We start from the raw sequence: 40,576 nt of genomic DNA on the forward strand, positions 1-40,576 counted from the left end.
CCGCGCGGCGCTGCGGCTCGGCGTCACGCAGCCGTCCGTCAGCTACGCGCTCGGCCGGCTGCGGCTGATGTTCCGCGACGCGCTGTTCGTGCGCACCGGCACCGGCGTCGAGCCGACGCCGCGCGCGCAGCGGCTCGCGCTGTCGGTCGACAAGGCGCTCGCGATCCTGCAGGACGTACTCGACGAAGGCTCGCGCTTCACGCCCGACAGCACGCAACGCGTGTTCCGCCTGCACATGAGCGATTTCGCGGCGAGCGCGTTCCTGCCGACGCTGCTCGCGGCCTTCGACCGCCGCGCGCCGGGCGCGGTGATCGAGACGCTGCACGTCGACGAATGCCAGCTCAATGTCGCACTCGAATCGGGGCGTATCGACTTCGCGCTCGGGCATTTCGCCGATGCATCGAGCCACTTCCAGCGCACCGCGCTGCTGCACGAGCGCTGCGTGCTGCTGATGCCGCGTCGCACCGCGCAGCGCGTCGCGCTGCCCGACGATTACGTGCTCGACGGCGACGCGCCCGACACGCTGCGCTTCGTCGCGGTCACGTCGCATCCGCAATCGATGCAGTTGCTGGAGCGGCACGGGCTGATGCCGCGCGTGCGCGCGGCGCTCCCTGATTTCATGGTGGTGCCCGCGCTGCTGCAGGACGGCGACTATGCGCTGATCCTGCCGGAGACGATCGCGATCACGTTCGCCGCGCGGCAGCCGTGCGCGCTGTACGAGATCGCCGGTGCGGGCGAATGGGCCGTCAACGCGTACTGGCACCGGCGCTTCGACGCCGATCCCGGCCATCGCTGGCTGCGTGCGCTGCTGCTCGAACTGTTCAACATCGGCGAGCTGGCGCCGTTCGACGCATGGCTCGCGCCGCAGCCGCCCGCCTGCGCGTAGCGGCGCAAGCGGGAAGGCACGCGGTTCCGGAGCGACCGAAACGCTCAGAACGACGTGAGGATGCCCGCGACGATCGAACTCGCGGTCGCGCCCGGCTTCGCGACCGCGACCCCGCCACCCGCCGCGCCGTTCACGACGAAGCGCGCATGCGCGCCGTTGCGCACCATCGCGGCGCCCGTGTACAGCACCGTGCGCTTCGACAGCGGATAGTCGAAGCGGATGCCATACGAATCGGCGTTGCCGTCGCTGTCCGCGACCTTGCGGTAGTGGCCGACGCTCAGCAACAGCGACGCACGCCCGATCGGCACCGTCGCGCTCAGCTCCATGATGTCGCTGTGCGGATACGCGCTCTGGCTGTCGATCGCGGTCGCGACGTCGGGGCCGCCGCGATGGCGCATGTACAGCGCGGCCACCTTCACGACGCTGAAATCGTACGAAATCGCGCCGAGCGTGTAGTTGCCGTTCGCGGCCGGGCTCGTGCCGCCGAGCGCGGACGCCGCCACCGGGCTGAACTTCTGCTGCATGGTGTCGACGTCGACCGACAGGCCGCCGCGCACGTAGTTGAGTCCCAGGCCGTACGTATCGCCGAGCGTCGACGGCTGCCCGGCCGCGCCGTTGGTGCCGCGGGCGGCCATCGCGCGCAGCATCAAGCCCGCATGGCGCGGCGACGTGTAGCGCATCGAGTTGCGCACGCGCAGGAACGCGGGCCCGACGAAGTTGTTCGTCGCATTGCCCCACGCGAGCCCCGCGCCGAGGCCCGGCAGGCTGTAGGTGACGAGCGTCGTGTGCAGGATCGTGTAAAGCTCGCCGAACTGCACGCCGCCGAACGGCCCCGTGATGCCGACCCACGCCTCGCGGCCGAACAGTGCGCTGCTGTTCGACAGTGCGCCGCTCGCCGCGTTGAAGCCATCCTCCAGCTTGAAGATCGTCGCGTAGCCGCCGCCGAGATCCTCGACGCCCTTCAGCCCCCACTGCGACGCGAACAGGTTGCCGCTGCCCATGCGCGTCACGTGGTTCGGCCCGGCGTTCGCGTATTCGATCGCGGTGTCGACGCGGCCGTAGAGCGTCACGCTCGATTGCGCGAAGGCGGGCAACGCCGCGCAGGCAAGCAGCGCGGCAAGCGGTACGGCAAGCCGGTCGGCCCGCCCGTTCGGTTGGTTCATCGTCGTCGTCCCGTAGAGTTTGCGGCGCAGTTCGGCGTCGCGCCGCGTGGTATGAAGCGCGTTCGCCGCGAAGGGCCAACGCCGCCGATCAAAAACGGGCCGAGTCTAGGAACGACAATTTCGGACGTCGACGCAATGCGCTCTATAACGCTTATAGATGCGCCGCATGAGGCACCTGCGCCCCGCCGCACGCGCGCTGCGCGGCGGCCGGTGCGCGGGACCCTGGTGTTTTCTTTATCCGGGTCGGTAAATGCCCGCGTGGCGCGGCTGTCACTCCGGCTATGGCGGCTGAATTTGGCCGACTACGCTGCGTCTCCGATACGTGCCCCCGCACGCTTTCGCGCCGCGACGGCGCCCGGCCCGCCAGGCCGCTGCCGCGCGTTTCCATCGCCCGCTCCTGGAGAATCCGCATGTCCGCATCCACGGCCCGCGCTGCCGGCAAGCGCTATACGTACGAATGGTATGTCGTCGTCATCTGCATGCTCGCGTACGTCTTCTCGTTCGTCGACCGCCAGGTCCTCGTGCTGATGATCGAGCCGATCAAGCGCGACCTGCACCTGTCCGACACGCAGTTCAGCCTGCTGAACGGCTTCGCGTTCTCGCTGTTCTATGCGGTGATGGGGCTGCCCGTCGCGTATCTCGCCGACCGCTATGCGCGGCCGCGGATCATTTCGCTCGGCATCGCGCTGTGGAGCGTCGCGACCGCCGCGTGCGGGCTCAGCCAGCATTTCGTGCAGATGTTCATCGCGCGGATGGGCGTCGGTGTGGGCGAAGCCGCGCTGTCGCCCGGCGCGTACTCGATGCTCGCCGACTACTTCCCGAAGGAGAAGCTCGGGCGCGCGATCGCCGTGTACTCGCTCGGCTCGTTCATCGGCGGCGGCGTCGCGTTCCTGATCGGCGGCTACGTGATCGCGCTGCTCAAGCATGCGAGCGCATTCACGCTGCCGGTGGTCGGGCAGGTGCATGCGTGGCAGGTCACGTTCCTGATCGTCGGGCTGCCGGGGATCGTCGTCGCACTGCTGTTCGCCGCGACCGTGCGCGACCCGCAGCGCAAGGGGCTGGCGCAGGATCGCTCGGGCGCCGTGCGACGCGTGTCGATGCGCGATTCGCTGCGCTTCGTCGGCACGCATCGCGCGACTTTCTCGTGCCACTACCTCGGCTTTTCGTTCTACGCGATGACGCTGTACTGCCTGCTGAGCTGGACGCCCGCGTTCTATATCCGCCACTTCGGGATGACGGCCGTCGAAGCCGGCTACACGCTCGGTATCGTGCTGCTGGTCGCGAACACGGGCGGCGTGTTCTGCGGTGGCTGGCTCAACGACTGGCTGCTGCGGCGCGGCCGCGAGGATGCGCCGATGCGCGCCGGTGCGATCGGCGCCGCATGCATGGTGATCCCCGCGACGCTGTTCACGCAGCTCGACTCGCTGCCCGCGTCGCTCGCGATGCTCGTCGTCGCGATGTTCTTCGCGTCGTTCCCGATGCCAACGTCCACCGCCGCGATGCAGACGCTCGCGCCGAACCAGATGCGCGCGCAGATCTCCGCGCTGTTCCTGCTCGTGTCGAACCTGATCGCGCTCGGGATCGGCACGACCGTCGTCGCCCTGTTCACCGATCGCGTGTTCGGCGCGCCGGCGGCGGTCGGTCATTCGATGTCGATCGTCAACGTCGCGGCGGCCACGCTCGCGGCGCTGCTGCTCGCCGCCGGGTGCCGGCACTATCGCCGCAGCCTCGACCGCGAACGCGGTCTTGCGTCGGCCACCGCGCCGCACGCGGCCGAAGCGGGCAACGCGATCGCCGCGCGCTGAGCACCGGCGCAATCGCGCCGCCCGACCATCATCCACCTCACTGATTCTGGTATCGCTTTTTAATCGATTTGATTTATGCGATGCCCATCCCTATTCTCGATCGCATGACGGCGCGGTGTCTGCCGCGCCGCGTTCCCCCTACCCCATGGATTGACCCATGCAAGCGAACCGCCACCAAGTCCGGATCGACGCGCTGATCGACGCGGCGCAGGACATCCGCTGTTTCCGGGTGTCGCGCGTCGACGGCCAGCCGTTCGACGCGTACGAACCAGGCGCCCATATCGATGTGACCGCGCCGTCAGGCATCACGCGGCAATACTCGCTGTGCGGCAACCCCGACGAGCGCGGCAGCTACCTGTTCGCGGTGAAGAAGGAAGCGCAGTCGCGCGGCGGCTCGCGGTCGCTGCACGACGACGTGCAAGTCGGCGCCGAGCTGTCGATCGGCGCGCCGCGCAACCTGTTTCGTCTGACGGATGACGCGAGCGAGCACGTGATGATCGCGGCCGGCATCGGCATCACGCCGCTGCTGTCGATGGCGTATGCGCTGCACCGGCGCGGCGCGCGCTATCGGCTGCACTACTTCGCGCGCAGCCGCGAGCATGCGGCCTTCGTCGACGAACTGTCGGCCGAGCCGTTCGCGTCGCACGTAACGTTCCACTACGGCGTCGAGCCCGCCGCGCTCGCGGCCGAGCTGAACCGCTGCGTCGAATCGGTCGACGCGCATGCACACGTCTATACATGCGGCCCGGGGCCGTTCATGGATGCGGTCGTCGCGGCGGCCGCGACGCGCTTGCCGGAAGATTCGATCCATCTCGAACGCTTCGCGGCGGAACCGGCCGCCGCCGATGCGGGCAATGCCGATGCCGGCGCCGGCCCGGCCGCCGACGGTTTCGAAGTGCGCCTGCAGCGCAGCGGGCAATCGGTACGCGTCACGCCCGACACGTCGATCGTCGACGCACTCGCACGCATCGGCATCGAGGTCGACACGTCATGCGGCGAAGGCGTGTGCGGCACCTGCATGGTGCCCGTGATCGACGGCGAGCCCGACCATCGCGACCATTGCCTCAGCAAGGCCGAGCGCGCGAGCAACACGGTGATCTGCTGCTGCGTGTCGCGTGCGCGCTCCGCGGTGCTCGTGCTCGATCTCTGATGCGCGCGGTTCGGGCGGCGTCCGTCAAGGACTTCGCGCGCGCTCGAACGGCTCGATGCATTCGGCCAGCCACGCGCGCCTCCAACGCACTGCCCGCGCTCTCGTGGATCACACGTCGCCGACGCGCTCGACGAGCTTGGCCAGCCGCGTGCGCATCCACGCGCTGCCCTCGTCCTCACGTGTCACGCGTCGTCGCGCGATCCGATCCGCACGGCAAGCAACGCGTGCAACCGTGCGTTGCTGGCGCGCTCATCGATCACACGTCATCGAACCGCTCGACGAGCTCGGCCAGTAACGTGCGCATCCACGCGTTGCCTTCGTCTTCATGGAAATGTTCGTGCCAGTGCATCGTCACCGGCGCGGGCGGCAGCGTGACGGGCAGCTCATACAAGCGGAATGCATTGTCGCGGTTCAGGATCTGCGCGAGCCGCTTCGGCAGCGTCGCATACAGATCGGTGACCGACAGCACGCTCGGCAGCGCGACGAAGTGCGGCACTTCGAGCGCGATGTTGCGGCCCACGCCCTGCGCGCGCAACGCATCGTCGAGCGCGTGGTGGCTGTGCTCGACCGATTTCACGTTGATGTGCGCGGCGCGCACGAATTGCTCGAGGCTCAGCGCGGTGCCGCTCGGCACCCCGCGCCGGCGGCCCGTCATGCACACGTAGGTTTCCTCGAACAGCGTCTGGTGACGCGTGCGCGGCATCAGCTCCGGCAGGTTGCCGATCGCGAAATCCAGCCGGCTCGCGCGCAACGCTTCCTCGATTTCCTCCACCGGCAGCGGCTGCACGCTCAGCGTCACGCGCGGCGCGCGCTCGCGCAGCGCCTGGCAGATCGCCGGCAGGTACGCCATCTCGCCCGCGTCCGACAGCGACAGCCGGAACGTGCGCGTGCTGGTGGCCGGATCGAAGCGCTCCGCATAGCGCAGCGCCACGCGCACCATGTCGAGCGCCTTGCCGACGATGCCCGCGAGTTCGAGCGCGACCGGTGTCGGCTGCATGCCCGCGCGCGTGCGCACGAACAGCGGATCGTCGAACAGCGTGCGCAACCGGCCGAGCGAATAGCTGACGGCCGGCTGCGACAGCGCGAGCCGCTCGCCGGCCTTCGTCAGGCTGCGTTCCTCGACGATCGCCTGGAATACGCGCAACAGGTTCAGATCGAGATGATCGACCGATGTCATCATCGCCTCCATCATTTGCCGTATTTATTGACCGGCCAATTTTAGATCAATTTGACGGATATGTAGTGGAAGACGAGACTGGGTACTCGACACCGCGCGTGACGCGGCCCGATTTCGCGACTCTTTCCCCACGACAACGATGAGCGACATTTCCTACCAGACGATCGACACCAGCGCGTTGCACGGCCTCGCGCAACCCGACCGCATCGCGCCCGCGATGTATCACGATCCCGCGCTGTTCGAAGCCGAGCTCGACCGCATCTTCTACCGCACCTGGATCTGGGTCGCGCACGAAAGCGAGCTGCCGAACCCGGGCGACTTCATCACGACGACGATCGGCCGCCAGCCGGTGATCGTCGTGCGCGACAAGACCGGCGAGATCAACGTGCTGCAGAACCGCTGCCGCCATCGCGGCGCGACCGTGTGCGAATCGCACAAGGGCAACGCGAAGGGCTTCACGTGCCCGTATCACAGCTGGTCGTACGCGCTCGACGGCACGCTGCGCGCGCTGCCGTACGGCGACGGCTACGAAGGCGTGTGCGAGAAAGGCGACCTGCCGCTCGTGAAGCTGCGCGTCGGCGTGTACCAGGGGCTGATCTTCGCGAGCTTCAACGACGCGATCGAACCGCTCGAGGATTTCCTCGGCGGCGCGAAGCCGTGGATCGACCTGTTCATGAAACAGGGCGCCGGCTACCCGATCAAGGCGAACGGCGAGCACAAGTTCAAGTTCAAGGGCAACTGGAAGATCCAGCTCGAGAACACGACCGACCTCTATCACTTCCCGGTCGTGCACAAGTCGTGGATGAAGTCGATCGACGACGAGACGGCCGCCGCGATCACGAGCTTCATGACGAGCGAGGACGCGTTCTGCCGCGGGCTCGGCAACGGCCACAGCCTCGCGGTGCTGATGCCCGAGCTGATCGACCTCGACGAAGACGACGGCGCGCCGCTGCCCGAGCGCTTCGCGCCGCTCGCGGCCAAGCTCGCCGAACGCCACACGCCGGAGGAAGTGCGCCGCATCGTGCGCTCGCTGATGGGCGTCGGCTTCAACCTGAACCTGTTCCCGAACCTCGCGCTGTCGATGGCGTTCTTCCGCGTGCTGCGGCCGATCTCCGCGAACGAAACCGAGATCCGCCACGTCGCGCTCGCGATGGACGGCGGCCCCGACGAAGCGAATCGCGAGCGGCTGCGCATTCACGAACACTTCCAGGGCCCGTTCGGTTTCGGCAGCCCCGACGACGCGGAAGCATGGGAGCGCGTACAGCGCGGCGCGCATGCGGGCCCCGACGTGCCGATCCTCGTGAATCGCGGGCTGAACCGCGAGACGACCGCCGCGAACGGCGAAAAGACCGCGCATGCAACCGACGAGACCGGCATGCGCGAGGCCTACCAGCAATGGCGCAAGATGATGGAGCAACAATGATGGACGACCGCAACGCCCTCTTTTCCGAGCAGACCTTCGCCCGCGCGGTCGAATTCGTGTGGCGCGAAGCCGAGATGCTCGACCGCCGCGACTATCGCGCGTGGCTCGACCTGTGGGACCCGGCCGGGCACTACGTGGTGCCGATCGATCCCGACACGACCGACTTCGCCGCGACGCTGAACTACGTGTTCGACGACCACGACATGCGCGAGAAGCGCGTGCAGCGGATGGTGTCCGGCTATTCGGCGTCGGCGACCGACGCGGCGCGCACGGTGCGCACCGTGTCGCGCTTCACGCTGGAAAGCGGCAGCGCCGACACCGTGGAGCTGAAATCGGCGCAGGTCGTCGTCGCGTACAAGCGCGGCGTCGCGACGCTGTTCGCGGCTGACGTCACGCACAAGCTGCACGTCGATGCGGAAGGTGAGATGCGGATCGCCGAGAAGGTCGTGCGCCTGATCGATTCGACCGAAGCGCTCAGCGCGATCGGCTTCCTGCTGTAAGCGACCACCGGTTCGCCCATCGCCAACGCAACGGTGAGCCGGTCACCTCCACCTGTAAGCGGCCACCGGTTCGCCGTCGCCGGCGCAACGGTGAGCCGGCCACCTTCACCTTTAAGCGACCACCGGTTCGCCCGTCGCCGACGCAACGGTGAGCCGGCCACCTTCACCTTTAAGCGGCCACCGGTTCGCCCGTCGCCAACGCAACGGTGAGCCGGTCACCATCACCTTTCCCGACGACCATGCCCACACTCGAAGTTTTCCTGCCGGCCGTCCATGACGACGCCCGCAAGGCCGAACTGATCGCACGGCTGACCGGTGCGACCGTCGATTCGATCGGCGCACCGATCGAATCGGTGCGCGTGCTGCTGACCGAATTGCCCGCGACGCACATCGGCCTCGGCGGCCGCAGCGCCGCCGACGGTGCACCGCCGTCGCTGCCCGTGATCGTCGCGATCCTGATCGCCGGCCGCACCGACGAGCAGAAGCGCGCGCTGATCGCTGCGTTGTCGGAGACAAGCGCCAGCGTGCTCGGCGCACCGCTGCAAGCCACCCGCGTGATGATCAAGGACATTCCGAACACCGATTTCGGCATCGGCGGGCAAACCGCACGGGCGCTCGGGCGCTGATCATGCGCTGCGCGCGTGCCTGCCCGCTCATGCACGACGGCCGTCGGGCGGCCGCGGCATCAAGCATTCCCCGGCGACGATGTGCCCGCCCGAGCCTTCGTCCCGGCGAGCGGCAGCGTCACGCGGCAGTCGAGCCCGCCGCCATCGGCCGGGCTCGCAGCGATCCGGCCGCCGTGGCGCGTCACGATGCTCTTGCACAGCGACAGCCCGATTCCGTTCCCACCGGCCTTCGACGACGAAAAGCCGTCGAACAGCCGGTCGTGCGCATCGGCCGCGATACCCGGGCCGTTGTCGATCGCGCGCAACTCGGCATGCCCGTCGACGTTCGCGGTGCCGAGCGTCAGCGTGCGCGGCACACGCTCGCAACCGGCGAACGCCTCGATCGCGTTGAACGCGAGATTCAGGATCACCTGCCCGATCAGCACGCGCTCGCAGCGGATCGGCAGCGGCGCGTCGGCCTGCACGATCGTGACCGTCACGCCGGCTTCCTTCGCGCGCAGTTCGATGAAATACGCGACGTCCGCGAGGATGTCGCGCAAGTCGGCGAGCGCGACGACCGGTTCGCGCTTCACGATGAACTCGCGCACGCTCTTGATGATCAGCGCCGCATGCTCGGCCTGGCGGTCCGCGCTGCGCAGCCCCCAGATCGCATCGTCGATCGCACCACGCCCGTTCAGCCGCTGCACCGCGCCTTCGATGAAATTGCGCACGGCCGCGAGCGGCTGGCTCAACTCGTGCGCGATCACGCTCGCCATTTCGCCCATCGCGTTGTAACGGCCCGCGTGTTCGAGCATGCGCGCTTCCGCGCGGCGCGCATCCTCGATCGCGACTTCGTCGCTCACGTCGCGGAACTGCACGAGCAGCCCGACGAGATCGTCCTCGATCTCGACTTGCCGGCACAGGATGCGCAGCCAGCACGACGAGCCGTCGCGCCGCACGATCCGGTAGCGCTGCGGCGCGGACGGATACGCGGACGGCGCATCGCGCAGCTGCGCGACGAGCCGGTCGCGGTCGGCCTCGGAGCAGTAGTCGAGCACCTCGCCGAGCGCTTCGTCGGGTGCGAGCCCGAGCACGCGGCGGCCCGACTCGCTGATGAACTGCACGCCGCCGTGCGGCGTGACGACCGCGATGCCTTCGTCGAGGTCCTGCATGAATTCGCGCAGCCGCGCCTCGTAGCGGCGCAACTGCTGGCGCACCGCTTCTTCCGCGCTGATGTCGCGGAACTGCACCATCACGACGTCGCGCCCGCGCAGCGGCACGTAGGTGGCGGTCGCCTCGGACAACATGTCGACGCCCGTGCGCGACCGGTAGCACCACTCGTACACCTGCGGCCCGTCGACGAGCGCGCGATCCCACGCGCTCACGGCGATCTCGCGCTGGTATTTCGGTTCGGGACGCGTCATGTCCGGCGCCTTCAGCGGCAGCAGCTCCTCGACGGAAAAACCGAGCGCGATGCACGCGGCGCGGTTCGCCCACACGATCGCCTTGGTGTGCGCGTCGTGCAGCAGCACGCAGGTCGTCAGCGCGTCGAGCAGCCGGTGGAAATCGTCTTCGTCGGGGAAACTCATGATCGGCTTCGGATGAGGCCGCGCGGCATCGCGCGGCCGGAAACCCAACATAGCACCGGCACGCGCCGCCCGCATCTGAAGATTTCTTTAGTGCGGCACGGAACGTCACCAGTCGCACGGCTTGTCGTCCCAATTGCTGCGTGTTTTCGGCGTTTCTAGACTGGTTGCATCGTCGTGACCACCCCGCATTCGAACCCCAATCCGCCCCAGGAGACAGCCATGCCCCACGCCGCCCTCGCCCTCGACACCGCACCGAGCGCTCCCCACGCGGCCAGCGAACCGGCCGCCCGGCTGTCGCCGCTCGACGCCGTGATCGAGACGGTCGCCGCGCGCCGCGAAGAATTCGACCGCCTGTCGCACGTGCCGCGCGACGTGATCGCGCTGTTCAAGCAGGCCGGCATCTATCGCGCGGGCACGCCGCGCCGGTTCGGCGGCGATGCGCTCGCACCGACCGCGTTCCTCGACATGATCGAGCGGATCGCGACCGCCGACGGCTCGGCCGCATGGGTCGCGAGCTTCGGCTCCGCGAACGTGTATCTGGCCGCGCTGCCGCTCGACACCCAGGCCGAGCTGTATGCGAGCGGCCCCGACCAGGTGTTCGCGGGCGGTTTGTTCCCGGTGCAGCCGGCCCAGCCCGCGCCGGGCGGCTGGCGCGTGAACGGCACGTGGAAGTTCGCGAGCGGCTGCAAGGGGGCCGACTGGCTCGGCGTCGGCATCGCCGTGCCGGGCGCGCAGGACGCCGCGCCGAACAAGCCGCGCACGGCCGTGTTCCGCGCGGCCGACGTCGAGATCGTCGAGAACTGGAGCGTGGTCGGCATGCAGGGCACCGGCAGCCACGACCTGCGCGTCGACGACCGCTTCGTGCCTGAAGCGTGGACCTTCGTGCGCGGCGGCGCGCCGACCGTCGACGAGCCGCTGTACCGCTATCCGACCGTCGCGTATGCGGCGCAGGTGCTGGCCGTCGTGAACCTCGGCCTCGCACGCGCGGCGCTCGACGTCGTGAACCGCATGTCGGGCGGCCGGCAGACGACAACCGGCGCACCGCGCCTCGCCGATCGCGCGTACTACCGCATCGAACTCGCGAAGGCCGAAGCGCAACTGCGCTCGGCGCGCGCGTTCTTCTACGACGCGACCGACGGCGTGTGGCAATCGATCCTCGCCGGCAACCCGGTGACGCCCGACCAGGTCAGCCTGCTGCGGCTCGCGGCCACGCAGATCGCACGCGAAGGCGCGAGCGTCGTCGAACGCGCGTACCGGCTCGGCGGCACGGCGGCGATCTATCGCACGCACCCGCTGCAGCGGCTGCTGCGCGACGCGATGGTCGTCACGCAGCACGCGTTTCTCGGCGAAGGCAACTTCGACGGCGCCGGCGCGGTGTTCACCGGCGTCACGCCGTTCCCCGGCTATCTGTAACCGGCATCGACCGAATTGCTTTGAACGCGCATGAAGCCGAAGCGCCGTCGCCGGCCGGTTCATGCGCCCCACCGATTCCTCTGGAGAACCTGATATGTCCGATTCGAATCCGCTGCCGCTGCGCGTCCTGTTCTGCTGCGGCGTGTCGCAAAACTTCTTCGACCTGCCGCGCGAGAAGATCGGCGAAGTGTGGCAGGCGTACGGCGCGATGCTCGCCGCCGTCGAAGCGATGCCCGGCGTGCGCGTGCTCGGCGTGATGGACGACGACCGCCTCGTGGTCGGCCAGGCCGACGGCGCGCCGTGGACCTTCTACATCATGGCCGACGTCGCCGACTTCGACACGACGGTCGCCGTGTGCAACCTGTATCGCACGACGCCGGTCGGCGAATACAACCTGTGGCGCTACGGCAAGATCGAGGCGCGCGTCGGCCGGGCGCTGACGGTTCCGCCGGCCGCGAAGCCCGCGGCGTGAGGCGCGCGATGACCGACCTGTCTCCCGGCCTGATCGATGTGCTCGCGCAGCGCGTGGCGGCGCTCGACGCCGAGCGCGCGGTGCGCGCGACGATCACGCGCTACATGGCGCTGTGCGACGTGCCCGAGGATGCCTGCGACGGCCCGTCGCTCGCCGGGCTGTTCACGCCCGATGCCGTGTGGGAAGGCATCGGCCCGCAGTATGCGCAAAAGTTCGGCCGCCTCGAAGGCACGGCCGCGATCGTCGCGATGCTGGGCCGCTACCTGCCGCCCGATCCGCACTTCTCGGCGAACCTGCACTTCCTGACGTCGGAGTCGATCGAGATCGGCGCCGGCAACACGAGCGCGCGTGGCCGCTGGATCATGCTGCAGGCGTCGCGCTACGCGGACGGCTCGGCCGAGTTGATCGCCGCGCGGCTGACCGTCGATTTCGCGCCGGCCGCTAGCGGCTCTACGTGGCTGATCCACCATTTCCGCACCGAGCGCGTGCTCGACGGCCCCTGGCCGCTCGCCGCCGCGCCACGGCCCTGATTCCTGCTCCTTTTCACCGCTTGCTCACGATACCGACCATGACAGGCTTCATCGACACCTTCACGCTCGGCGGCCCCGGCCCCACGATCGCGATCAAGGACACGATCGACATCGCGGGCTATCCGACCCGTGCGGCGAGCCGTGCGCTCGCCGACGCACCGCCGGCCACGCAACACGCGGACGTCGTCCGCCTGCTGCTCGACGCGGGCTGGCAGATCGCCGGCAAGGCGAACATGCACGAGCTCGCATTCGGCATGACCGGCATCAACGACTACACGGGCACGCCCGTCAATCCGCAGGATGCGACGCGCATTCCGGGCGGCTCGTCGAGCGGTTCCGCTTCGCTCGTCGGGCTCGGCACGGTCGATGCGGCGCTCGGCACCGACACGGGCGGCTCGATTCGCGGGCCGGCTGCCTGCTGCGGCGTGGCCGGGCTGAAGCCGACGTTCGGCCGCGTGTCGCGACGCGGCGTCGCGCCCGCCGACACCACGCTCGATTGCGTCGGGCAGTTCGCACGCGATATCCGCACGCTGGCTGCGGTAATGGCCGCGATCGCGCCGGGCTTCGATCGTGCGCAAGCCGCGGCCTCCGTGGCAGGCTGCACGGTCGCGCACGTCACGGTCGACGCCGACCCGGCCATCGCCGCCGCGCTCGATGCGGCCGTACGCGCGTCGGGCCTGCGCTCGCACGCCGTCGTGCTCGACGACATGCCGGCGTCGTTCGCCGCCGGGCTCACCGTGATCAACGCGGAAACCTCGCGCGCGTTCGGCCATCTCGTCGAAACCGGCAAGCTCGGCGCCGACCTCGATGCGCGATTGCGTGCGGCCGCAACGACTACGCCTGCGGCATTGAAAGAAGCCGAAGCCGTACGCGCGCGCTTCACCGCACAGGTCGACGCCGCACTCGAACACGCGGACGTACTCGTGCTGCCGACGCTGCCCGCGCTGCCGATCACGCTGCAGCAGGCGCGCGATGGCGTATCGGTGATCGCGATGTCGTCGCTGATCCGGCCGTTCAACCTGAGCGGCCATCCGGCACTCAGCCTGCCGCTGCCGCTCGCCGGTTCGCCGCTGAAGGCCGGCCTGCAGATCATCGGCCGCAAGGGTGCGGACGAACACGTCTGTGCGATTGCGGCACACTTCGAAACGGCACTCGCCGCATGAACCACGATGCGGGCGCGACATCGATGGATGCGCGCTCGCGAACCACGGAATCACACACCATGTCAGACCGAGTCGTCCTCGTCACCGGCGCCGCGCGCGGGCTCGGCGCCGTCATCGCCGAACGTTTTCATGCGGCCGGCTACCGCGTCGCGCTGGCCGATATCGCCGCCGACGCCATCCAGGCGCATGCGCGCGAACTCGACCCGAGCGGCGAACGCGCGATCGCGCTGCCGCTCGACGTCACGTCGAAACGCGATTTCGAAGCCGCGCGCGATGCGCTCGTCGCGCGCTGGGGCACGATCGACGTGCTCGTGAACAATGCGGGCGCATCGAAGGTCGTGCCCGCGATGGAGATCACGGCCGAGCAGTTCGACCAGGTGATCGACGTGAACCTGCGCAGCGTGCTGTTCGGCTGCCAGGTATTCGGCCAGTACTTCGCGACGCGCGGCGCGGGCCGTATCGTCAACATCGCGTCGCTTGCCGGGCAGAACGGCGGCTCGGCGACGGGCGCGCACTACGCGGCCGCGAAAGGCGGCACGCTGACGCTGACCAAGGTGTTCGCGCGCGATCTCGCCGCGCAGGGCGTGACCGTCAACGCGATCTCGCCCGGCCCGCTCGATTTGCCGATCGTGTATGAAAGCGTCGCACCGGAGAAGCTGCGCCAGGTACTCGCGAGCCTGCCGGGCGGCAAGCTCGGGTCGGCCGGTTTCGTGGCGGATGCCGCCGTGCTGCTCGCGTCGGGCGACGCGCATTTCGCGAATGGCGCGTGCTGGGACATCAACGGCGGGTTGTACATGCGCTGAGCGTCGAGCGCTGCGTGCAGCGCTTCGTCGAATCGCGGCGAGACCCTATCGCGACGCTTCCCCGTCGTCGCCCCACACGACCATCACGTCGCGCACGAGCGCGGCGATCGACGTCGCGCCGAGCTTCTCCTTGATGCTCGCGCGATGCACGTCGACGGTCTTCACGCTGATCGACAGATCCGACGCGATCTGCTTGCTGCCCTTGCCGTCCACCACGCCGCGCAGCACTTCCTTCTCGCGCGCGGTCAGCGCATCGAGCCGCTGGCGCAGCTCGCGGTGACGCTGGCTCACCGCATGCCGCTGCTGCGCGAGCCGCAGCGCGCGTTGCACGCGCTCGAGCATCTGCTGCGAGTTGTACGGTTTCTCGACGAAATCGATCGCGCCGTTCTGCAGCGCACGCACGGACATCGGGATATCGCCGTGCCCGCTGACGAAGATCACCGGCAGCGTCGCGCCGCGCGCGTTCAGTTCCGCCTGCACGTCGAAGCCGCTCTTCTCCGGCATCCGCACGTCGAGCACCAGGCACGCAGGGAGGTTCACGTCGAAGCGCGCGAGAAAATCGGTGGCGTTCGCGAACCCTTCGGACGCGATGCCGACCGATTCGAGCAGCCACGCGAGCGACGTCCGCATGCCGTTGTCGTCGTCGACGATGTATACGATCGGTGCGGGTGACGTCATCGCGGGTGTCTCACTGAATATCGGTATCGGTATCGCACGCGCCGCATACGGGGCCGGGTGCCGGCGCGTCGTTCGCTGGGGGTGTGCGGCACATCATAACGAGCCGAAAACCCGCTGAAAACCCCTTCACGTGCCGCATGAACGCGCAATCCCGATTTTTTTCGCGCGGTGCGGCGCGCATCTAGGTAGAACCTTTAGACGCGTTGGCGAGAACGCCATCTCCATCGTCAATCGTGCGAATGGTCGCCGGCATTTTCGCGTCGTACGCTTGGGTCATCGTCGGCGATCCGGCGCTGCACCGGCAGTGCCACGCGATCGCCGCGTTCGTCCAACCAGGAGCGCCCATGTCTTCCACGACCGATATCCAGCGACCGGCACGCGTCGAGCCGACCGACGCGCAGAAGGCCTTCCGGCAAGCGATGGCCCACCTCGGCGCGGCCGTCAACGTGATCACCACCGCCGGGCCGCACGGCCGCTGCGGCATCACCGCGAGTGCCGTGTGCTCCGTCACCGACACGCCGCCGACGCTGCTCGTGTGCCTCAACCGGTCGAGCGCGATGCGGGCGACGTTCGAACGCAACCGCCACGTCTGCATCAACGTGCTGCCGGCCGAACACGAGCTACTCGCGCGGCATTTCGCGGGGCTCACCGACCTGCCGATGGAGCGCCGTTTCGACCTGCCCGTGTGGGATCGCGGCGAGCAGGACGTGCCCGTGCTGCGCGACGCGCTCGCGAGCCTGCAGGGCACGATCGCCGACATGAAGGAAGTCGGCTCGCATTCGGTGATGTTCATCGAGGCGACGTCGATCCGCGTGCGCGACGACGGCGACAGCCTGATCTACTTCAGCCGTGCGTTTCATCGCGTGTCGCGCACGGCGTGCGTGCGGTGAATGGCGCGTGTCGCGCGTAATTACGCGGCGGCTCGCAACGCGCGCTGCCCGGCCGCGAGCGCGGCGCCCGCGAACAGCGTCAGCGCCGAATACACGAGCCCGCGTGCGAGCCCGGCACTATCCGACACCCAGCCGATCGCGACCGGCCCGGCGATCTGCCCGAACGCGAAGACCGTCGTGAACGCGCTGATCCCCTTCGCCCAGCCGTCCGGCGGCAGGTTGTGGCGCACGAAGGCCGTCGTCGATGCGACCGCCGACAGGAACGTCGCGCCGAACAGCACGCCCGACGCGAACGCGGCCACCGGATGCACGAACATCGCCGGCATCAGCGTCGCGATGCCGAGCAGCGCGTTGAGCACGGCGAGTGCCTGGCCGCCGCGCATCCGGTCGAGCAGCCCCGACCACAGCCGCGCCGACACGACGGTCGCCACGCCGAGCATCACGTAGAACGCGGCAACCACCGTGCCGCTCATCCCCGCGCCGCGCAACAGCGCGACGATGAAGGTCATGTAGCCGATATAGCCGACGCCGAACAGGCCGTAGCCGGCCAGCGCGAGCGCGAAGTGCGCGGGGCTCGCGGTCGCGGCCGGCGCGCCGCCATCACGCGGCGCAGTCGGTGCCGCGTGCACGCGCTCGATGCGGCGCGCGGCCGACACGGCCACCGCCGAGAACAGCACGCACGCGAACGCGAGCGCGAACCACGCGGGTTGCCAGCCGTGTACACCGTGTGAGAGCGTCGCCGGCACGAGCAGTGACGATGCGACGATGCCCCATCCCGTGCCGCCGTAGTAGAGCCCGAGCAGCAACCCTGCATCGCGCGGCGACGCCGATGCGAGCCGCGCGGCCAGCACGCCGCCGCTGATGAAGATCAGCGCGCTGCCGACGCCGGTCGCGAGCCGCTGCACGAGCAGCGCATGCATGCCTGACGTGAGCCCACATGCAGCCATCAACAGCGCAGTCAGCACGCACCCGGCCGCCAGCAGCGAGCCTGCTCGCCAGCGCCTCGACAGCCACGGAAACGCGAGTGCGCCGACCAGGTACCCGGCCGCGTTCGCCGTGTTCAGCGCGCCGGCCTGCGCGAACGTCCAGCCGAGATCGGCCTTCATCGGCGGCAGCAGCAGCGCATACGAAAAGCGCGCGAGGCCGAGCGCGATCGCGCTGCCGAGCGACAGGCAGATCGCGAGCCGCCATGCGGCGATGCGATCGGGGTCACGTTCCGGGAAGGTGTCGGTCGCGCCGGTGTCCGGCCGCGACGGGCCGGCCTGCTCCGGTTGCGGCGCTGCGCGCATCGCATGTCTCCTTGGTCGTTCGAAGCCGCGGCCAGTCGTGACGGCGGAACCGGTGTTCCGCACGCGCCAATCCCGACTGTCGAGGCTTCCGATTCTGTCGGACGATCATACTTGAGCCGTCGCGGGCCGGCATGCGTTGTCGATAGCAGCCCGGCCGCGGCAGCCGGATCGTCCATGCATCGCCCGCCGCAAGCCATCGCGAGAGTACGTCGGCCGCCTGCCCGCGCTACCCCCGCAATCCCGCCATGAAAGCCGTGAACAACGCGCGTCCCTCGGGCCATTCCGCCAATCCCGCTTCCGTATTCAGATGGCCGCGCGGGCCGAGCAGCAACGGCGTCGCGCCGCGCGCTTGCGCCCATGCAATGCCGCGCCCGGCCGGGTCGTACCCGTCATCCGAACTGGCGATCGCCAGCACCGGCAAGCCGCCGAAATCGCCCGCCGGCACATCCGCGAACGCACGGGCCGCAACCGGAAAACGCGGGCCGCCCGGATCGGGCACCGCCACGAGCCATGCAGCGCGCACGACGCGCGTCGACGCCGCCCGCCAGTGCGCGAACAGCAGGCACCCCAGCGAATGACAGATCACCACCGGCGGCGTCGCGGCTTGCGCAACGGCTTCATCGAGCGCCGCCATCCAGTCGCGCAGGTCGGGCGCATCCCATGACGCGGGCGCCATGCGCGCGGCGCCCGGCAGCTCAGCCTCCCAGTGGCTCTGCCAATGATCCGGTCCCGAGTTGCCGATCCCCGGCACGATCACGATCGTCTGGCCCATCTCCGTCTCCATGAATAAGCGAGCTCGCAGTCTGGCCTGCCGGAAACCGGCCGGGAATGGCAAATCATCGGATATTGAGACAATATGCCGATGAATTAACGGAGCGGGAAAGCGGACATGTCGAACGGAGAGCTCGATCGCCTGAATCTGTCGATCCTCGAGGCGCTTCAGGACAATGCACGGATGCCGCTGTCAGAAGTGGGCCGCCGCATCGGCCTGTCGCAGCCGGCTACGTCGGAGCGCGTCAAGCGGCTGGAAGAGCGCGGCATCATCGCGGGCTACGGTGCACGGATCGACCCGGCCGCGCTGGGGCTGGGGATGATGGCCATCATCCGGTTGAAGACGACGCACGAACACATCAAGCCCGCGCTGCGTGCGTTCGCGGAGATGCCGCACGTCATCGAGGTCCACCGGATGACCGGCGAGGATTGCTTCCTGCTGAAGGTCCTGGTGCCGACACCGGGACAACTCGAAACCATCATCGATGCGATAGCCCGCTTCGGCGCGGTCACGACGTCACTCGTGCTGCGATCCGAGCCGGCCAAGCCGCTCGGCAAGGCGCTGCTCGGTTGACACGGGCAGCGGGCTGCCGATGAGCGGCGACGCGTTCGCGCGCATGCACGGTCGCGGCAAACACCATCAATCACGACGATCGCGGCGATCGAATTCCCGATGAAAAAGCGCCGAATGCAATGCAACGCTTGGAATTCCTGTCCTTGAAAAAATGACGTGGAATCCGCCATTCGCTTTATCCGTGCTTTACGTCACGCGCCCCGCCAATCCCCCGTGTTTAGCACGCCTCGGCTAAAAACCTTGCAACGCATTGCATTCGTAAAATCATCAGACTAATATCAACGCCACTCGTCGCGCATTCACGAAATACGTGATGAGGAGTGGCAACTTTTTAGCCGCGCTTTCATGTTGAATCACTCATGTTCACCACAGGAGAATTGACATGCAGGACACCCAGCAGATCGAATTGCTTGACTGGATGCAGGAAGACACGCACCCCGAGGCCGTCGACATGATGGTCGAGGACGCCGTGGTGCCGTTCGGCACCGCGCTCTGGCCGGTCTGAGCGGGCCACCCGTTCTCGCGGAAGGGCCGCGGCCCTTCCGCCGCTTCCGGAGACACGCATGCTGAACCTGCACCGCGCGCTGGGCTTCCACCCCGCGCTGCGCGACAAGCTGGCGCGCGGCGAGTCGGGAAAACTGCTGGTCGGCCATGACACCCGCAACCGCGACATCGCGTTGCGCGCGTTTTCCGCCCTGCCCGATTCGCTCGACGCGACCACCCTCTGCCTCGAAAGCACCCCACCCGCCGATATCGCCGCCGCGCTCGATCGCGCCGATCTGTTCGTGCTGCTGTACGACTCGTCGTGCCTGCCGACGCCGTCGCCGAGCGGGCCGCCGTTCCTTGCCGCGATCCGCCCCGCGATCGTCGAGCACTGGAGCAAGTCGGTGCTGTTCAAGGATTACGGCCCGCATCTCGACGAGGCGTTCGCCGAATCGCTCGACGACATCGCGGCACGCAACGGCCGGCTGATCGACGCGGCCGCACGCGCATCGCGGATCCGCTTCATCGACGAAGCCGGCAACACGCTGACGGGCTCGCTCGCGCCGGACCAGAAATGGACGAGCGTGGACGGTATGGGCAACCTCGACGTCGTGCCCGGCGAGATCGCGACGCACGTCACCGACCTCACCGGCTCGGTCGTCTTCAGCGGCACGTTTCTCGGCACCGTGCCGTTCGCGATCAAGTACAAGGTGGCCGAGCAGCTCGCCACGCTGCAGGTCGAGAACAGCACGATCGTCGGGTTCGACACGGACAACGAAGGTTTCCGGCGCGACTTCTCGACCTATCTCGACCGGCATCCGAATCACCGGCGGATCGAGGAATTCGGCATCGGCACGAACCTCGGGATACGCGGGCTGTACGGCCGCAACGCGGGATTCGAGGAACGCCATCCGGGCCTGCACCTCGGGCTCGGCGGCGGCGAAAACGGCAGCCACCATCTCGACCTGATCTTCGCGCGCGGCACGCTCGCGCTCGACGACCGGATCGTGTTCGACGGCGCGTTCGCCGTCTGACGAAGCGGCTGCGTGCTCAGGCTTCGGCGGCCGCCGTGTCGCCGAGCCACTTGAACATCACGAGGCTGTCGACGAAGCCGAGCCGCGCGTGACGGTACGCACGCGGCAGCCGGCCGACGATTTCAAACCCCAGCTTCTGCCACAGCGCGACCGCCACTTCGTTGGTCGACACCACCGAGTTGAACTGCATCGCGAGGAAACCGCGCTCGCGTGCGACCTGCTGCGAGTGCTCGCACATCAGGCGCGCGACGCCGCGGCCGCGCGCGGCCTCGCTCACCATGTAGCCGCAGTTGCTCACGTGATTGCCGGGGCCGCCTGCGTTCGCCTTCAGGTAGTACGAGCCCAGGACCACGCCGTCCTCTTCGGCGATCCACGTGCACAGCGGCGCATCGAGCCACAGTGCGCGCGCCGCTTCCTGTGTCGGCGACGCATCGAATGCATAGGTTTCCTGAGCGGCGACGATCGCGCGATAGGTCGGCCAGAAGCGCGGGAAATCGTCGTCGGTCATCGGGCGAATCGTGATCATGCGAAGTCTCTCGTGATGGGAATGTCGGCAGGCATGCCAGCGATCGTACCGTGATTCAGGAACGGCTGCCGTCCCGCTGCGCCGCGCTGCGATACGCGCCCGGCGGCACGCCGTACCAGCGCTTGAACGCCTGCGAGAAACTCGACAGGTCGCTGAAGCCGAGCCGCTCGGCCACTTCCGCGAGCGACAGGCGCGCGTCGCCGAGCAGCGTCTCGGCCATCGCGCCACGCGCCTGCGCGAGCAGTGCGCGAAAGGTCGTGCCCTCCTCCTGCAGCCGGCGCTTGAGCGTGCGCGGGCTCGTGTTCATCAGCCGCGCCATGTCCTCGAGCGAGAACGGCGTGGGGCCGGGCGTCGCGCTCAGGTACTGGCGCACCATCTCCGACGTGCCCACGCGCGCACGCCGCGCTTCGAGCAGCTGGCCACACATCTGCTCGCACATCGACACCGTCAGCGGATTCGCGTGCGGCAGCAGCCGGTCGAGAAACGCGCGGTCGAAAGCGAGGCTGTTCGCGCGCGCCGAGAACGCGGGCTCGATGCCGGCGATGCGCGGCACCGGCATGGTCGGCATGCGCGCTGCCTGCACCGTGAAGCGCGACAACGCGAATGTGTCGTCGCCGATTTCCTGCAGCAGCACGGCCGCGGCCGTCATGTCGCGCTCGACGAGAAACCGGCTCAGCGTGCCATCGAGTTCCGGCGCGCCGAAATTGAGCACGCACGAGCCGCCTTCCTCGCGGTACGTGATCACAGTGAACGCATAGGTGAGCGGCAGGAAGCGCAGCGCCAGCGCGAGCGCGTCGCGTGCGGTCGCGCTCGCGATCAGCCCGTAGCCCCACACCCCGTACGCGGAGAAGTGATAGCGCTGGCCGACCTCGAACCCGAGGCCCGGCGCACGCCCGAGCGCGCGCAGCAGGTTGCCGGTCAGCCGCAGTTCCTGCGCGGCCGTCACCTCGACCTTCGGATCGTCGAGCTGCGCGTTGGCGAGCCCTGTGCCGGCCAGCAGCGTCGTGTGCGGCACGCCGCGTTCGTCGCCGAAATCGACCAGCAGCCGGGCGCTGGCCGGACTCCGGGTGAAATCCCAGAAGCTCATGCGGAGAAACCCTCGAAGCGCCGATTTGGCCCAAATACTAAAACAATTGTCCCGAAGCAGCATTGGTGTTTTCCCATGCGGCCAGCACCATCGGCGTCATCCAGTCGTCGTCCGAACGACGCCATCGCCCTCCGGAGGAGACACCATGCGACCGAGTCGCCCGACCGATCCCGCAGCCCGCTTCGCATGCCGGCGCGACGCTTTCGTCGCGTTCCTCGCGTTCGCCGCGTTTGGCCGCGACCCCGCCCCGCCGCTCGCGCCTCGCCGGCCGCACACCGGCCGCCCGTGCACGCTGCCGCGCCCCGCTTGATCCATCGACCTTCAGAGGACCAATCCATGAGCAAGACTTTCGACTACATCGTCGTGGGCGGCGGGTCGGGCGGCAGCGTCGTCGCCGGGCGGCTGACCGAGGACCCGGCCGTGACCGTCTGCGTGCTTGAGGCCGGCGGCCGCGGCGACGGCACGCTCGTCAACGTGCCGACCGGCGCGGTCGCGATGATGCCGACCCGCATCAACAACTGGGCCTTCGACACGGTGCCGCAGCCGGGCCTCGGCGGGCGCATCGGCTACCAGCCGCGCGGCAAGGTGCTGGGCGGCTCGTCGGCCATCAACGCGATGGTCTATATCCGCGGCCATCGCGTCGACTACGACGGCTGGGCCGCGCTCGGCAACGAAGGCTGGAGCTACGACGACGTGCTGCCGTACTTCCGCCTGAGCGAGCACAACGAGCGCTTCGACGATGCGTGGCACGGCCGCGACGGCCCGCTGTGGGTGAGCGACCTGCGCACCGGCAACCCGTTCCATGCGCGCTACCTGGAAGCCGCGCAACAGGCCGGCCTGCCGCTCACCGACGATTTCAACGGCGCGCAGCAGGAAGGCATCGGCCTCTACCAGGTCACGCAGAAGCACGGCGAACGGTGGAGCGCGGCGCGCGCATACCTGCTGCCGCACGTCGGCCGCCGCGACAACCTGCAGGTCGAGACGCACGCGCAGGTGCTGCGCATCCTGTTCGACGGCACGCGCGCGATCGGCGTCGAAGTGCGGCAGCGTGGCGAGGTCCGCACGCTGCGCGCGCGGCGTGAAGTCGTGATGGCGGCCGGCGCGCTGCAAACACCGCAGTTGCTGATGCTGTCGGGTGTCGGCCCGGGCCGCGAACTCCAGCAACAGGGCATCGCCGTGCACGCCGACCTGCCCGGCGTCGGCCGCAACCTGCAGGATCATCCGGATTTCATCTTCGGCTACCGCACGCGCAGCGTCGACACGATGGGCGTGTCCTTGGGCGGCGGCCTGCGCATGCTGCGCGAGCTGGCGCGTTTTCGCCGCGAACGGCGCGGGATGCTGACGTCGAATTTCGCGGAAGGCGGCGGCTTCCTGAAGACGCGCGCCGAGCTCGACGCGCCGGACATCCAGCTGCACTTCGTCGTCGCGCTCGTCGACGATCATGCGCGCAAGCTGCACGCCGGCCACGGGCTGTCGTGCCACGTGTGCCTGCTGCGGCCGCGCAGCCGCGGCTCGGTCACGCTGAACAGCGCCGATCCGCTCGCGGCGCCGCGCATCGATCCCGCATTCTTCGACGATCCGCGCGACCTCGACGACATGGTCGCGGGCTTCCGCCTCACACGACGGCTGATGGAAGCGCCGGCACTCGCCGGCTGGACCACGCGCGACCTGTTCACCGCGAACGTCAACACCGACGACGAAATCCGCGACGTGCTGCGGCGGCGCACCGACACCGTGTATCACCCGGTCGGCACGTGCCGGATGGGGCACGACGCGCTCGCCGTCGTCGATCCGCAACTGCGCGTGCACGGCCTGCAGGGGCTGCGCATCGTCGATGCGTCGGTGATGCCGACCCTCATCGGCGGCAACACCAACGCACCGACGATCATGATCGCCGAGAAGGCCGTCGACCTGATGCGGGGCGTGTGCCGCACATCCGCACAACCGCAACGCGAAACCGTCAGGATGACGACGGATATCGACACGGTTCCTGCCGCGAGTGCCGCGCACGATGCCATCCAGCCCGAGGAAACCCGCCATGTTGTCGCCTGATACTTCTCGCACCGCCGACTCCGCCGCACCGCTTGCGGCGATCATCATCGGCGCCGGCTTCGCCGGCATCGGCATGGCGATCGCGCTGCAACGCGCCGGCATCCAGGACTTCACGATCGTCGAACGCTCGCACGACGTGGGCGGCGTGTGGCGCGACAATTGCTACCCGGGCGCCGCCTGCGACGTGCCCTCGCACCTGTACTCGTTCTCGTTCGAGCCCAATCCGGCGTGGTCGCGCGTGTTCGCGCCGCAGCCTGAAATCCATGCGTACCTGCAGCATTGCGCGCGCAAGTACGGCCTCGCGCACCACCTGCGCTTCGGCGCCGAAGTCGCGCACGCCCGCTACGACGAAGCCGCCGCGCTGTGGCGCGTCACGCTCGCCGACGGCACGGCGCTCAGCGCCGCCGTGCTCGTCAGCGGCACCGGCCAGTTGAGCCGCCCGGCGATGCCCGACCTGCCCGGCATCGACACGTTTCGCGGCCGCGCGTTTCACTCCGCGCACTGGGATCACGACTATTCGCTCGCTGGCAAGCGCGTGGCGGTCGTGGGCACCGGCGCGTCGGCGATCCAGTTCGTCCCGGCGATCGCGGGCGACGTGAAGGAGCTGGTCGTATTCCAGCGTTCGCCGGCCTATGTGATGCCGCGCCCCGACCGCGCGTACCGCCCGTGGGAGAAGGCTCTGTTCCGCCGGTTGCCGTGGGCGATGAAGCTGCATCGCGCATCGATCTACCTGCGCTACGAATCGCGCGCGATCGCGTTCACGCGTCTGCACAAGCTGATGAAGGTCGCGGTCGGCCGGCCGTTCCACACACTGCTCGCACGCGACGTGCCGGACCCCGCGCTGCGTGCGCGGCTCACGCCCGACTACCCGATCGGCTGCAAGCGCATCCTGCTGTCGAGCGACTACCTCGCCGCGATGAGCCGCGACAACGTCGAGCTCGTCACGCAGCGGATCCGGCGCGTCACGGAGGACGGCATCGAGACCGCCGACGGCGTGCACCATCCGGTCGATGCGATCATCTACGGCACCGGGTTCGCGGCGACCGAGTTCCTGTCGCCGATGCGCATCACCGGCCGCGACGGGCTCGACCTGAACGACGCATGGCGGCGCGGCGCGCAGGCGTATCTCGGGCTCACCGTGCCCGGTTTTCCGAACTTCTTCATGCTGTACGGCCCGAACACCAACCTCGGCCACAACTCGATCGTCTATATGCTCGAAAGCCAGATCGCGCACGTGATGCGTTGCCTGCGCACGATGCGGCGCGACGGCGCGCGCGAGATCGACGTCGATGCGCGCCGCTACCGGCGCTTCAACGTGCATGTGCAACAGCGGCTCGAAGGCTCGGTGTGGAACAGCTGCAAGAGCTGGTACGTCGATGCGTCGGGCCACAACAGCACGAACTGGCCGGGCTTCACGCTGACCTACCGGTGGATCACGCGCTTCACCGGGATGGGCGCTTACCGCTTCACGCATCCGTTGCCCGACTCGGCCGCACCGGCGCGCGACGTGGTGGTCGCGCCGCCCGCCGGCCGGCTGGAGGCACTGACCGCCGCATCGCTGCGCGGCTTCCTGCGGGTGGCCTTCCGGCCGCTGATCGGGCCGCCGTTCGGCGCGCGCATGCAACGCCGCTTCGTCGCGCTGCTGTCGCCGCTGATGCCGGGCACGGGCGGCACGCTGCGCTACCGCACGTCCGCGCATCGCGTGCCGGTCGAAGTCGTGGCGCCGAAACGCGGCGACACGGGCGGCGCGATCCTCTATCTGCACGGCGGCGCATTTTGTCTCGGCGGGCCGCATACGCATCGCGGCGTGACGACGCGGCTGGCGAACGAGGCCGCCCTGCCGGTGTGGGTGCCCGATTACCGGCTGGCGCCCGAGCATCCGAGCCCGGCCGCGCTCGACGATGCGCTGGCCGTCTACGACGCGATGCGCGCGCAGGGCCATGCGCCGCACCGGATCGTGATCGCCGGCGATTCGGCGGGCGGTGCGCTGGCGCTGGCACTGGCCATCGCGCTGCGCGAGCGCGGCGAGCCGGCCGCCGCCGCGCTGCTGCTGATCTCGCCGGTGACCGATCCCGCGCTCGGCGGCGCGACGCTGGCTTCGCGCCGTCATGACGATCCGATGATCCGTCGCGGCTGGCTCGAACAAGGGTTGCGCTGGTATCACGGCGCCGGTTCGATTGCCGCCCGCGGCCCGCTCGACACCGACCTGCGCGGCCTGCCGCCGATGCTCGTCCAGGCCGGCGACCAGGAGGTGCTGCTGTCGGATGCGCAGCGGCTTGCCCGTCATGCGCAGGCCTGCGGCGTGCCGTGCCGGCTGGAGGTTCATGCGGCGCGCTGGCATGTGTTTCATCTGCAGGCGTTTTACCTGCGGTCGGCACGGGATGCATTGCGGACGCTGGCGGGGTTTGCCGCGCAACGGGTGGCGATGAAGGCGTGACGACGAAGCAGTCACGCGCCGCGATCGGGGCCGTGGTTCGCGGCCTCCCCGGTCGGGTGCGCGGTGCATGCGCCGTCACCGGACCCGCTTGCCGCGAAGCGACGTCGTCTTGCAAAAACCGGCCGTTTATTTTTTTCCGTCGCATGCGGCCGTCATGATCTCCCGCAAGCCCCGGCGCGCCGCCGGGGTTCCCCACCCTCGCGGAGACATCATGAAAAGAAGGCACACCCTCAACACGCTGGCACTCCTTTGTTGCGTCGGCATCCAGTGCGCGACGTCGGCGTTCGCCGACGAGCCGAAGAAGGTCGCGTTCGTCGACACCGGCAACACCGGGCGCAGCGTGATGGCCGAAGCGATCGCCGGCCAGTTGATCGCGCAGCGCCACGCGCACATCGCGGTGATTTCACGTGCGGTCGACGAAGATCCGTATGACGAAAAGCCCGAAGAAAACGGCGTGATCCTGATGAAGCGCCGCGGCATCGACACGTCCGCGCACCGTTCGGTGCAGTTGAACGCGAACGACATCAAGCATTCCGATGTAATCCTGACGATGACCGACAAACACAAGGAGAAGGTGCTCGCGCTCTATCCGTCGGCCGCCGGCAAGGTGTTCACGCTGGCCGAGTATGCGTCCGGGAAGCACGTCGACGTGCCCGATGCGTGGGGCAAGCCGATCGATTTCTACGAATCGGTCACGGCGCAGCTCGACACGTACATCCCGGCGGCGCTCGACAAGATCGCGACGGCCGCGCCGGCGAAGCCGTAATGTCAGGAGACCTGTCGGCTCGCCAGGCGCGACGCGCCGGCACCGACAGGTTTGCAGCTCGCACACCTCCTCCCCCTCGTTTTGTAACTTATAAGCTACAATTGCGACCAAGGTCGAACTGGACACGGAGGTAAGCATGAAGCAGGTCAAATCTGCGGTATCGCACCACGACGCGGAAGTCGCCGAACTCGGCGCCGACCGCGAACTCGCGGTGGCCTATCTGCGCGTCGCGATGGAGTCGCTCGACGATCCCGACAACCGCGCGGCCGGCCTGCTCGCGCTGCGTACGGTCGCGGAAGCGTACGGCGGGCTCGGCGCCGTCGCGGCCGAAGCCGGCATCAGCCGCGAATCGCTGTATCGCACGCTCTCCCCAAACGGCAACCCGACACTGAAAACCCTGCTCGCGGTGCTCAAGACCGTCGGTCTGCGCCTGTCCGTCGTCCCTGCACAGCCGGTGCACGCATAAGCGGCACACCGCCCGCTCACGGCCGCACCATCCACACCAGCAGCATCTCCGCCGGCGCGTTCGCCATCCCCGCCGGCGGATGCTCGATCGCCGGCTCGACCGACAGCGCCTTCGCCATCGTCGCCGCATCGTCGATCGTCGTCGTGCGCACGATCGTCATCAGTCGCGCCGGCCGGTGCAGCGTCTCGCGATACAGCGCGCCGTACCACAACGGCCGCATGCCGAGCGCGTCCTGCAGCACGTACGGATAACGCCACAGCCGCAGCACGAGGCGGCTTTCCGGCTGCCCCGGATCGACGCGCACGAACACGCGGCGCGTACTTTCGCCGTGCGTGTAGCGCGGCAGCACCGGCAGCGCCTCGGCCGGCGCCTGCGGCAGCAGCCAGCGCAGCGCGGTGGCCGGCGACCACGGTGTCGCGCGCTGCCAGCCGGCCTGCGCGAGATGCCGGTCGAGCGTGTCCGACGTCGCGCTCCATTGCAGCGGCAGATATTCCTCGCGGTCGCCGCCGATCTCGGTGCGCCGCACCGGCACGCGCTGCCACCCGCCGCGCAGCCACTGGTCGACGGTCATCGCGACCACGTCGCCGACATGCGGGCGCGCCGCGCGGTCGAGCTGCCATTGCGCGGGAACCGTCCATACGCCGGCCGTCGCGAGCACCACCGTCACCGCGACGAGCGCGCCCCTCGGCTGCACGTGCTCGCGCACGCGCCAGTACGCATAGGCGCCGGCCAGCAACGCGAACCAGGCGAGCCCGAGACTCCAGCCGCCCAGCAGGCCCGACAGCCACGTGTCGCCCACATACAGCCGCGCGAAGCCGCCGAGCACGATCCACAACACCACCGCCGTCACGACCGGAATCCGCCACCGCGCGGGCCGGTCGCGCGCGAGCACCCAGCCGAGGCCGCTGCTCGCGAGAATCGCGAACGCCGCTTCGGCATCGGGCAGCGGCACGTGCGGCGCACCGGGCGGCAAGCTCGCGGGCGTCGCGCCGGGTATGCCCGCGCCGAACACCGGCCCGAGCACGACGGCGACGCCGACCGTCACGAGCCACCACGCGGCCGTCAGCCAGCAGCGATGGATCATCAGCCAGACGAGAAACGCGGCCGCGACGATCAGCCCCGTATCGTGCCCGTGCAGCACGGCAAGCGCGCGCATCGTGGCGTCCACCGGCGGCGTGCGCAGGTTCTGCAGGAACGCATACAGCGCGATGTCCGCGTGCATCAGCGGATCGTTCGCGACGACATCCTGCACGAGGCCCGCGAACAGCCACACGCAGCCGATGAACAGCAGCGCGAGCACGGGCACCGCGCCGGGCAGGCCGCGCACATACGCGATCGCGTCGTGCAGCCGCGCACCGAAGCGCGGCCAGCGGCGTGCGCAGGCGTGCAAGCCGTCAACGAGCGCACGGCGCAACAGCGGCCAGCCGCGCCGCAACGCGACGCGCACGCCGATCCACACGAGCGCGACGAGCGCCGCGACCACCAGCAGGATCACGGCGACCCGCACGCTGATCGCCGCAGCCAGCGCGGCCGACGCGCCGAACAGGATGCCCGGCGCGACGTGCACGGGCGCCCAGATGAGCGCCGAGACGACGTTGACCGGATAGAACGACCGGCGCGGCAGCGTCGCGCAGCCGACCACGACCGGCACGACCGCGCGCACCGGCGCAAGAAAACGCGCAAGCACGATGCTCTTCATGCCATGGCGCAGCACGAACTCCTCGCCGCGCGCGAAGGCGGCCGCATAGCCGAAGCGCGCCCATGCGTTGCGGATCACGCCGCGGTAGTGCCGCCCGAGTTCATAGCTGATCCCGTCGCCGATCACGGCGCCGACCGCCGCGATACCGATGGTCGTCCAGGCGTCGAGCGCGCCCGCGCCGATCAGCGCACCGGCCGCGAACATCACGGCGCCGGCCGGCACGACCGTGCCGATCAGCGCGATCGCCTCGGCGCAGGCCGCCATGAACACGATCGCAAGCACGAGCAGCGGATGTGCGCCGATCGCGCTGATCCATGCGTGGATCGTATCGCTCATCGCACGCGCCTCGGCGGGGCGACCCGGTGTGCGGACACCGGGCCGGTGATGGCATGGGGAATGTTCATCGGGCGGTGCGCGCGGTCGCGCCGGCGGGGCGGGTCAATCGAACTCGTGCTGCCGCGCGTCGGCCTCGAGCGGCGCGTCGTGGTAGCCGACCGTCGCGATCTCCTGCAGATAGCGCGCGAGAAACGCGCCGATCGAGCCGGCAGCCTCGTACTGATGCACGTGGCGCAACTCGTGGGTCAGCAGGCGGCGCGTGTCCTGCCCGCGCAGCACGTACACCGCATGGCCAAGCGTGAGCCCGATCGTCCCCGGCGCCAGGAGCCCCGAGTCGCGGGCGATCGCGGCCAGCGACGGCACCTCGGGGAACGGCATGCGGTCGACGATCACCACGCGGACCCGCTCGGGCTGCGCGACGCCCACCGTGCGCGCGTCGTCGGCCTGCTCGGGCGTCAGCGGCGCCCCCTGCGCGATCCCGCGCGCCGCCTCGGCTTCCGCCCATGCAACGGCAGCGGGCAGTGCGGACGGCAGGATATCGGCAAGATCGATCATCGCGGGGCTCCTCGGGGGGTTGTAGTGGCATCGGGCACCAGTTTAGTCCCGAATCGGAACGGTTCGCGGGGTAGCGCGCGACACGACGGGCCGCCTCTTCACCGTCTCAATAATAATCAGGGAATACCCTGATTTCCGCCGGCTCCGCCGCCTGCCTTTTCCCTGGGATTGTTTCGTTTCAGTACACATTCCACGTTCGGCTATCTCGAAAATTTCCCGGATGTGTACCGTTTTCGGATTCGGCGGAATATATTGATCAGAAGAACAGCCGCGGCGACACCCGGACAGCAGGGCGCGGCGTCATCCCGAAGAGGATCGCTAGATGATCAGGGTAATTCTGGCTGACGATCACGCAGTCATGCGGGACGGACTGCGTTACATCCTGGAAACGGCCGGCGGTTTCGAAATCGTCGGCGAGGCGAGCGACGGCTCGGCCACGCTTGCGCTGGTCGAGCGCGGCGCCGCCGACGTGCTGCTGCTCGACCTGTCGATGCCCGCGCCGACCGGCATCGAGCTGATCCGGCTGGTGAAACGCCACGCGCCGTCGCTGCGCACGCTGGTGCTGACGATGCATGCGGAGGCGCAGTACGCGGCGCGGGCGTTCAAGGCCGGCGCAACCGGCTACCTGACGAAGGACAGCGCGACCGCCGAGCTCGTCGAGGCGGTCGGCAAGGTGGCCGCGGGCGGCGTCTACGTGAGCCCGTCGGCGGCCGAGAGCCTCGCGCTCACGCTGCGCACGCCGGCCGCCGCGCTGCCGCACGAACGGCTGTCCGCGCGCGAGTTCGACGTGATGCGCCGCATCGTCGCCGGCCAGACCGTCACGCAGATCGCGACCGAACTCGCGCTCAGCGCAAAGACGGTCAGCACTTACAAGACCCGGATCCTCGAGAAGATGGAGCTGCCGCACGAAGCCGCGCTGGTCCGCTACGCGGTGCGCCACGAACTCGACCCCGGCGGCGACGCATGACCGCCGCCTTCCGCTTCCCGCCCTCATCCCCGCCCCCGCCCGCGGACGACGACGAACCGGACGCGTCGCGCCTGTTCATGTCGTCGCTGCCGCCGGGCCGGCGCGAACGGCGGTTCGCACTCGCGACCGTCCTCATCTCCGCCGTGATCTTCGCCGCGCTTGCACCGTTCGCGGGCAGGCCGCTTGCGCCGGGCTGGGCGTTCATCCCCGTGTACCAGTCGGCAATCGTCGTCAACGACATGGTGACCGCCGGCCTGCTGCTCGGCCAGTACGCGATCCTGCGCCAGCGGCCGCTGCTCGTGCTCGCGGGCGGCTACCTGTTCACGGGTTTCATGGCCGGCACCCACATGCTGACCTTTCCCGGGCTGTTCGCACCGACCGGCCTGCTCGGCGGCGGCGACCAGACCACCGCCTGGCTGTACCTGTTCTGGCACGGTGGCTTTCCGCTGGCGGTCGCCGCGTACGCGCTGCTGCGCGCGAAGTCGCGTGCGCCGGGGCCGATCCCGGCCCCGCAGCGCCGCGCGGCGATTCCGATCGTGCTGTGCATCGCGGCCGCGATCGGCGCGACCGTCGCGCTCGCGCTGCTCGCGACGGCCGGCCACGACCTGCTGCCGCGCATCATGAACGGCAACCGGATGGCCGCGACGATGACGAACGCGATCACGATCGTCTGGGGGCTGAACCTGGTCGCACTGATGCTGATGTGGCGGCGGCGGCGGCGCCATTCCGTGCTCGACCTGTGGGTGATGACGGTGCTCGTCGCGTGGCTGTTCGACATCGCGCTGTCGTCGATGCTGAATCACGGGCGCTACGACCTCGGCTTCTACGCCGGGCGCGCGTACGGCCTCGTCGCGTCCGGCGTCGTGCTGTTCGCGATGCTGTTCGAGAACGGCCGGCTGCATGCGCAGACGGTGCGCGCGCTGGCCGGCGCGCGCTACCAGCATCTGCTCGTCGTGCAGAAGAGCGCGCAGCTGAACGACGCGAACGAACGGCTCGAACAACGCGTCGCCGCGCGCACCGCGCAACTGAGCGCGTCGAACCGCGACCTGCGGCGCGAAGTCGAGGACCGCGTGCGTGCCGAGCGGGCGTTGCAGGCGTCGCGCGAGGAGCTGCGCGAGATCGCCGCGATCAGCGCGAGCGCACGCGAAGCCGAGCAGCGCCGCATCGCACGCGAGCTGCACGACGAACTCGCGCAGACGCTCGCGACGCTGAAGAACGATCTCGAATGGCTGATCGACCGCGTGCCGCAGGACGATGCGCAGCTGGCGCGCAAGATCGCGGCGATGCACGCGCTGGCGCGCGGCGCGGTGGCCGCGACGCGCCGCATCGCGTCGGACCTGCGCCCGCTGATGCTCGACGATCTCGGCTTCGCCGCGGCGATGCAGTGGCTCGTGGAGGATTTCCGGCACCGGCACGGCATCGAGTGCACGCTGCATGTCGAGCCGCCCGAGCTGCAGCTCGACGAGCCTTACGCGACGGCGGTGTTCCGCATCGCGCAGGAAGCGCTCGCGAACGTCGCGCGGCACGCGGCCGCGTCGCATGCGACAGTCGAACTCGTGCATGCGAACCATGCGATCGAGCTGACGATTCGCGACGACGGCGCGGGGTTCGATCCCGGCGTGCCGCGCAAGTCGGGATCGTTCGGGCTGGTCGGGTTACGCGAGCGCGCGTATCTCGTCGGCGGCACGCTGCGGATCGCGACGACGCTCGGCGAAGGGACGACGGTCGAGGTGGAGATTCCGCTGGCGCCTGCGCAAGTGACGGTCGCGCATGGTGGGGTTGGGGGCGCGCGCGGGTAGATGAACCCCGCGCGCCGCGCGCGGTGACAGCATCGGCGTAACGCTACAATCCCTGGCCATCACCGTCCCTCGTCCTTGCGCGCTGATGCGCCAGCCGATCGCATTCCGCCTATTCACGATGAAATCCATCCTGAGCTATCCGCTCTTCTTTCTCGCCGCCCTGGCCGGCTGGCTGGCCGTATCGCTGCTGTGCTGGCCCGTCCTGCTCGCCCTTCAGGCCCTGACGACGGCCGTGTTCATCCCGCATCCGGCCGGCAGCTACATCGGGCTCGGGTTCGTGTCGACCGCGCGGTTCCTGGATTTTCCGTCGACCTTCGTCGGCGCCTACTCGGTGCCGTTCATGAACGTGCCGCTCGGGTTCATCGCGATCGCCTGGTGGTTCGGCACGGTGCTCATCGTGCAACCCACCTACGCGCGCTACCGCGTCATGGTGCGCGGCCGCCCGTCGGCACGGGCCGTCCTGTGGCGCGGCGCCCGCTCGTGGCTGATCTTCACGGCGGTGCTCCTCGTCATCGCAACGCCCTTCCTGCGGCGTTACGAGATCGTCACACCCGATCACCTCTACGTCCGACACCTGTTCGACTGGCACGAGCGCGCGTATCCGCTCGCGTCGCTGAAGGAGATCCACGTGGACGATCCCGGTACCAGCCGCGGCATCGTCACGTGGGACTTCATTTTCGACGGCGACAACCGCTTCACGACGACCGCCCCCGACATCCACGCGCTCAAATACCTGCTGTCGAACACGCACGCTACAGCCAACTTCACGTTCGTCGGGAACGAGTTGATGAAGCGATAACGCCGCGCACCCTCACGCGCGCGCCGCCACCATCCCCCGCTCCGAGCGCGTCCACGCGACCAGCGCGCCGATCCCGAGCAGTGCGAGACACACGATCGGCACGATCATCGGGCCGAACGCGGTGCCGGTCACCTTGCCGGCAAACGGCATCAGGTTCTGGCTGAAAAAGCCGCCGAGGTTGCCGATCGAGTTGATCGCCGCGACGCTCGCCGCCGCCCGCGCGCCGGTGAAGTAGCGCGGCGGCATCGACCAGAAGCACGGATACAGCAGCGGGATGCATGCGCCACCGAGCACCAGCGCGATGAAGCGCAGCGGCGTCGACGGCAGCACGAGGCTCAGCAGGAAGCCGAGCGCACCGAGCGCCGCGACGATCGCGATCGTGCGCAGGATGCTCTTCGCGCGGCGCAGCTTCGCCGGCAGCCACAACAGCAGCAGCACCGCGAGCGCCCACGGCAGCATGCTCAGGAAGCCGTTCATGCTGCTCGACACGCCGAACGATTTCACGAGCGTCGGCAGCCAGTACGTCACGCCGTACAGCGACGTCGACATCAGCATGTAGGTCGCCGCGAACAGCATCACGCGCGGATCGAGCAGCGCCTTCCACGGCTGCCCATGCTCGGCCTTCGCGGGCTTCTCGCGTTCGAGCGCGGCCTCGACGATCTGCTTCTCGCGGTCGTCGAGGAAACGTGCGTCGCGCACCGACGCGGGCAGCACGCGGAACACGACGACCGCGACGATCACCGCCGGGATGCCCGTCGCCACGAACACCCACTGCCAGCCCGCGAGCCCCCATACGCCGTTCAGGCTCAGCAGCACGCCGCCGACCAGCGAGCCGAGCATGTTCGCGAGCGCGCTGCCGAGCGTGAAGATGCCGAGCACCTTCGCGCGGTAGCTCTGCGGGAACCACAGCGTCAGGTAGTAGATCACGCCCGGATAGAAACCGGCCTCGGCGATGCCGAGCACGAAGCGCAGCCCGCAGAACGCGGGCATCGACGTCGTGAAGCCCATCAGCACGGTGATGAGCCCCCACGTCAGCATGATCCGCGCGAGCCACACGCGTGCGCCGTAGCGATGCAGCGCGAGCGTGCTCGGCACCTCGAACAGCAGGTAGCCGATGAAGAACAGCGACGACGCGAGCCCGAACGCGGCTTCCGTCATCCCGAGGCTGTGCACCATCTGCAGCTTCGCGAAGCCGACGTTCTGCCGGTCGATGAACGCGATCAGGAACATCACGACGAGGATGGGCAGCAGGCGCCGCGCCATCTTCGACATGATGCGCTGCTCTTCGGCGGACGCGGGGTCCAGGGTTTCGGTGGCGTTCACTTGAGGCTCCTTGCGTGAATCGGTTGCATAGCGGTTGAATCGGCGCTGCGCGCGACAATCGCGCGAGCGCGGGGCATGTCGATGAAAGTGCGCGGCGGCATCAACCCGATCGATAGTCGTCGAGCATCGGCGCGAACATCTCGTGCCACGCCCGCGGCTTCGCCTTGATCGTGCCGGCGAGGTACAGGAATTCGACGTAGTCCATCAGCTGGTTCGGCAGCACCGAGAAGCGCGTGTCGGGCGCGGCGAGCATCCGCATCCCGTCGTCGTGCGACACGCCGACGCCCGACGACGCCGCATAGAGCGCGGCCGCCGCGCGCGGGTCCTGCGCGATCAGGCGGTTCGCTTCGTCGAGCGCGCCGAGAAACGCGCTGGCCAGCGCGGGCTCCGTGTCGACGAGCCGCTTCGGTGCGAACACGACGTCGAGCGTCAGCGGGCCGAGCACGTCGACCGAATTCACGACGCGGTGGATGCCCGGCTGCCGCAGCTCGAGCGTCGAGAACGGCGGCGACGTGAAGTGCGCGGTGACGCCGTTCTCGCGGCGAATCAGCGCCTGCATCGCCTGCGGATGCGGCAGGTTCACGGTGATCGAATCGAGCTGCGCGAAATGCTTCGAGCCGAGCTGCCGGCTCGCGACCATCTGCAGCACCACCGCCGACAGCGACGTGCGGATGCCCGGCACCGCGATCCGGTCGACCGGCGTGAAGTCGCGCAGCGACGCGAGCCCCGGCCGGTTCGCGTTCAGCGACAGCGACGTGGTCGACAGCCCGCTGATGCCGATCACCTCGACGTTCGGAATGCCGCGCGCCCGCGCCCACAGCTCGATGAAACCCGGCGCGCCGGCCCCGGCGAAATCGAGCGTGCCGGCCATCATCGCGTCGTTGACGGAATTGCCGCCGTCGAGCAGCACCCAGTCGACCGCGACGTCGCGCACACCGTGGCGCGCCGCGTGCCGCTCGAACAGCCGCTGCTTCTCCATCACGAGCAGCGGCAGGTACAGCACGCCATAACCTTTGGAAATCCGCACCGCGCGCGGCTTCGCACGCACGAGCGCAGGCACGGCGAGCACGCCGATGCCGGCGGCGATCAAGGCGCGGCGGCGCGGCGAGGTCGTCATGCGCCGGCCTTCCCTGCACGCGCGGCACGAGCGGCAAACGCCAGGCGGCTGGGGCCCGCGTCGCCGCACCGGCGAGCGCAGGCCGGCGACGCGCTGCACCGCGCGTTCGTCGCACCCGTTTGCTGCTGCATGTTGCCGTCTCCTGTGGTTCTGGTATTAATGGCCGTCCTTGCATCGTCCGGCTCTACACAGGTTATCGACCGAGTCTGAGAAAATGCTGACATCCCGGCCCCGGGAAAACCCCTAACCCACCCACCTGCGAAACGGCACCATGCGCATTCTCGTCGTGGAGGACGATGCCGAAATCGGCGCGGCGATCCGCAGCCGCCTGACGCGGCTCGGCCATGCCGTCGATCTCGAAACCGACGGCGCGACCGCGCACGGGCTGCTGCGCGTCGAGCGCTTCGACCTCGTCGTGCTCGACGCGAACCTGCCCGGCATGGACGGCTTCACGGTGCTGCGCCACCTGCGCGCATCGGGCAGCACGACGCCCGTGCTGCTCGTCACCGCGCGCTCGGCGATCGACGACCGCGTAAGCGGCCTCGGCCTCGGCGCCGACGACTACCTGGTGAAGCCGTTCGACTACCGCGAGCTCGATGCGCGCGTGCAGGCGCTCTTGCGCCGCAACAGCGGCCACGCGAACGACGTGCTGACGCTCGGCGGCCTCGTGATCGACCGCAGCAGCCGTCTCGCGGAACTCGACGGCCAGCCGCTGTCGCTGTCGCGCCAGGAATTCGCGCTGCTCGAGATCCTTGCCAGCCGCCCGCAGCGGATCTTTTCGAAGGACGAACTGCTGAACCAGCTGTTCAGCTTCGGCAACGAGCCGACCACGAACGCGGTCGAGCAATACGTGACCCGCGTGCGCAAGAAGCTGCAGGGCAGCTCGGTCGAAATCCGCACCGCACGCGGGATGGGGTATCAGATTGCGGCGCACTGACTGGTTCCCGAAGACGCTGTTCGGGCGCACGCTGCTCTTCATCGCGCTCGTCGTCGCGACCGGCGCGCTCGCGCTCGCGGCGATCGCACGCTACTACGCGGGCGTCGCGGCCGAACGCGCGTACGACCAGTTGCTTGCGGGCGCATCGATCCAGGTCGCGGAAAACCTCTACGTGCAGGGCGGCGTGCTCGCGCTGAATCCGCCGGTGGCCGCGCTGTCGACGCTGTCGCGCTACGACCTCGTCTACTACAAGGTGGTCGATTCGCGCGGCATCGTCGTGGCCGGCTACAACGATCTCGCGAGCCCCGCGACGCTCGCCGCCGCGAAGCAGGGCCCCGCGTTCGCGAACGGCCTGTACCAGGGGCACCGGATCCGCACTGCGACCATCGCGCGCTACATGCCCGAGGAGAGCACGCCGGGCTGGGCGCTCGTGACGGTTGCGCAAACCACCAATGCGCGCCAGCAGCTCACGAACGACATGAGTTTCAAGGTGTGGACGCTGATCCTGCTGATGAGCGTGCTCGCGATCGGCGCGAGCGGCCTCGCGATCCGGCGCGGCCTGCGTCCGCTCGCGCAGATCGGCACGATCATCGCCGCGCGCGACCCGGCCGACCTGCGGCCAGTGGCCGTCGACACGCCGAGCGAGATCGACGCGATCATCGGGTCGATCAATGGGCTGATGCACCGCCTCGCCGAGCGGATCAACGCGATGCAGCGCTTCATCGCCGATGCCGCGCACCAGATGCGCACGCCGCTCGCGCGGCTCGACGCGCAGATCGAGCTGCTCGACGGCGAATCCGATCCCGCTCGTCACGCAGCGCGGCTCGATGCGCTGCGTGCGACCTCGTCGGACGTCGGCCGGCTCACCGGCCAGCTCCTCAATCATGCGATGGTGATCCATCGCACCGAGGCCGTGCCGCCGCAACCCGTCGAACTCGTCGCGCTCGCGAAGGACGTGCTCGGCCGCGCGATTCCGCTCGCGGGCGAGCGCGATGTCGCCGTCGCGTTCGCGAGCGACGCGCCGCTCGCGTGGATCGACGGCGATGCGATCAGCCTGCAGGAAGCGCTGTCGAACGTGCTGCACAACGCGCTGCTGCACGGTCACGCGGACGACATCGTCGTGTCGGTCGCGACGCAGGGCAACGCCGGCGATACTGTGACGCTGACCGTCACCGACAACGGTCGCGGGATTCCGCGCGAGCACTGGGACGCCGCGCTGCAGCCGTTCGTGCGGATCGCGCCGGACGGCAGCGAGCGGCGCACGGGGTCGGGCCTCGGGCTTGCGATCGTGCAGGAAGTGATGAAGGCGCACGGCGGGCGCGTCGGGTTTGCGTTTCCCGAGGCGGGCGGGTTTGCGGTAGTGCTGACGTTTCCGCGCGCGGCGGGGAGCGGCGAGGAGGAGGCATGAACCGACGGACCCGGGCCGGTTCATGCACATGCGAGGCAGGCGCTCAATCGTCGCTGTCGTCATCGAAGCGGTTGCGCTCCGCATGCCGCGCGACCAGCCGGTCCAGCTCGTCATACTGACGATCGCAGAATAGCCGGCACAACGTATCGACATCCGCGCGCGTGTCGACGTCGATCGTATCGACATGCTGCTCCAGCTTGCCCTTGCCGATCCCGAACAGCCCCTTTTTCATCCTCATCGAGACGGCATTCAGCTGGAAGCCGTCCGCATGCGCATCGCGCAGCGCGGTCACCCACAACTCCCGCTGATCGTCGACATGCTGCAGCACGAGGGCCGGCAACGGGCCGTCCTGCTTGTCGTCCCATTCGGCATGCTGCGCCGCCCACGGGAACGCGTCGAACGCCTGCGTGAACGACGGATAATCCGTCGCGCCCTGCGGATCCAGTTGTTCGAATGCGTAGCCGACTTTCTGAACGGAATAGGTCAACATGGTGCGGCGCTCCCGGTGGCGGTGATGGCGACTGAGCGTCAATCTACCTGACAATCCGGCGTCTATCACCGTTTTTTGCCCCGCCGCCCCGCCCGCTACGCCGCCACCGCCTCCCCGCCGAGATACGCATCGCGCACACGCTCGTCGTCGAGCAGCGTCTTCGCGGGCCCTTCGAGCACGACGCGTCCCGTCTGCAGCACGTATCCGTAATGCGCGATCTCCAGCGCGAGGCTCGCGTTCTGTTCGACCATGAACACGGTCACGCCCTGCCGGTTGATCGCGTCGATCAGCTCGAGCACCTTGTCGACATAGAGCGGCGACAGCCCCATCGTCGGCTCGTCCATGCAGATCAGCTTCGGCCGCGCCATCAGCGCCCGCGCCATCGCGAGCATCTGCTGCTCGCCGCCCGACAGCGTGCCCGCGCGCTGCGTCAGCCGTTCGCGCACACGCGGAAACAGGTCGAGCACGCGCTCGTAGTCCTCCGCCACCGCAGCACGGTCGCCACGCGTGTACGCGCCCATCAGCAGGTTCTCGCGCACGCTCATGTCGCCGAACAGCCGCCGCGCCTCGGGCACGGCTGCGATCCCGCGCCGCACGCGCTGCGGCGTGGCGAGCGCCGTCACGTCGTCGCCGTCGAAGCGCACGACGCCGCGGCGCGGCCGCATCAGCCCGAGGATCAGCTTCATCGTCGTCGACTTGCCGCTCGCGTTGCCGCCGAGCAGGCTGACGATCTGCCCGCGGCCCACTTCGAAGTTCACGTCGAAATGCACCTGCACCGGCCCGTAGAACGTGTCCAGGTGTTCGAGTTTCAGCAGCGCATCGGTCATGGTCGTGTCGGGTCCGGAAGAAAGTGCCGTCATGCGGCCGCCTGTGCCGTGCGGTCGGCCGGCGCGCCGCCCGCATGCCGGCGGCCGAGGTACGCCTCGATCACGCGTGGATCGTGCCGCACGTCGCGCGGCGCGCCTTCGGCGATCTTCACGCCGTTGTCGAGCACCATCACGCGGTCGGACACGCGCATCACGAGTTCGAGCTTGTGCTCGATCAGCAGGATCGTCAGGCCGCGCGCCTTCAGCGACTGGATCAGCTGCAGCATCTCGGCCGTCTCCGTCTCGTTCATCCCGGCGGTCGGCTCGTCGAGCAGCAGCAGGCGCGGGTGCAGCGCAAGCGCGCGGCCGATCTCCACGCGCCGCCGGTTCGCATACGACAGGCTGTGCGCCGGATGATCGATGCGCGGCGTCAGCCGCTCGCCGAACCCGGCGACGATCGCGCGCGCCTCGTCGCGCAGCGCGGCTTCCTCGCGCCGCAAGATCGGAAGAGCGGCGTGTAGGGAAAGGGTGTATGGCATGGTGTCGATGGAGGGGGGTGGCGGGGGGGTAGAAAAAAGAAGGAGGCGCGTGTACAGGAGGAGGTGGCA

Annotated in this window: 38 protein-coding genes and 1 pseudogene; 24 read left to right on the top strand and 15 right to left on the bottom strand. The window is 68.9% G+C overall.

What is annotated here, in order from left to right; translation table 11 throughout:
• On the top strand, positions 1 to 886 hold an 886-nt coding region (locus G3N98_RS21120; protein ID WP_206149131.1), incomplete at its 5' end, for a LysR family transcriptional regulator.
• A gap of 44 nt (positions 887 to 930) precedes the next feature.
• Here the strand turns inward: G3N98_RS21120 and G3N98_RS21125 are convergent.
• The gene (locus G3N98_RS21125; protein WP_206149132.1) at positions 931 to 2,049 is read right to left on the bottom strand and encodes a porin; all 1,119 of its coding nucleotides are present in this window, start codon (positions 2,047 to 2,049) and stop codon (positions 931 to 933) included.
• 410 nt (positions 2,050 to 2,459) lie between these two features.
• Between G3N98_RS21125 and G3N98_RS21130 the strand changes: the two genes are divergently transcribed.
• Together G3N98_RS21130 and G3N98_RS21135 are read left to right on the top strand one after the other, a co-directional pair.
• Positions 2,460 to 3,854: an MFS transporter gene (locus G3N98_RS21130; RefSeq protein WP_206149133.1), complete on the top strand. Its 1,395-nt coding sequence runs from the start codon at positions 2,460 to 2,462 to the stop codon at positions 3,852 to 3,854.
• A 157-nt stretch (positions 3,855 to 4,011) separates the two neighbouring features.
• A complete protein-coding gene (locus tag G3N98_RS21135) occupies positions 4,012 to 5,004 on the top strand; it encodes a PDR/VanB family oxidoreductase (protein ID WP_206149134.1) in 993 nt (330 codons plus the stop codon).
• 256 nt (positions 5,005 to 5,260) lie between these two features.
• On the opposite strand, the gene G3N98_RS21140 is transcribed toward G3N98_RS21135, so the two are convergent.
• Positions 5,261 to 6,181, bottom strand: coding sequence for a LysR family transcriptional regulator (locus G3N98_RS21140; RefSeq protein WP_206149135.1), 921 nt, complete (start codon positions 6,179 to 6,181; stop codon positions 5,261 to 5,263).
• 139 nt (positions 6,182 to 6,320) lie between these two features.
• On the opposite strand from G3N98_RS21140, the gene G3N98_RS21145 reads away from it, so the two are divergent.
• The 3 genes from G3N98_RS21145 to G3N98_RS21155 all read left to right on the top strand — a co-directional run bounded on the left by G3N98_RS21145 (position 6,321) and on the right by G3N98_RS21155 (position 8,730).
• A complete protein-coding gene (locus G3N98_RS21145; RefSeq protein ID WP_089432213.1) occupies positions 6,321 to 7,604 on the top strand; it encodes an aromatic ring-hydroxylating dioxygenase subunit alpha in 1,284 nt (427 codons plus the stop codon).
• Positions 7,601 to 8,104: an aromatic-ring-hydroxylating dioxygenase subunit beta gene (locus G3N98_RS21150; RefSeq protein ID WP_089463584.1), complete on the top strand. Its 504-nt coding sequence runs from the start codon at positions 7,601 to 7,603 to the stop codon at positions 8,102 to 8,104. The genes G3N98_RS21145 and G3N98_RS21150 overlap by 4 nt, the downstream gene beginning before the upstream one ends.
• Positions 8,105 to 8,343: 239 nt before the next feature.
• Positions 8,344 to 8,730, top strand: a complete 387-nt coding sequence (locus G3N98_RS21155; protein ID WP_206149136.1) for a tautomerase family protein — start codon at positions 8,344 to 8,346, stop codon at positions 8,728 to 8,730.
• A 59-nt stretch (positions 8,731 to 8,789) separates the two neighbouring features.
• Here the strand turns inward: G3N98_RS21155 and G3N98_RS21160 are convergent, their stop codons facing one another.
• Positions 8,790 to 10,373, bottom strand: coding sequence for an ATP-binding protein (locus G3N98_RS21160; RefSeq protein ID WP_206149137.1), 1,584 nt, complete (start codon positions 10,371 to 10,373; stop codon positions 8,790 to 8,792).
• Between the two features lie 144 nt (positions 10,374 to 10,517).
• Between G3N98_RS21160 and G3N98_RS21165 the strand changes: the two genes are divergently transcribed.
• From G3N98_RS21165 to G3N98_RS21185, 5 genes are all read left to right on the top strand, one after another.
• A complete protein-coding gene (locus G3N98_RS21165; RefSeq protein ID WP_206149138.1) occupies positions 10,518 to 11,711 on the top strand; it encodes an acyl-CoA dehydrogenase family protein in 1,194 nt (397 codons plus the stop codon).
• A 94-nt stretch (positions 11,712 to 11,805) separates the two neighbouring features.
• Positions 11,806 to 12,183 carry a hypothetical protein gene (locus G3N98_RS21170; RefSeq protein ID WP_011356094.1) on the top strand — a complete coding sequence of 126 codons (378 nt, stop codon included), beginning with the start codon at positions 11,806 to 11,808 and terminating at the stop codon, positions 12,181 to 12,183.
• 8 nt (positions 12,184 to 12,191) lie between these two features.
• Positions 12,192 to 12,713: a nuclear transport factor 2 family protein gene (locus G3N98_RS21175; RefSeq protein WP_206149139.1), complete on the top strand. Its 522-nt coding sequence runs from the start codon at positions 12,192 to 12,194 to the stop codon at positions 12,711 to 12,713.
• Positions 12,714 to 12,751: 38 nt separating this feature from the next.
• A complete protein-coding gene (locus G3N98_RS21180) occupies positions 12,752 to 13,876 on the top strand; it encodes an amidase (protein WP_206149140.1) in 1,125 nt (374 codons plus the stop codon).
• Between the two features lie 59 nt (positions 13,877 to 13,935).
• Positions 13,936 to 14,679 (top strand): SDR family oxidoreductase, encoded by a 744-nt coding sequence (locus tag G3N98_RS21185; protein ID WP_011356097.1) that lies wholly within the window; start codon positions 13,936 to 13,938, stop codon positions 14,677 to 14,679.
• A gap of 45 nt (positions 14,680 to 14,724) precedes the next feature.
• Here the strand turns inward: G3N98_RS21185 and G3N98_RS21190 are convergent, their stop codons facing one another.
• Complete coding sequence (locus G3N98_RS21190; RefSeq protein WP_011356098.1) at positions 14,725 to 15,357, bottom strand: response regulator; 633 nt, start codon at positions 15,355 to 15,357, stop codon at positions 14,725 to 14,727.
• A gap of 344 nt (positions 15,358 to 15,701) precedes the next feature.
• On the opposite strand from G3N98_RS21190, the gene hpaC reads away from it, so the two are divergent.
• Complete coding sequence (hpaC, locus tag G3N98_RS21195) at positions 15,702 to 16,247, top strand: 4-hydroxyphenylacetate 3-monooxygenase, reductase component (RefSeq protein ID WP_089475615.1); 546 nt, start codon at positions 15,702 to 15,704, stop codon at positions 16,245 to 16,247.
• 20 nt (positions 16,248 to 16,267) lie between these two features.
• Here hpaC and G3N98_RS21200 read toward each other — a convergent pair whose 3' ends face one another.
• The gene (locus tag G3N98_RS21200) at positions 16,268 to 17,536 is read right to left on the bottom strand and encodes a YbfB/YjiJ family MFS transporter (protein ID WP_206149141.1); all 1,269 of its coding nucleotides are present in this window, start codon (positions 17,534 to 17,536) and stop codon (positions 16,268 to 16,270) included.
• Positions 17,537 to 17,762: 226 nt separating this feature from the next.
• Positions 17,763 to 18,308, bottom strand: coding sequence for an alpha/beta hydrolase (locus G3N98_RS21205; RefSeq protein ID WP_206149142.1), 546 nt, complete (start codon positions 18,306 to 18,308; stop codon positions 17,763 to 17,765).
• Between the two features lie 117 nt (positions 18,309 to 18,425).
• On the opposite strand from G3N98_RS21205, the gene G3N98_RS21210 reads away from it, so the two are divergent.
• The 3 genes from G3N98_RS21210 (at position 18,426) to G3N98_RS21215 (ending at position 20,398) form a co-directional block, all read left to right on the top strand.
• Positions 18,426 to 18,881: an Lrp/AsnC family transcriptional regulator gene (locus G3N98_RS21210; protein ID WP_206149143.1), complete on the top strand. Its 456-nt coding sequence runs from the start codon at positions 18,426 to 18,428 to the stop codon at positions 18,879 to 18,881.
• A 382-nt stretch (positions 18,882 to 19,263) separates the two neighbouring features.
• Complete coding sequence (locus G3N98_RS40210) at positions 19,264 to 19,386, top strand: hypothetical protein (protein WP_006766865.1); 123 nt, start codon at positions 19,264 to 19,266, stop codon at positions 19,384 to 19,386.
• Positions 19,387 to 19,444: 58 nt separating this feature from the next.
• On the top strand, positions 19,445 to 20,398 hold the full coding sequence (locus G3N98_RS21215; protein ID WP_206149144.1) for a leucyl aminopeptidase: 954 nt from the start codon (positions 19,445 to 19,447) through the stop codon (positions 20,396 to 20,398).
• A 16-nt stretch (positions 20,399 to 20,414) separates the two neighbouring features.
• On the opposite strand, the gene G3N98_RS21220 is transcribed toward G3N98_RS21215, so the two are convergent.
• Positions 20,415 to 20,924: an N-acetyltransferase gene (locus tag G3N98_RS21220; protein ID WP_206149145.1), complete on the bottom strand. Its 510-nt coding sequence runs from the start codon at positions 20,922 to 20,924 to the stop codon at positions 20,415 to 20,417.
• A gap of 55 nt (positions 20,925 to 20,979) precedes the next feature.
• A complete protein-coding gene (locus G3N98_RS21225; RefSeq protein ID WP_206149146.1) occupies positions 20,980 to 22,011 on the bottom strand; it encodes an AraC family transcriptional regulator in 1,032 nt (343 codons plus the stop codon).
• A gap of 336 nt (positions 22,012 to 22,347) precedes the next feature.
• Between G3N98_RS21225 and G3N98_RS21230 the strand changes: the two genes are divergently transcribed.
• From G3N98_RS21230 to G3N98_RS21245, 4 genes are all read left to right on the top strand, one after another.
• Complete coding sequence (locus G3N98_RS21230) at positions 22,348 to 24,063, top strand: choline dehydrogenase (RefSeq protein ID WP_206149147.1); 1,716 nt, start codon at positions 22,348 to 22,350, stop codon at positions 24,061 to 24,063.
• On the top strand, positions 24,050 to 26,500 hold the full coding sequence (locus tag G3N98_RS21235; RefSeq protein ID WP_206149148.1) for an alpha/beta hydrolase fold domain-containing protein: 2,451 nt from the start codon (positions 24,050 to 24,052) through the stop codon (positions 26,498 to 26,500). The genes G3N98_RS21230 and G3N98_RS21235 overlap by 14 nt, the downstream gene beginning before the upstream one ends.
• A 211-nt stretch (positions 26,501 to 26,711) precedes the next feature.
• Positions 26,712 to 27,266 (top strand): protein tyrosine phosphatase, encoded by a 555-nt coding sequence (locus tag G3N98_RS21240; protein WP_206149149.1) that lies wholly within the window; start codon positions 26,712 to 26,714, stop codon positions 27,264 to 27,266.
• 136 nt (positions 27,267 to 27,402) lie between these two features.
• A complete protein-coding gene (locus G3N98_RS21245) occupies positions 27,403 to 27,732 on the top strand; it encodes a transcriptional regulator (RefSeq protein WP_206149150.1) in 330 nt (109 codons plus the stop codon).
• Between the two features lie 16 nt (positions 27,733 to 27,748).
• Here the strand turns inward: G3N98_RS21245 and G3N98_RS21250 are convergent, their stop codons facing one another.
• Positions 27,749 to 29,767 (bottom strand): LssY C-terminal domain-containing protein, encoded by a 2,019-nt coding sequence (locus G3N98_RS21250; protein ID WP_206149151.1) that lies wholly within the window; start codon positions 29,765 to 29,767, stop codon positions 27,749 to 27,751.
• A gap of 102 nt (positions 29,768 to 29,869) precedes the next feature.
• On the bottom strand, positions 29,870 to 30,322 hold the full coding sequence (locus tag G3N98_RS21255; protein ID WP_175237991.1) for a hypothetical protein: 453 nt from the start codon (positions 30,320 to 30,322) through the stop codon (positions 29,870 to 29,872).
• 322 nt (positions 30,323 to 30,644) lie between these two features.
• On the opposite strand from G3N98_RS21255, the gene G3N98_RS21260 reads away from it, so the two are divergent.
• The 3 genes from G3N98_RS21260 (at position 30,645) to G3N98_RS21270 (ending at position 33,887) form a co-directional block, all read left to right on the top strand.
• Positions 30,645 to 31,289, top strand: a complete 645-nt coding sequence (locus G3N98_RS21260) for a response regulator transcription factor (RefSeq protein WP_089474229.1) — start codon at positions 30,645 to 30,647, stop codon at positions 31,287 to 31,289.
• A complete protein-coding gene (locus G3N98_RS21265) occupies positions 31,286 to 33,088 on the top strand; it encodes a sensor histidine kinase (protein ID WP_206149152.1) in 1,803 nt (600 codons plus the stop codon). The genes G3N98_RS21260 and G3N98_RS21265 overlap by 4 nt, the downstream gene beginning before the upstream one ends.
• 118 nt (positions 33,089 to 33,206) lie before the next feature.
• Complete coding sequence (locus G3N98_RS21270) at positions 33,207 to 33,887, top strand: hypothetical protein (RefSeq protein ID WP_144030291.1); 681 nt, start codon at positions 33,207 to 33,209, stop codon at positions 33,885 to 33,887.
• Between the two features lie 12 nt (positions 33,888 to 33,899).
• Here the strand turns inward: G3N98_RS21270 and G3N98_RS21275 are convergent, their stop codons facing one another.
• Together G3N98_RS21275 and G3N98_RS21280 are read right to left on the bottom strand one after the other, a co-directional pair.
• Entirely contained in the window at positions 33,900 to 35,210 is a 1,311-nt protein-coding gene (locus G3N98_RS21275; RefSeq protein WP_089432194.1) for an MFS transporter, read from the bottom strand.
• A 100-nt stretch (positions 35,211 to 35,310) separates the two neighbouring features.
• On the bottom strand, positions 35,311 to 36,327 hold the full coding sequence (locus G3N98_RS21280) for an ABC transporter substrate-binding protein (protein ID WP_206149153.1): 1,017 nt from the start codon (positions 36,325 to 36,327) through the stop codon (positions 35,311 to 35,313).
• Between the two features lie 271 nt (positions 36,328 to 36,598).
• Between G3N98_RS21280 and G3N98_RS21285 the strand changes: the two genes are divergently transcribed.
• Together G3N98_RS21285 and G3N98_RS21290 are read left to right on the top strand one after the other, a co-directional pair.
• Positions 36,599 to 37,264: a response regulator transcription factor gene (locus G3N98_RS21285; RefSeq protein WP_206149154.1), complete on the top strand. Its 666-nt coding sequence runs from the start codon at positions 36,599 to 36,601 to the stop codon at positions 37,262 to 37,264.
• Entirely contained in the window at positions 37,251 to 38,672 is a 1,422-nt protein-coding gene (locus G3N98_RS21290) for a sensor histidine kinase (RefSeq protein WP_206149155.1), read from the top strand. Before G3N98_RS21285 ends, G3N98_RS21290 begins: the two co-directional genes overlap by 14 nt.
• 43 nt (positions 38,673 to 38,715) lie before the next feature.
• Here the strand turns inward: G3N98_RS21290 and G3N98_RS21295 are convergent, their stop codons facing one another.
• The 3 genes and pseudogenes from G3N98_RS21295 to G3N98_RS21305 all read right to left on the bottom strand — a co-directional run.
• Positions 38,716 to 39,162 carry a hypothetical protein gene (locus G3N98_RS21295; protein ID WP_206149156.1) on the bottom strand — a complete coding sequence of 149 codons (447 nt, stop codon included), beginning with the start codon at positions 39,160 to 39,162 and terminating at the stop codon, positions 38,716 to 38,718.
• A gap of 95 nt (positions 39,163 to 39,257) precedes the next feature.
• Positions 39,258 to 40,022, bottom strand: coding sequence for an ABC transporter ATP-binding protein (locus G3N98_RS21300; RefSeq protein WP_089474222.1), 765 nt, complete (start codon positions 40,020 to 40,022; stop codon positions 39,258 to 39,260).
• A pseudogene (locus tag G3N98_RS21305) lies at positions 40,019 to 40,468 on the bottom strand (ATP-binding cassette domain-containing protein); the annotation flags it as partial. The pseudogene G3N98_RS21305 and the gene G3N98_RS21300, both read right to left, overlap by 4 nt.
• Between the last annotated feature and the right edge of the window lie 108 nt (positions 40,469 to 40,576).

The sequence above is a fragment of the Burkholderia sp. Tr-20390 genome (assembly GCF_017104595.1).
Classification (GTDB): Bacteria; Pseudomonadota; Gammaproteobacteria; order Burkholderiales; family Burkholderiaceae; genus Burkholderia.

Excerpts from the sequence above, each read along its gene's own strand:
- G3N98_RS21125 (WP_206149132.1), bottom strand. The coding sequence starts at position 2,049 with ATGAACCAACCGAACGGGCGGGCCGACCGGCTTGCCGTACCGCTTGCC.
- G3N98_RS21130 (WP_206149133.1), top strand. The coding sequence starts at position 2,460 with ATGTCCGCATCCACGGCCCGCGCTGCCGGCAAGCGCTATACGTACGAA.
- G3N98_RS21135 (WP_206149134.1), top strand. The coding sequence starts at position 4,012 with ATGCAAGCGAACCGCCACCAAGTCCGGATCGACGCGCTGATCGACGCG.
- G3N98_RS21140 (WP_206149135.1), bottom strand. The coding sequence starts at position 6,181 with ATGACATCGGTCGATCATCTCGATCTGAACCTGTTGCGCGTATTCCAG.
- G3N98_RS21145 (WP_089432213.1), top strand. The coding sequence starts at position 6,321 with ATGAGCGACATTTCCTACCAGACGATCGACACCAGCGCGTTGCACGGC.
- G3N98_RS21150 (WP_089463584.1), top strand. The coding sequence starts at position 7,601 with ATGATGGACGACCGCAACGCCCTCTTTTCCGAGCAGACCTTCGCCCGC.
- G3N98_RS21155 (WP_206149136.1), top strand. The coding sequence starts at position 8,344 with ATGCCCACACTCGAAGTTTTCCTGCCGGCCGTCCATGACGACGCCCGC.
- G3N98_RS21160 (WP_206149137.1), bottom strand. The coding sequence starts at position 10,373 with ATGCGGGCGGCGCGTGCCGGTGCTATGTTGGGTTTCCGGCCGCGCGAT.
- G3N98_RS21165 (WP_206149138.1), top strand. The coding sequence starts at position 10,518 with ATGCCCCACGCCGCCCTCGCCCTCGACACCGCACCGAGCGCTCCCCAC.
- G3N98_RS21170 (WP_011356094.1), top strand. The coding sequence starts at position 11,806 with ATGTCCGATTCGAATCCGCTGCCGCTGCGCGTCCTGTTCTGCTGCGGC.
- G3N98_RS21175 (WP_206149139.1), top strand. The coding sequence starts at position 12,192 with ATGACCGACCTGTCTCCCGGCCTGATCGATGTGCTCGCGCAGCGCGTG.
- G3N98_RS21180 (WP_206149140.1), top strand. The coding sequence starts at position 12,752 with ATGACAGGCTTCATCGACACCTTCACGCTCGGCGGCCCCGGCCCCACG.
- G3N98_RS21185 (WP_011356097.1), top strand. The coding sequence starts at position 13,936 with ATGTCAGACCGAGTCGTCCTCGTCACCGGCGCCGCGCGCGGGCTCGGC.
- G3N98_RS21190 (WP_011356098.1), bottom strand. The coding sequence starts at position 15,357 with ATGACGTCACCCGCACCGATCGTATACATCGTCGACGACGACAACGGC.
- hpaC (WP_089475615.1), top strand. The coding sequence starts at position 15,702 with ATGTCTTCCACGACCGATATCCAGCGACCGGCACGCGTCGAGCCGACC.
- G3N98_RS21200 (WP_206149141.1), bottom strand. The coding sequence starts at position 17,536 with ATGCGCGCAGCGCCGCAACCGGAGCAGGCCGGCCCGTCGCGGCCGGAC.
- G3N98_RS21205 (WP_206149142.1), bottom strand. The coding sequence starts at position 18,308 with ATGGGCCAGACGATCGTGATCGTGCCGGGGATCGGCAACTCGGGACCG.
- G3N98_RS21210 (WP_206149143.1), top strand. The coding sequence starts at position 18,426 with ATGTCGAACGGAGAGCTCGATCGCCTGAATCTGTCGATCCTCGAGGCG.
- G3N98_RS40210 (WP_006766865.1), top strand. The coding sequence starts at position 19,264 with ATGCAGGACACCCAGCAGATCGAATTGCTTGACTGGATGCAGGAAGAC.
- G3N98_RS21215 (WP_206149144.1), top strand. The coding sequence starts at position 19,445 with ATGCTGAACCTGCACCGCGCGCTGGGCTTCCACCCCGCGCTGCGCGAC.
- G3N98_RS21220 (WP_206149145.1), bottom strand. The coding sequence starts at position 20,924 with ATGATCACGATTCGCCCGATGACCGACGACGATTTCCCGCGCTTCTGG.
- G3N98_RS21225 (WP_206149146.1), bottom strand. The coding sequence starts at position 22,011 with ATGAGCTTCTGGGATTTCACCCGGAGTCCGGCCAGCGCCCGGCTGCTG.
- G3N98_RS21230 (WP_206149147.1), top strand. The coding sequence starts at position 22,348 with ATGAGCAAGACTTTCGACTACATCGTCGTGGGCGGCGGGTCGGGCGGC.
- G3N98_RS21235 (WP_206149148.1), top strand. The coding sequence starts at position 24,050 with ATGTTGTCGCCTGATACTTCTCGCACCGCCGACTCCGCCGCACCGCTT.
- G3N98_RS21240 (WP_206149149.1), top strand. The coding sequence starts at position 26,712 with ATGAAAAGAAGGCACACCCTCAACACGCTGGCACTCCTTTGTTGCGTC.
- G3N98_RS21245 (WP_206149150.1), top strand. The coding sequence starts at position 27,403 with ATGAAGCAGGTCAAATCTGCGGTATCGCACCACGACGCGGAAGTCGCC.
- G3N98_RS21250 (WP_206149151.1), bottom strand. The coding sequence starts at position 29,767 with ATGAGCGATACGATCCACGCATGGATCAGCGCGATCGGCGCACATCCG.
- G3N98_RS21255 (WP_175237991.1), bottom strand. The coding sequence starts at position 30,322 with ATGATCGATCTTGCCGATATCCTGCCGTCCGCACTGCCCGCTGCCGTT.
- G3N98_RS21260 (WP_089474229.1), top strand. The coding sequence starts at position 30,645 with ATGATCAGGGTAATTCTGGCTGACGATCACGCAGTCATGCGGGACGGA.
- G3N98_RS21265 (WP_206149152.1), top strand. The coding sequence starts at position 31,286 with ATGACCGCCGCCTTCCGCTTCCCGCCCTCATCCCCGCCCCCGCCCGCG.
- G3N98_RS21270 (WP_144030291.1), top strand. The coding sequence starts at position 33,207 with ATGAAATCCATCCTGAGCTATCCGCTCTTCTTTCTCGCCGCCCTGGCC.
- G3N98_RS21280 (WP_206149153.1), bottom strand. The coding sequence starts at position 36,327 with ATGACGACCTCGCCGCGCCGCCGCGCCTTGATCGCCGCCGGCATCGGC.
- G3N98_RS21285 (WP_206149154.1), top strand. The coding sequence starts at position 36,599 with ATGCGCATTCTCGTCGTGGAGGACGATGCCGAAATCGGCGCGGCGATC.
- G3N98_RS21295 (WP_206149156.1), bottom strand. The coding sequence starts at position 39,162 with ATGTTGACCTATTCCGTTCAGAAAGTCGGCTACGCATTCGAACAACTG.
- G3N98_RS21300 (WP_089474222.1), bottom strand. The coding sequence starts at position 40,022 with ATGACGGCACTTTCTTCCGGACCCGACACGACCATGACCGATGCGCTG.